This window comes from Kitasatospora azatica KCTC 9699, from assembly GCF_000744785.1.
In the GTDB taxonomy this organism is placed as follows: domain Bacteria; phylum Actinomycetota; class Actinomycetes; order Streptomycetales; family Streptomycetaceae; genus Kitasatospora; species Kitasatospora azatica.
In genome coordinates, this window is record NZ_JQMO01000003.1 from 852481 (window position 1) to 909650 (window position 57170).

A 57170-nucleotide genomic window follows, 5' to 3' on the forward strand; every position below is an offset into this window, starting at 1 on the left:
ACGTCACCATCGCCGACACCGGAACCGCCGCCATCAACGGCTGGACCCTCAGCTACGGCTACACCGGCAACCAGACCCTCCAGAACGGCTGGAACGGCAACTGGACCCAGACCGGCAAAACCGTCACCGCCACCAACCCCAACTACGCCACCACCATCAACCCCGGCGCGAGCTACACCACCAGCGCCAACTTCAGCTACTCCGGCGCGAATTCCGCCCCCACCGGGTTCACCGTCAACGGCACCGCCTGCGGTCCGCAGCCTTCCCCCACGCCCACGCCGACACCCACACCCACACCCACACCCACGCCGTCCCCCACCCCCACGCCGCCCGGCCCCGCCCCCGCGCTGCACGTCTCCGGCAACCGCCTCGTCGACTCCGCCGGACGGACCGTCACCCTGCACGGTGCCAACCGCTCCGGCGCCGAGTTCGCCTGCGTCCAGGGCAACGGGCTCTTCGACGGCCCGGTCGACCAGGCCTCGATCGACGCGATGAAGAGCTGGCACCTCGGCGCCGTCCGGATCCCGCTCAACGAGGACTGCTGGCTGGGCCTCTCCAACGTCGACCCGGCCTACTCCGGCGCCACGTACATCAACGCCGTCAAGTCCTACGTGTCCCTGTTGCACCAGAACGGCCTGAACACCATCCTCGACCTGCACTGGACCGACGGCGTCTACACCGGCAACTCCTCCGGCTGCCCGAGCGCCACCGCGACCTGCCAGAAGCCGATGCCCGACGCCGCCAACGCCATCCCGTTCTGGCGCTCGGTCGCCACCACCTTCAAGGGCGACGACGCCACCGTCCTCGACCTCTTCAACGAGCCCTACCCGTCCCGCGCCACCGGCAACGATTCCACCGGCTGGGCCTGCTGGCGCGACGGCGGCAACTGCGCCGGCATCGGCTACCAGGTGGCCGGCATGCAGTCCATGGTCGACGCGGTGCGCGGGACCGGCGCCGACAACGTGCTGATGCTCGGCGGCATCGAGTACTCCAACGACCTCAGCCAGTGGCTGACCCACCAACCCAGCGACCCACTGCACCAGTTGGCTGCCTCCTGGCACTCCTACAACTTCAACGCCTGTACCTCGTCCAGCTGCTGGGACTCCCAGCTCGCCCCGGTCGCGGCCACTGTCCCGGTGATCGCCGGCGAACTCGGCGAGAACGACTGCGCCCACGGCTACCTGGACTCCCTCCTCCCCTGGCTCGACCAACACGGCATCTCCTACCTCGCGTGGACCTGGAACACCTGGAACTGCAGCTCCGGCCCCGCCCTGATCACCGCCTACGACGGCACCCCGACAGCCTTCGGAGCGGGCTACAAGGCCCACTTGGCAGCGTTGGGCTGACAGCGCGCGGCCACGCGTCCACTGGACCTTCCAGGCGGTTCGACCCGCCAGGAAGGCCCAGCCGCGTGGGTAAAGCGGTCCATCGCCGCCGTCATCCGCGAGGCCGAACTCATCGGCTACCCGGTCGCAGCCGGACTGCAGCCTGACCACGGCGGTCCTGACAGCCAAGCGGGACGACCAAACGGCGGCGGTCGACTACGCGCTGCTGGCAAACCGGCGGCTGCGGACCGCGCTACTGCGCGGCAGGGTTGACCAGGTTGAGGGCACGGCCGACAAGCGGGAGCCCGTAGCGGCCTCAGTCGCCGCGCTCTGGGCGCTCGGGGGTGGAGCCGTGGCCGCTGTGGCCTCGCTGGCAGGTGCCCTCTCGCTGACCTTCGATCAGCACCTCACCGCCGTCCGAACCGCAGCCCCCGACGCCCTCACCACCACCGCCTGGGCCTGGCCGCCGCTGGGCGCCCTCGCGCTGCTCGCGCTCCTGGTCTCGCTGCGGCACCCGGAACTCGGGCTCTCCGTCCGCCGCCTGGCCGGGGGCGTAGCGGCTGCGGCCATCCTGCTGGCGGCCGGTGGATCGCTCACCATGGCGCTCCCCCAAGGTTGGACCGCCCTCGCGTACAGCGCACCGGCGGCGCTCCTCCTGACGCTGTCGGCGACCCGGCTCCGACGCATCCGGCCGGCAGCAACTCCGGCAGCGGGCCTGCCCGCCCTCGCCGGCGCCTTCCGCGCGGCCGGCGGCGTGCTGCTCGCCGCCTCGCTCCCGCTGCTGCCCGAACTCGTGCGCGCCCTCCTGACCCCGCTCCCCCACGCACACGCCACCTGGACCGTCGACCCCGCGCCGGGCTGGGGCTGGACCGTGGCACCGGCCGCGCTCACCGGGCTCTGGCTGTTGGTCGGCGCCCTGACCACCCTCGCCGCGCTGCGCGTCACCGCCATCGGCAGCGCCGCACTCGAGGCCGTCCTCGCGGCCCTCGCCCTTCCCGCCATCGCGCTGCTGCCGGTGGCCTTCGGGCTGCCTCACGGCGTCGCGGTGGCCGTCACCGTGCTCCTCACCCTCGCCGCCGCGCTGGCGGCCGTGCTGCGCGACGCCCGCCCCGCAGTCCTGACCGGCCTGACCGCGGCTCCCGTGTTGGCGCTGCTCTGGGCGCTCACTGATCGCACCGCGACCATCACCGTCCTCGCCGTCCTCGCCGTCCTGGCCGGTGTGCTGGCGGCGCGCGGGAGGAGCACCGTCCCGCGGGCCACCGCTGCCGGCTGCGCCGTCCTCGCCCTCGGCGCCGAGGCCCTCGCGGTCGGCGCCACCGCCGAACTCGGCCGGGCGGACCTCATGCTCGCCGTCCTCGCGGTCGCCATCGTCTCCGCCCCGGTCGCGGCCCGCACCCGGGGCAGCGTCTCGCTCGCCGTCGAGGCGACCGGTTACGGCCTGGCCGGCTTCGCCCTGGCGCTGACGACCGCTCAGCCCGGACGGCTCGCCTTCGACCTCACCCTGACCGGGGTCGCCTCCCTCGGCGTCGCACTGCGCGCCGACCGCCGACGGCCCGCCGCCCTCACCGCCACCGCCCTGCTGCTGGTGGCCTCCTGGATCCGCTTGGCGCTCTCCGACGTCCACACCCCCGAGGCGTACACCCTGCCGCCGGCCTGCCTCGCCCTCACCCTCGGTCTGCTCCAGCGCCGGCGCCACCCCGAGACCGACTCCTGGTCCGCCTACGGCGCCGGGCTCGGCCTCGGCCTGCTGCCCAGCCTGCTCGCGGCCTGGACGGACCCGCACTGGTTGCGCCCGCTGCTGCTCGGCTCGGCCGCGCTGGCCGTCACCCTCGCGGGCGTCCGACGCCGTCTCCGGAGCCCGCTCCTGCTCGGCGGCGCCACCTTGTTCCTGGTCGCCGTACACGAACTGGCCCCCACCGTCCTCCAGGTGCTCGGCCTGCTCCCCCGCTGGGTCCCGCTGGCCGCCGCCGGCCTCCTCCTGCTCGCCCTCGGCGCCACCTACGAACAACGCCTGCGCGACGCCCGCCGGATGAGGGACTCCCTCCGCCGCCTGGGCTGACGGGCCGTCGGCTTCGGACCGCCGAGTGCCTGGCACCCCGGAGGCGGCCCAAGGCCAACGCCTTTCCGCCCCAGAGCTTTTCCTGAGGTAGCGAGGGCGTCAGGAGTGCCATCCTGAAGTCCACGATCCGAACCCGGAGGCACGGCATGGACGGTCACGGCTTCAGCGGCGGCGGGCACGACGGCGGCAGCCACCACGGGCAACATCACCACGGCTCGTCCGACGACTCCTCCTGGCTCAGCCTCGGCTCCCGAGGGCATTCCGGCGGCGGAAGGGGCGGTGGGCTCGGCTCTGCGCGGGCGCTGGTCTGGGTGCTGGCGGTGGCCTTCGCCGTACTCGTGATCTTCCCCCTGTTGATCCTCTCGGCGCGCTGAGTCGGGCCGCTGAGCCGGGCCGCTGAGCCGGGCCCCTGTCCCGCCCGCGCCAGGTCACCGGCCATCCGCTAGCTTCTGCGGGTGGCTTTCCAACTCTCCCTCTACGAGCAGGCACGGGTCTTCGACGCACTCCAGGACACCCTGAGCTACGACCAGCTCAGTCCCGCGGAGCGGCACCAGTTCGTGCTGAACTTCACCTTCGGTGACGAGCAGGATCCGCTGGTCTGGACAGCCCGGCAGGCGGACACCGATGCCGGGACCGCCCTTGCCCTCTACTGGCACCTGTCCCCCGCCTACTGGTCGCAGTACGCGAGCGCGGAGGAGGCCTCGGCGGACGTCAGCTTCGCCGACTACCAGCTGCTCAAGGAGATCGAGGCCAACTACCTGGCCGGCTTCTACCTGAACCGGAACTACTCCTTCGACCCTTCGGAGTTCATCGCCGAGGGCGGCGCCGAGGAGCCCGCGGACGGCAACGAGCTGATGAGACGCGCCTCGCCGGGTGCCCGCTTCGCCCGCCAGGACCCGGAGGTCGTGCTCTTCGCGGAGTCGGGCCTCTTCGAGGGCCTGGCGTCGGGTGAACTGCCCACGGCCGGCCTGAGGTTCTCGGTCTCCGCGCTGGACGACTAGGGCCTGTCCGCTTCCGGTCAAGCCGGTCGTCAGGCCGACTCCCGCACCACCAGCTCAGTGGCCAGCACCACCTGCCGCCGGGCCCGCCCGGGTTCGGCGATCTCGTCCAAGAGCAGCCGCGCCATGGTGCGGCCCATCTCCTCGATCGGCTGGCGGACGCTGGTCATCGCGGGGTCGGTGTGGCGGGCCACGATGGAGTCGTCGAAGCCGATCAGGGCGATGTCCTGGGGCACCCGGCGGCCGGCGGCGCGCAGTTCCTGCAGGGCGCCGGCGGCCATCACGTCGGAGGCGCAGAAGACCGCGTCCAGGTCGGGGACCCGCTCCAGCAGGGCGCGCATCGCGGCACGGCCGCCCTGTTCGGTGAAGTCGGCCAGGCCCACCAGCTCCTCGCGGTACTCCCGGCCGGACTCCTCCAGGGCGTCCCGGTAGCCGCTGAGCCGGGCCTGGGCGACTTCCATGTCCAGTGGGCCGGTGATGGTGGCGATCTGTCGGCAGTCGCGCCGCAGCAGGTGCCGTACGGCCATCCGGGCACCGCCGGCGTTGTCGGCGGCCACGTAGCTGAGCGGTTCCTGGTCGCCGCGTCGGCCGGCCAGCACCGAGGGGATCCGCAGGTCCTCCAGGACGGTGGGCAGCGGGTCGTCGCGGTGTACGGCGACCAGCAGCACGCCGTCCACCCGCTGCGCCCTGAGGTAGGCCGACAGGCGTTCGCGCTCGCGCTGGTTGCGGACCAGGACCAGCAGCAACTGCATGTCGGTATCGGCGAGTTCGGCGGACACGCCGCTGATGATGTCGGAGAAGTACGGTTCCGAGAAGAGCCGGGTCTCGGCCTCCGGAACGACCAGCGCGATCGCGTCGGTGCGGGAGGTGACCAGGGTGCGGGCGGCCCGGTTGGGGACGTAGCCGAGCTCGGCGACGGCCTGTTCCACGGCGGCCTTGGCCTTCTCGCTGACCCGGGGCGAGCCGTTGATCACCCGCGAGACCGTGCCCCGGCCGACGCCGGCCAGCGCCGCCACCTCCTCCAGGGTGGGCCGTCCGGGCCCGCGCCGTTCTTCGGGACCGCCGGCGGGCCCGAGGGGGCGCTGTGCGGTGGGGCTCATCACTCACCTCGTAGGACTGTTCTGCGGGACGCGGTCGGGCGATGGTCATTCTGACAGGTGCGGCCGAGGCCCAGGACACACTGTGGTTACGCCATGGACTTCCCCCCTTGACACGGCCCCCCGAAAGGCAGGAACCTTCCGGCAGGTCGTAAGTGGGAGCGCTCCCACATCGCTCCACCCGAGAGTACACCCGGCCACCCCTTTCCAGGAGCCCACCTTGAACCTGCCCGTGACCGCCCTCCCGCGCAGATCCGCCCTGCTCACCGGCGCCGCCCTCGCCGCGACGGCCCTGCTCCTCACCGCCTGCTCCAGCTCCGGCTCCACCCCCGGCGACAACGCCGGCGGCACCGGCAGCGCCAACGGAGGCGCCAAGCTCACCCTGACCGTCGGCGACTTCGGCACGTTCGGCTACAAGGAAGCCGGCCTCTTCGACGCCTACATGGCCGCGCACCCGAACATCACCATCAAGGAGACCACCACCACCGCCGAGGGCGACTACTGGACCGCCCTGCAGACCCACCTGTCGGCCGGCGGCGGGTTGGCCGACGTGCAGGCGCTGGAGGTCGGCCGGATCGCGCTGGCCACCTCCGACGCGCTGAGCAACGACTTCGAGAACCTGGCCAAGGCGCCGGGCCTCAGCCAGGGCGACTACCTGCCGTGGAAGTGGCAGCAGGCCACCACCGCCGACGGCCGGACCATCGGTCTGGGCACCGACGTCGGCCCGATGGCGATCTGCTACCGCCAGGACCTGTTCCAGGCCGCCGGACTGCCCTCCGACCCGGCGGCGGTGAGCGCGCTGTGGGCCGGCGACTGGTCCAAGTACGTCGAGGCGGGCAAGCAGTTCCAGGCCAAGGCGCCCAAGGGCAGCTTCTTCATGGACTCCGCCACCGGCATGTTCAACGGCGTGGTCTCCAGCAGCTCCCAGCAGTACTACAAGGGCGGCAAGTTGGACTACAAGAACTCCCCCAGCGTCAAGTCCGCCTGGGACCTGGCGATGCAGGCCGACGCGGCCGGACTCTCGCAGGGCCTCAAGGAGTTCGACACCCCCTGGCAGACCGCCTTCTCGCAGTCCACCTTCGCCACCACGGTCTGCCCGTCCTGGCAGCAGGCCAACATCCAGAAGTACTCCGGCGCCGGCAACAGCGGCAAGTGGAACATCGCCCAGGCGCCGGCCGCCGGCAACTGGGGCGGTTCCTTCCTGGCCGTGCCCAGCAGCGGCAAACACAAGGCGGAGGCCGCGGCGCTGGTCGCCTGGCTCACCGCACCCGAGCAGCAGGCCAAGGTCTTCCAGGCGGTCGGCAACATCCCGTCCAACCAGAAGGCCTACGAGCTGCCCGGGCTCGCCGACTTCAAGAACCCGTTCATCGGCCCGAACGCGGCCACCGGCCAGATCTTCTCCACCGCCGCCAAGGCGATCCAGCCCGCCGAGATCGGCCCGCACTCCGGTGACGTGAAGGACGACATCAGCAACGGGATCCTGCTGGTCGAGCAGAACCACAAGAGCGCGACCGACGCGTGGAACACCACCGTTCAGCAGATCGACAGCAGCGTCCAGTAGCCGGCGTGGGGCCGGCGTCCAAGCGTCGGCCCCGGTCGCGCCCCACCAGCACCCCATCAGCACCCCATGGAAGGAAGCCCCCGTGGCCACCTCCACCGGCCCTGGACGCCGCCAGACCTGGCGGACCCGGCTGTACCGCTGGGACAGCAAGGGCTCGCCCTACGCGTTCGTCGCGCCGTTCTTCCTCGTGTTCGCCGCCTTCGGGCTCTTCCCGCTGCTCTACACGGGCTGGCTCTCGCTGCACCAGGTGAGCCTGTACAACGTCAGCCGCTCGCACTGGGTCGGACTGCGCAACTACACCGACCTGTTCAGCGGGCCGCCCAGCCGGTTCTTCTGGAACGCGCTGCGCAACACCATCACGCTGGGTGCGCTCTCCACCGTTCCGCAGCTGCTGATCGCGCTGGGCCTGGCCCATCTGCTCAACTACCGGCTGCGCGGCCGCACCTTCCTGCGCACCGCGCTGCTCGCGCCGTACGCCACCTCGGTGGCCGCGGCCACCCTGGTCTTCGCGCTGATCTTCAGTCCGGAGGGCGGGATGGCCAACTGGCTGCTCGGCCTGGTCGGAGCCGGGCCGGTGCACTGGGAGGCCGGGCACTGGACCTCGCAGTTCGCCATCGCGCTGATCGTCACCTGGCGCTGGACCGGCTACAACGCGCTGATCTACCTGGCCGCGATGCAGGCGGTGCCCGGCGACCTCTACGAGGCGGCGGCGATCGACGGGGCCAACCGGTGGCGGCAGTTCTGGCACGTGACGGTGCCCGCGCTGCGCCCGACGATCCTGTTCACGGTCGTGGTCTCCACCATCGGCGCCACCCAACTCTTCGGCGAGCCCTACCTGTTCGGCGGCCAAAGCGGCCACCAGGGCGGCGCCGCCAACCAGTACGAGACGCTCGGCGTGCTGATGTACGACCAGGGCTTCCGCAACAGCATGCTGGGCCGCGCCTCCGCCGTCGCCTGGACCATGTTCGCGCTGCTCCTGCTGCTCGGCCTGGTCAACGCCCTGATCGCCCGTCGGCTGCGGCGTGCCCACTAGCCGTGCGCACCAGTCGTGCGGACCAACGGAAGGACCCTCATGACCCGCGCCGGACGGACCCGCGCCGGACGCCAGCACCACGCCGGCCCGTGGACCTACCTGGTCCTGATCGTGGTCGCGCTGGCCTCGCTCTTCCCGCTCTACTGGACGCTGGTGGCCGCCTCCACCGACGCGCACCGGGTGGTCTCCAGCCCGCCGCCGCTGCTGCCCGGCGGCAACCTGTTCAAGAACCTCGACTACGTCTGGCACAACGCGGGCGGCCGCGGCATGGGCGTGGCCCTGCTCAACTCGACCCTGGTGGCCGGCTCGGTCACGATCGGCACGGTCGCCTTCTCGCTGCTGGCCGGGTTCGCCTTCGCCAAGCTGCGGTTCGCCGGCCGGGGCGTGCTGATGAGCCTGGTGGTCGCCACCCTGGCGGTGCCCGCGCAGCTGAGCGTGGTGCCGCTGTTCATCCTGATGAAGCGGCTGGGCCTGGGGAACCACCTGGGCGCGCTGATCCTGCCGACCCTGGTGACCGCCTTCGGGGTCTTCTTCATGCGCCAGTACCTGGTCCAGGCGCTGCCCACCGAACTGCTGGAGGCGGCCCGGACCGACGGAGCCAACTCCTTGCGGGTGGTCTGGCATGTCGTGGTGCCTATCGCCCGCCCGGCGATGGCCGTCCTTGGCATGCTGACCTTCGTGCAGTCCTGGAACGACTTCCTGTGGCCGATCATCGCGATGAACGGCGCCACCAACCCCACCGTGCAGGTGGCGCTGGCCGGCCTGGGCACCGGCTGGTCCACCGACTGGTCGGTGATCATGGCGGGTGCGCTGATCGGCACGGTGCCGCTGCTGCTGGTCTTCGTCCTGTTCGGCAAACACATCGTCGGCGGCATCACTCAGGGCGCCGTCAAGGGGTAGTCCCCGGCACAGCCCACCACCCGAACCTCTCTCTGGGAGCGCTCCATCCATGACTCTTGCACCCAACAGCCCCGACGCCACCGCTCAGCTGCGCTTCCCCACCGGATTCCACTGGGGCGCGGCCACCGCCGCCTACCAGATCGAGGGCGCGGTGCGGGAGGACGGCCGGACCCCGTCGATCTGGGACACCTTCAGCCACACGCCGGGCAAGGTGCACGCCGGCGACACCGGTGACGTGGCCACCGACCACTACCACCGGTACCCCGAGGACATCGCGCTGATGGCCGAACTCGGCCTGACCGCCTACCGGTTCTCCATCTCCTGGTCCCGGGTGCAGCCCACCGGGCGGGGCCCGGCGGTCGAACGCGGCCTGGACTTCTACCGGCGGCTCACCGACCAGCTGCTCGAAGCCGGGATCCAGCCGTTCGCCACCCTCTACCACTGGGACCTCCCCCAGGAGTTGGAGGACCGCGGCGGCTGGCCGGAGCGGGACACCGCCGAACGCTTCGGCGAGTACGCGGCCTTGGCCGCCGAGGCACTGGGAGACCGGGTGGCGGTCTGGACGACGCTGAACGAGCCCTGGTGCTCCGCCTTCCTCGGCTACGGCTCCGGTGTGCACGCGCCCGGCCGCACCAACCCGCGCGACGCGCTGCGCGCGGCCCACCACCTCAACCTCGGGCACGGCCGGGCCGTGGCCGCCCTGCGGGCCGCGCTGCCGGACAGCGCGCAGCTCGCGATCAGCCTGAACCTCCACCAGGTGCGCGCGCTCAGCGCGGAGCCCGCCGACCGGGAGGCCGCCCGGCGGGTCGACGCGGTCGGCAACCGGATCTTCACCGGCCCGCTGCTGCACGGCGGCTACCCCGACGACCTGCGCCGGGACACGGCGCACCTGGTGGACTGGGCGGAGCTGGTGCGGCCCGGCGACGAGCAGGCGATCGGCGCCCCGATCGACGTGCTGGGGATCAACTACTACACGCCCACCCTGGTCTCGGCGCCCCAGCACGAGGCCGGGCTCTCGCCCACCGAGGCGGCCCGGCACGACGCGCACGGCGCCAGCGAGCATTCGCCGTGGCCCGGTTCGGAGTCGGTGCTCTTCCACCTGCCGCCGGGCGGCACCACCGAGATGGGCTGGGCGATCGACCCCTCGGGCCTGTACGACCTGCTCACCGAGGCCGGCCGGGCCAACCCCGGGCTGGCCCTGATGGTCACCGAGAACGGCGCCGCCTTCCCGGACGTGCTGACCGCCGAAGGCGCGGTCCACGACCCCGAGCGGATCGCCTACCTGCACTCGCACCTGGCCGCCGTCCACCGGGCCGTCGCCGACGGGGCCGACGTGCGCGGCTACTTCCTCTGGTCGCTGCTGGACAACTTCGAGTGGGCCCACGGCTATGCCAAGCGGTTCGGCGCGGTCTACGTCGACTACGCCACCCAGCGGCGGATCCCCAAGTCCAGCGCGCACTGGTACGCCCGGACGGCGCGTCACAACGCCATCGACGCCGTGCACGACCAGGGCTGAGCAGGACGGCCGGAGTAGCGGCCGCTACTCCGCTGCCACGGCCGCCAGGGTCTCGGTCAGCCACTCCACCCAGAACTGTTCGAGCCCGATCCCGGCGCTGAGCACCCGGTGCTGCAGGCGGTTCTCGGTCGCCGCCTGCTCGGGCGGGAAGTCGTGCTGTTCGATCGCCAGGTAGCTGGCCAGCTGCTGCTGATGGAGCGCCAGATGCCGCTCCAACTCGGCCCGCAGCCCGTACCCGCCGACCACCGCCGCCGCGCGCAGCCGCAGCAGCAGCGGCTCCCGGAAGGACTTCGGCTCCTGGCGTTCGGCGGTCCATGCGACGAGGGCTGCCCGACCTTCGGGCAGTACCTCGTACTCCTTGCGCTGGCCGCGGCTGGGCGGCTGCGGGATGTCCCGGATCAGCCCGGCCTGTTCCAGCTTGCCCAGCTCGCGGTAGATCTGCTGGTGGGTGGCGGGCCAGAAGAACCCGATCGACTTGTCGAAACGGCGCGTCAGCTCCAGCCCGGAGGAGGGTTTCTCCAGCAGGGCGGTGAGGATGGCGTGCGGCAGCGACATTGGACCACTCTATCCAGGCCCGCCGCAGGCCCTAGATCCGCGCCGCGAGGCGGGTGCCCTGGTCGATGGCGCGCTTGGCGTCCAGCTCGGCCGCGACGTCGGCGCCGCCGATCAGGTGCGGCTCGATGCCGCGCTCGCGCAGGCCGGCCACCAGGTCGCGGCGGGGTTCCTGGCCGGCGCAGAGCACCACGGTGTCGACCGGGAGCAGCTGCGGCTCGCCGTCGATGGTGAGGTGCAGGCCGGCGTCGTCGATCCGGTCGTAGCTGACGCCCGCGACCATGGTGACACCGCGGTGCTTGAGCTCGGTGCGGTGGATCCAGCCGGTGGTCTTGCCCAGGCCCGCGCCGACCTTGCTGGTCTTGCGCTGCAGCAGGTGGACCGAGCGCGGCGAGACCGGGCGGACCGGCTTGCGCAGGCCGCCGGCGGTGGTGTGCTCGGTGTCCACGCCCCACTGCTCGAAGAAGACCGCCGGGTCCTGGCTGGCGCCCTTGCCGGGGTCGGTCAGGTACTCCGCGACGTCGAAGCCGATGCCGCCGGCGCCGACGATGGCCACCCGCTCGCCCACCGGCGCCTTCTCGCGCAGCACGTCCAGGTAGTCGAGCACGTACGGGTGGTCGCTGCCGGGGATCTGCGGGTCGCGCGGGGTGACGCCGGTGGCCAGCACCACCTCGTCGAAGCCCTCCGCCGCCAGCTGCTCGGCGGTCACCAACGCGCCGAGCCGCAACGTGACCTGGTGCTCGCTCAGCTGGTGGCGGTAGTACCGCAGGGTCTCGTTGAACTCCTCCTTGCCCGGCACCTGGCGGGCGATGTTGAGCTGGCCGCCGATCTCCTCGGCCGCGTCGAACAGGGTGACCTGGTGGCCGCGCTCGGCGGCCGCGACGGCGAAGGCGAGTCCGGCCGGGCCGGCGCCGACCACGCCGAGGCGCTTGCGCAGGCGGGTCGGCGAGAGCACCAGCTCGGTCTCGTGGCAGGCCCGCGGGTTGACCAGGCAGGAGGTGATCTTGAGGTTGAAGGTGTGGTCCAGGCAGGCCTGGTTGCAGCCGATGCAGGTGTTGACGGCCTCGGGCGTGCCGGCGGCGGCCTTGGCCACGAACTCCGGGTCGGCGAGCAGCGGGCGGGCCATCGACACCAGGTCGGCGTGGCCCTCGGCGAGCAGCCGCTCGGCCAGCTCGGGGGTGTTGATCCGGTTGCTGGTGACCAGCGGGATCGCGACCGAGCCCATCACCTTCTTGGTCACCCAGGCGAAGGCGCCGCGCGGCACCGAGGTGGCGATGGTGGGGATCCGCGCCTCGTGCCAGCCGATGCCGGTGTTGATGATGGTGGCGCCGGCCGCCTCGATCGCCTTGGCGAGCTCGACCACCTCGGCCAGCGTGGAGCCGCCGGGGATCAGGTCCAGCATGGAGAGCCGGTAGATCAGGATGAAGTCCGCGCCGACCCGCTCGCGCACCCGGCGGACGATCTCCACCGGGAAGCGCATCCGGTTCTGGTACGAGCCGCCCCACTCGTCGGTGCGCTGGTTGGTGGGCGCGGCGATGAACTCGTTGATCAGGTAGCCCTCGGAGCCCATGATCTCGACGCCGTCGTAGCCGGCGCTCTTGGCCAGCTCGGCGCAGCGGACGAAGTCCTCGATGGTCTGCTCGACCTGCTCGGCGGTGAGCTCGTTCGGCACGAAGGGGCTGATCGGCGCCTGCAGCGGGCTCGGCGCGACCAGCTCGGGGTGGTAGGCGTAGCGGCCGAAGTGCAGGATCTGCAGGGCGATCCGGCCGCCGGCCTGGTGCACGGCCTCGGTGATCACCCGGTGCTCGGCGACCTCGTGCTCGGTGGTGAGCTTGGCGCCGCCGTCCCAGGGGCGGCCGGCCTCGTTGGGGGCGATGCCGCCGGTGACGATCAGGCCGACACCGCCACGGGCGCGCTCGGCGTAGAACGCGGCCATCCGCTCGAAGCCGTTGGGCGCCTCCTCCAGTCCCACGTGCATCGAGCCCATGATGACCCGGTTGGGCAGCACGGTGAAGCCCAGGTCGAGCGGGCTCAGCAGGTGGGGGTAGGCGGACATGGCGGCTCCTCGCGACAGGTTAGTTACTGAAGAGTAGGGGCCGTGGCGCGCTCTATGCAACTAGTTTCATAACCTCGGGGACCGACGCCTCAGACCTCGCGCGCGTCGTACGCCCGCTGCGCGTCGAGCATCTGCGGCAACTGCCCCTCGACCAGCTCGATCAGCGCGCGCAGCCGCTCCGCAACCTCGCGACCGAGGTCGGTGAGCCGGTACTCCACCCGCGGCGGGTTGGTCGGCTGCGCCTCCCGGTGCACCAGTCCGTCACGCTCCAGCGCGTGCAGGGTCTGGGAGAGCATCTTCTCGCTCACCCCGTCCACCCGGCGGCGCAGCTCGTTGAATCGGAAGGTGCCTTCCTGAAGCGCGGCCAGGGTCAGGCTGCCCCAGGCGTGGGTGACGTCCTTCAGCACGTGCCGCGACGGGCAGTTGCGCGCGAAGACGTCGTAGGGCAGGTCCTCGTCCGCGATCGCCTGGATGCTCTCGGTTGCCATACCACGCAGTGTACGCCTCACCCCGCGAGTGCACAGCGCTAACGCGAGGGTTGCGCTAACCAAATGAAAGTGCTTTCCTTCTTGCAGCGCAGGCCTCCATCAGCGCAACCGCACACGAGACACCAGGAGCCACCGTGACCAGTCCCGTCATCGCCATCGCCTACCACTCCGGCTACGGCCACACCGCCGTCCTCGCCGAGGCCGTCAAGGCCGGCGCCGTCGACGCGGGCGCCACCGTCCACCTGGTCAAGGTCGACGAGATCACCGACGCGCAGTGGGAGCTGCTGGACGCCGCCGACGCCATCGTCTTCGGCTCCCCCACCTACATGGGCACCGCTTCCGGTAAGTTCCACGAGTTCGCCGAGGCCTCCTCCAAGCGCTGGTTCAGCTCGGCCTGGCAGAACAAGCTGGCGGCGGGCTTCACCAACTCGGCCAGCAAGAGCGGCGACAAGCTGCACACCCTGCAGTTCTTCAGCATCCTGGCCGCCCAGCACGGCATGACCTGGGTGAACCTGGGCCTGCACCCGGGCTGGAACAGCTCGACGGCCTCCGAGTACGACCTCAACCGCCTCGGCATCTTCATGGGCGCCGGCGCCCAGAGCAACAACGACCAGGGCCCGGAGGGCGTGCACAAGGCGGACCTCGCCACCGCCGAGCACCTGGGCCGCCGGATCACCGAGCAGGCCGCCGTCTTCCGCGCCGGCCAGGCGGCGCTGGCCGCCTGACACGCCGGATGACGGGCGGCGGGCCCGGTCGGGTCCGGTCCGGTCCGGTCCGGTCCGGTCCGGTCCGGTCCGGTCCGACAAGCGTCCGGCGCCGGGGTGCGGGACGCTTGTCGGGCTGGGCCTCCACGCCGCCCCCCGGAGTCCTGTGATGGTTGGAGTCCTGTGATGGTTACCGACCGGCCCTCATCGGCGCCCGCCCGCTGGCTGCCGCTGCTCGGCACGCCACTGGCCGCCGGGCCGGCCGCCACCTTCTCGGCCGCCTTCGCGCTCAGCCCCGGCATCCCGGCGGCGGTCGCGCTGCTCGGCGAGCGCCGACTGCTGAGGCCCCGTCAGGAGTTCCGCGCCGTCGTCTACGGCGACCCGCTGCTCGCGCTGGCCGCCGCCACCGGTGTGGCGCAGTGCCGCTCGGTGCCGCCGGCCGCGGTCCGCCGCTGGGTGCGCGGCCCGCTGGCGGTGGCGGCGGGCGCCGGCTGGCTCGGCTTCGGCCTCTGGCAGTGGCGGGCCGAGGTACGGGCCGGGCGGTTCAACCGGGCCCAGGCGCTGGCGCCCACCAAGATCTGGCACCAGCTGGCGGTCTACCCGCTGCTCGGCTACCTGGCCGGCTCGGCCGTGCTGGCCGGCCTCAGCTGCCCGGACGGGCGGTTCGGGCGCCCGGGCCAGGCGCTGATCGCGGGCTGTGTCGGAAGCTGGCTGCTCGCCAACGTGCACGACCGCCGCCACCTCAAGCTCGGCCATCCCCCGTACGACTGGCGCCATCTGCGCCCCGCCGCCCGCCCCTGGCCGACCGCCTCGGCGACGCTGCGCGCCGCACTCGGCTGACAGCGCCGCGCTCGGCTGAATGTCTGAGACCGGCTCAGAACACCACCAGCGACCGGCCGCCGTGCCCGGCTGCCATCCGCTCGAAGGCCGCCGGGATCTCGTCCAGCGTGATCCGGTCGGTGATCAGCGCCTCCAGGTCCAGCCGACCGGCCCGGACGCGCTCGGCCAGCACCGGGATGTCCTTGGCCGGGTCACTGTTGCCGTAGACGCAGGCGGAGAGCGTCCGGGCGAAGTGGAACAGCTCCAGTGCCGAGAACGAGACCAGGTCGTCCTTGCCGCCGATGCCGACCACGGTGGTCCGCCCGCCGCGCCGGGTGGTCGACCACGCGGCCCGGATGGTGCTGCCCCGCCCGACGCACTCGAAGGCCTGGTCCGCGCCGTGGCCCTCGGTCAACTTCCGTACCGTGCGGGCGGTCTGGTCGTCCGCCAGGAGGAACTCGGTGGCGCCGTGGCGGCGCGCCAGCTCCTCCTTCTCGGGGGTGACGTCCACCGCGATGATCGGCCCGGCGCCGGCCAGCCGGGCCGCCTGCAGCACCGCCAGCCCGACTCCGCCGAGCCCGAAGACCACCACCGACTCGCCGGCCCGCACCCGGGCCGCGTTGTGCACCGCGCCGTAGCCGGTGAGCACCGCGCAGCCGAGCAGTGCGGCCGAGGTCAGCGGCACCCCCTCGGGCAGCGGCAGCAGCGCCCGCTCGCTGACCACGGTCTCCTCGGCGAAGGCGGCCACGCCCAGGCCCGGGTAGACGCCGGTGCCGTCGGCCAGCGCGCCGAAGGTCTCGCCGTAGCCGTCGGCGGCCCGCTCGCAGAGCCACGGCTCGCCGATCGTGCAGAGGTGGCAGGCGCCGCAGGCGGGCGCCCAGTTGAGCACCACCGGATCGCCGATCCGGACCGTGCTGACGCCTTCGCCGACGGCGACCACGGTGCCGGCGCCCTCGTGGCCGAGCACCACGGGGGTCGGGGTGCGCAGCACTCCGTTGGAGAGCGACAGGTCGGAGTGGCAGACGCCGGCGGCGGCGAGCTTGACCCGGACCCGGCCGGGTCCGGGCTCGGGCAGCTCGATCTCGGTCAGTTCCAGCGGAGCGCCCACGGCAGTGAGCAGGGCAGCGCGAACCATGCTGATCCTTAGGGTTGAGGGTGACCGGCTCAGAACTGCAGCGACTTGGCCTGCAGGAACTCTTCCAGGCCGTGGCGGCCCAGTTCCCGCCCGACCCCGGAGGCCTTGTAGCCGCCGAACGGGGCCAGCGGGTTGAACCGGCCGCCGTTGATGTCCAGTTGGCCGGCGTCCAGGCGGCGGGCGAAGGCGACGGCGGTGGCCTCGTCGGCGGCCCAGACCCCGCCGGCCAGCCCGTACTGGGTGCCGTTGGCGAGCTCGAGGGCGTGCTCCTCGTCCCGGTAGGCGAGGATCGACAGCACCGGCCCGAAGATCTCCTCCTGGGCGACCGTCATCTCGGCGGTGACGTCGGCGAGCACGGTCGGCTGCACGTAGAAGCCGGTCGGCAGGTCGGCGGGCGCCTCCGGGCCGCCGGCGACCAGCCGGGCGCCCTGCTCGATCCCGGAGCGGATGTAGCCGCGGACGCGGTCGCGCTGTCCGGCGCTGACCAGCGGGCCGACCCGGGTCTCCGGCGAGGTCGGGTCGCCCGGACGGTACTTGGCGGCGGCCTTGGCGGCGATCGCCACGGCCTCCTCGTACTGTTCCTGGTGGACCAGCAGCCGGGTCCAGGCGGAGCAGGTCTGGCCCGAGTTGGCGAAGACGTTGGCCACGTTGACGTTGACCGCGCGGGCCAGGTCGGCGCCGGGCAGCACCACGTTGGCGGACTTGCCGCCGAGTTCGAGGGCCACCCGCTTGATGCCGCGCCCGGCCGTCTCGGCGATCGCGCGGCCGACGGCCGTGGAGCCGGTGAACGAGACCAGGTCCACCTCGGGGTGCTCGACCAGTGCCGCGCCGACCACCGTGCCCAGGCCGGTGACCAGGTTGAACACACCGGCCGGGAAGCCCGCCCGGTCCACCAGGCGGGCGAACAGCCGGGCCACCAGCGGGGTGTGCTCGGCGGGCTTGAGCACCACGGTGCAGCCTGCGGCCAGCGCCGGGACCACCTTGGCGACGATCTGGTGCAGCGGGTAGTTCCACGGCGTGATCGCCGCGACCACCCCGGCCGGTTCGGCGTAGACGGTGGAGTTGCCCACCTTCTCCTCGAACCGGTAGTCGGCCAGGATCTCCAGGTAGGCGGAGGCCACCGCGACCGGCAGTGCGGCCTGGACGCCGGTGGCGAAGCCGATTGGGCAGCCGAGCTCGGCGACCACGGTCTCGGCGATCTCCTGCTGGTGGGCCGCGAGCCCGTCGCGCAGCCGGGTGAGTGCGGCCAGCCGCTGTTCGGGGCTACTGGCGCCCCAGGCGCGGGCGGCGGCGCGGGCCGCGCGCACGGCGGCGTCGACATCGGCGGTGGTCCCGGCCGGCACGGTGGCGATCACCTGCTCGGTCGCCGGGTCCACCACCTCCAGCGCGCCGCCGCCGAGGGAGGGCTGCCAGACGCCGCCGATGTACTGGTCCGCATGCTGCTGCACAGCTGGTCCTCTCCTCGCACTGCCACCGGGGCTTTAACTATCAGCGCTGGTTAAAGCCCCGGTCCCCCGCACGCGCAAGGACCCCGTCAGACTACAGCGAGTGACCAACCGTGCAGCGGGTGACTAGCCGAACTCCGGGGTGACGTACGCCCCCGAGATGCCCCCGTCCACCAGGAAGGTGTTGGCGGTCATGAAGGAGGAGTCGTCGCTGGCCAGGAACGCCACCGCGGCCGCGATCTCCTCCGGCTCGGCGAACCGGCCCAGCGGGATGTGCACCAGGCGGCGGGCGGCCCGCTCCGGGTCCTTGGCGAACAGCTCCTGCAGCAGCGGGGTGTTCACCGGCCCCGGGCAGAGCGCGTTGACCCGGATCCCCTCGCGGGCGAACTGCACGCCCAGCTCGCGCGACATCGACAGCACCCCGCCCTTGGAGGCGCTGTAGGAGATCTGCGAGGTGGCGGCGCCCATCACGGCCACGAAGGAGGCCGTGTTGATGATCGAGCCCTTGCCCTGGCGCTGCATGTGCGGGATGGCGTACTTGCAGCAGAGGTAGACGCTGGTCAGGTTGACGTCCTGGACCCGCTTCCAGGCCTCCAGGCCGGTGGTCAGGATCGAGTCGTCGTCGGGCGGCGAGATGCCGGCGTTGTTGAAGGTGATGTCCAGGCTGCCGTAGGTGTCCACGGCCGTCTGGTACATCGCCTTCACGGCCTCCTCGTCAGTGACGTCGGCCTGGATGAACAGGCCGCCGACCTCGTCGGCAACGGCCTTGCCGGAGCGCTCGTCCAGGTCCACGCAGACGACCTTGGCGCCCTCGGCGGCGAACCGACGCGCGGTGGCCAGGCCGATTCCACTGCCGGCACCGGTGATGACGGCCACCCGGCCGTCGAGGCGGTTGGTCATTGTTCCTACTCCTCCGTGGAGATGAAGACGTTCTTGGTTTCGGTGAATGCGTTGAGGGCGTCCGGGCCGAGCTCCCGGCCCAGGCCGGACTGCTTGAACCCGCCGAACGGGGTGGTGTAGCGCACCGAGGAGTGCGAGTTGACCGAGAGATTGCCCGCCTCCACCCCGCGCGCCACCCGCAGCGCCCGGCCGAGGTCGCGGGTCCAGATCGAGCCGGACAGGCCGTACTCGGTGGTGTTGGCGATCCGCAGCGCGTCGGCCTCGTCGGTGAACGGCACCACGGTGACCACCGGGCCGAAGATCTCCTCGGTGAAGACTCGGGAGTGCTGGTCCACCGGGGCCAGCACGGTCGGCGGGAACCAGAAGCCCTTGCCGTCCGGAACGCTGCCCTGCAGGTGGACCGAGGCGCCGTCGAGGTAGCTCGACACCCGGGCGTGCTGCGCGGCGGAGATCAACGGGCCCATCTCCGTGGCCTCGTCCCGCGGGTCGCCGACCTTGACGCCCAGCACCGCAGGCTCCAGCAGCGTCAGGAACTCCTCGAAGACGCTCTGCTGCACCAGGATCCGCGAGCGCGCGCAGCAGTCCTGCCCGGCGTTGTCGAAGACCGCGTACGGCGCGGTGGCGGCCGCCTTGGCGAGGTCGGCGTCGGCGAAGACGATGTTGGCGCTCTTGCCGCCCAGTTCCAGGGTCACCGCCTTGACCTGCTCGGCGCAGCCCGCCGCGATCTCCTTGCCGACCCGGGTGGAGCCGGTGAAGACCACCTTGCGCACGTCCGGGTGGGTGACGAAGCGCCGCCCGACCACCGGGCCGTGGCCCGGCAGCACCTGCAGCACCCCTTCCGGGATGCCGGCCTGCAGGGCGAGTTCGGCCAGTCGCAGCGCGGTCAGCGGGGTCAGCTCGGCGGGCTTGAGGACCACCGTGTTGCCGGCCGCGAGCGCGGGGGCCAGGCCCCAGGCGGCGATCGGCATCGGGAAGTTCCACGGCACGATGATGCCGACCACGCCCAGCGGTTCCTGGAAGGTGAGGTCGATGCCGCCCGCCACCGGGATCTGCCGGCCGAACAGCCGCTCGGGGGCGGCCGCGTAGTACTCGATCACGTCCCGGGCGTTGCCCGCCTCCCAGCGGGCGTTGCCGATGGTGTGGCCGGCGTTGGCCACCTCCAGCTGGGCGAGCTGCTCGCGCTCGGCGTCCACGGCGGTGGCGAAGGCCCGCAGCAGCCGGGCCCGGTCGGCGGGGCTGACCCGGCGCCAGCTCTCGAAGGCGGTCTTGGCCCGGGCGATGGCGGCGTCGGTCTCGGCCAGGTCGGCCATCGCCACCTTCTCGATCACCTCCTCGGTGGCCGGGTTGACGACCTCGAACTCGGTCATGGTCACGCTGCTTTCTCCTCAAGGCAGTTGACGAAGGCTCGGAAGAGTCGCGGGTCCTCGGGGTCGGCCTCCGGATGCCACTGGACACCGAGCGCGAAGCGGGCGCCGGGCAGTTCCAGGGCCTCCACGGTGCCGTCGGCGCTCCAGGCCACCGGGCGCAGGCCGTCGCCGATCCGGTCCGCCGCCTGGTGGTGGTAGCAGAGCACCTCGGCCTGCTCGCCGAGGATCTCGGCCAGCCCGGACTGCTCCGCCACCGTCACGGTGCGGCGGTGGAAGACGGCCGGGGCCACCTGGTGGCTCTCCTCGCCGATCCGTTCCGGCAGGTGCTGGACCAGCGAGCCGCCGAGCGCCACGTTGAGCACCTGCAGGCCGCGGCAGACGCCGAGCACCGGCAGGTCGGCGGCAATGGCGGCCCGGGTCAGCTCGAACTCCCAGGCGTCGCGCAGCTCGTGCGGCGCGCCGGTGCGCGAGTGCGGCTCGGCCTGGTAGCGGGCCGGGTCCACATCGGGCCCGCCGGCCAGCACCAGCCCGTCCAGCCGGCTCAGCAGCGCCTGCGGGGAGCCGCCGGGCTGCGGCGGCAGCAGCACCGGGGTGCCACCGGCCGCCGTCACCGCGTCCACGTACAACTGCGGGATCAGCGCGGCCGGTTGCTGCCAGACGCCCCAGGACGCCTGCTCCAGGTAGCTGGTGATCCCCACCAGCGGGCGAGCCGTCACAGCCGCTCGAATCCGCGGCGCCGCTCCCAGTCGGTGACCGCCGCGTCGAAGGCGGCCAGTTCGACCCGGCCGGCGTGCGTGTAGTGCCGGACCACGTCCTTGCCGAGGGCCTGCGCGGCCACCTCGCTGGCCTCGAACAGGGTGATCGCGTCGCGCAGCGTGGCGGGCACCCGGGGCGCGTCGGAGGCGTACGCGTTGCCGGTGAACTCCGGCTCCAGCTCGAGCTGTTGCTCGATACCGTGGAGTCCGGCGGCGATCAGTGCGGCCACCGCCAGGTACGGGTTGACGTCGCCGCCGGGCACCCGGTTCTCGAACCGCAGCGACTGTCCGTGGCCGACCACCCGCAGCGCGCAGGTCCGGTTGTCCCGGCCCCAGGCGATCGCGGTCGGCGCGAAACTGCCGGGCACGTACCGCTTGTAGGAGTTGATGGTGGGCGCGAGCAGCAGCGCGAACTCCGCCTGGCAGGCCAACTGCCCGGCCAGGAAGTGCTCCATGGTCCGGGAGAAGCCGTTCGGGCCGTCTCCGGCCATCACCGGCGCGCCGGCCGCGTCGCGCAGGCTCAGGTGGATGTGGCAGGAGTTGCCCTCGCGCTCGTTGAACTTGGCCATGAAGGTCAGGCTGACCCCGTCCTGGGCGGCGATCTCCTTGGCGCCGGTCTTGTAGACCACGTGGTCGTCGCAGGAGATCAGCGCCTCGGCGTACTTGAAGGCGATCTCGTGCTGGCCGAGGTTGCACTCGCCCTTGGCCGACTCGACGGTGAGCCCGGCGCCGGCCATCTCGTTGCGGATCCGGCGCAGCAGCGGTTCGATCCGGGCGGTGCCGAGGATCGAGTAGTCCACGTTGTACTGGTTGACCGGGGTGAGCTGCCGGTAGTCCTTCTCCCAGGCCTGCTCGTAGCTGTCCTTGAAGACGATGAACTCCAACTCGGTGCCCACATAGGCCCGCCAGCCGTACTCGGCGAGCCGGTCCAGCTGCCGGCGCAGGATCTGCCGGGGCGAGACGGAGACCGGTGTGCCGTCCTGGCGGGCCAGGTCGCACTGGACCATCGCGGTGGCCGGGTGCCAGGGGACCATCCGCAGGGTGGCCAGGTCGGGCACCATCACCAGGTCGCCGTAGCCGCTCTCCCAGGAGGAGACCTCGTAGCCGTCCACGGTGTTCATCTCGACGTCCACGGCCAGCAGGTAGCCGCAGCCCTCGGCGGCGTGCTCGACCACGTCGCTGAGGAAGTAGTCGGCCGCCAGCCGCTTGCCCTGCAGGCGGCCCTGCATGTCGGTGATCGCCAGCACCACGGTGTCGATGCTGCCGTCGGCGACGCGCGCGCGGAGCTGATCAAGTGTCAGCCGGGCGCTGCTCATCAGTGGTTCTCCTCGGGGGTAGGTGCGGGCAGGTGGATCTCAGCTTCCTGGACGCGAGGCCCGGTGAACCAGTGGCGCGCTGAGGCAAGCCACCAGATCCCGGCGAAACCGATCACCACGGCGATCGCGACACAGGTGTAGTTGAAGTTGACGACCGTGATCGGGCTGACCGTGGGCAGCATGAAGAGCACCGTGATCAGTGCGGTCCAACCGACCGCGATCAGGCCGATCGGCCGGCTCCAGCGGCCCAGGTGCCAGGGGCCGCGCTCGAACTGCTCACCCTGGCGCAGCCGTAGGAAGACCGGGATGATGTAGGAGAGGTAGAGCCCGATCACCGAGACCGAGGTGACGGCGGCGAAGGCGGTGGAGTTCCACAGCGCGGGCAGGCCGAGCAGGAAGGCGCCACCGGTGCCCAGCCAGATCGCGTTGGTCGGGGTCTGGGTCCGCTTGTCGATCCGGTGCCAGAGCCTGGATCCGGGCAGCGCGCCGTCTCGCGAGAAGGCGTACACCATACGGGAGTTGGCAGTGACCGAGGCCATCCCGCAGAAGAACTGGGCGCCGATCACGATCAGCAGCAGCAGTTCCGCGCCGTTGGTGCCGATCGCGTCCAGGAAGATCTGCGCGGGCGGCACGCCGGTGGAGCTGCCCAGCTCTCCGCTGTAGTCCTGGATCGCGAAGGTCAGCCCGAACAGCAGGATCCAGCCGGCCACCAGCGAGACCACGATCGAGTTGACGATCCCGCGCGGTCCGGAGCGGGCCGCGTCCCGGGTCTCCTCGGTCATGTGCGCGGAGGCGTCGTAGCCGGTCAGCGTGTACTGGGCGAGCAGCAGACCGAGCAGCCCGACGTAGAAGGAGCTGTGGAAGCCGGTCTCGTTGACGAACTTGCCGAAGACGAAGGAGGCCGAGGCGTGGTGGTGCGGCAGCAGGACCAGCGCACCGACGATGACCAGCACGCCGACCAGGTGCCACCAGACGCTGACGGTGTTGAGGACGGCCACCAGCCGCACCCCGAAGCTGTTGAGCAGCCCGTGCAGCAGCAGGATCACCGCGAAGATCTCCACCGTGTGCGGGGCGCTGGCGGTGAAGCCGAACCTCAGGTCGAGCAGCGCGTTGGTGAAGGTGGCGGCGCCGTAGTCGACGCTCGCGGTGACCGCGACCTGGCCGAGGAAGTTGAACCAGCCGGTGAACCAGCTGTACGCGGGCGCGTTGCCGCGGGCCAGCTTGGCCGCCCAGAAGTAGAGGCCGCCGGCGGTCGGGAAGGCGGAGCAGATCTCGGCCATCGCCAGACCCACGCAGAGGGTCATCAGGCCGACCAGCGGCCAGCCCCAGGTGATCATCGCGGGGCCGCCGGTGGTCATGCCGAAGCCGTAGAGGGTCAGACAGCCGGACAGGATCGAGACGATCGAGAAGGAGACGGCGAAGTTGGAGAAGCCGGAGAGCGAGCGGGCCAGCTCCTGGGTGTAGCCCAGCTCGCGGAGCCGCTGTTCGTCGGCGGTGACAGCGGGGGTGGTCGGCGGCAACACGCTGGTGCCGGCCTGGTCGACGGGACGGTGATCGGGAGACATGCGCACCCCTGGGGGTTCGGTGGGGGATCCGAAACGTGCGCCCACGGCACTGTGGTACTTCAATGGCCCGGAACCAGACCATTGACGTACCGCGCATGTTTTCGCCTCGGGAGTCACCACGTCAAGGGGGTCGAGGCAGTGATCAGAACAGCTCGCACCTCGGTACGATTCGCCCGTGGACCCAACGGGCAGCGTGGACTGGCAGGGCGGCGCGATCTTCCGCCCCGTCCGGACCGGCAATGCCTTCGAGGAGACCGTCGAGCGGATCCTGGAGGCCGTCAAGCTCGGCGTCTTCGGCTACGGCGACCGCCTGCCGCCCGAGCGCGCGCTGGCCGCCCGGCTCGGCGTCAGCCGCGAGACGCTGCGCGAGGCACTGCAGTCGCTGCAGGTGGCCGGCTGCGTGGAGTCCCGCCGCGGTCGCTACGGCGGCACCTTCGTCACCTACCGGCTGCCCCCGCCCGACCTCGGTGAACTGCGCCGGGCCGTGCAGGACATGGGCGCCGAACTGGAGGACGCGCTGACCTACCGCCTGGTCCTGGAGACCGGCGCCGCCGAGCAGGCCGCCCGGCGCGAGCTGACCGAGGAGCAGCGGGTCCATCTGGCGCAGCGGCTCGCCGAGCTGGAGGGCGCCGCCACCGAGGAGTACCGCCAGCTGGACTCCCGCTTCCACCTCGCGATCGCCGAACTGACCGGCTCGCACTCGCTGGCCGCCGGGATCGCCGAGAGCCGGATGCGGCTGAACGACCTGCTGAACGCGATCCCGGTGCTGGAGCGCAACATCGAGCACGCCTCGCAGCAGCACCGGGCGATGGTGGAGGCGATCCTGGCCGGCGACGTGGCGGCCGCCCGCCGCGCCACCGAGGAGCACCTGGAGGGGACGGCCGCGCTGCTGCGCGGCTTCCTGGGCTGACCGACGTGCTCGGGCCTACCTGCTGCGGCCTGGCTGGGACCTGGTTGCCGGGGCCTACCTGCTGGGGATGAGCGGCGCGGTGTTGATCGTGGTGCCGTCCGTGCTGTCGCTGCTGTTGCCGCCGATCGAGCCGGCCAGGTCACTGCCGAGGCCGAGCAGCAGGAAGGCCACCACCAACCCCTTCGCCAGCCCGCCCAGCACCAGCGGCCGGGTGGCCGACTGCGGCTCCTCGGTGCCGCGCTCCTCACCGAACAGCCCCTTGGGGTAGGCGGCGGTCAGCAGCAGCGCATAGGCGGTGAACCGCATCCGGTACCGCACCACGGCGGCGGTGGCCTCGAAGATCGGGTGGGGCATCTCCCCGGCGATCAGCACCCAGAGCCAGAAGAAGAAGGCCAGCACGAACCAGCCGGCGCTGGCCAGGCTGTTGATGATCGCCGCCGGGAACATCAGGATCAGCCGGAAGAAGACCGCCGCCCGGTTGAGCCGCCCGGGCAGCACCTCGATCCGCACCGGGTAGTCGCGCGGCTGGCGCAGCGAGAACGGCGGGTAGCGGTCGATCAGCAACGTCTGACTGGCCATCAGTCTGCTGTCGTAGCCGAGGTAGTTGGTCAGGAAGCGGGCGATCGAGGCGGGCAACCGCCCGGTGAACAGGGCGGCGAACCAGCCCACGATCACCACGAAGCAGGCGGCGATCGACAGCACCCAGAGCACGATGTCGTGCGGGATCAGGATGAGCCACCGGAAGAAGACGGTCAGCCGGCGCTGGCGGCCCGGCTCGGGCACGTCCAGCACCGGCAGGAACTCCGGCTCACTCGCCGACACCGGCACCGCCCAGCCACCCGCCGTCTGCGCCATCCCGCGCTCCTCACCGCTCGTGCGTGCACTCCTCCTCGCAACGCTCGCAGTACCCGGGGCCGACTGCATCCGTACCGGCCCCGCACTGAGCCGGACGGGCGCAGACTCCTACTGGCGGACCGTCACCCCTGGTCCTGGTAGGTGATCTGGTACTTCGCCGCGATCGGGTTGATCTTCGCCGGGTCCAGCCGCCCGTCGGTGAGCACGGCGGGCCCGGCCTCGACCAGGTCCTCCAGGTAGTGCTCCCAGCCGCCCGGCGCGGAGATCTGCAGGACTCGGGGCGGCGGGTCGGATGCCGGGCGCAGCGCGTGCGGGACACCGCGCGGGAGCAGCACGAAGGAGCCCGCTGGAGCCTGGTGCAGCTGCCCCTGGTACTCGATCTCCAGGACGCCGGAGAGCACGTAGACGCTCTCGTCGGCGCGGTGGTGGACGTGCGACGGGATCTCCCGGGCGACGGTCACCTCCAGCAGCGAGAAGCCCCCTTCGGTGTCCTCGGTCATCGCCTTGACGGCGAAAGCGGGCGGCAGCGGTATCCGGCCCGGCCGGGCGGCACCCGGCTCCAGCAGGAAGAAACGGTCGACAGGCATGGGAATGGCCCTCCTTGACGCGAAGGTGGCATAATCCGGAAGCAGGATACGGAAGCGGAATCCGTTTCCGGAAAAGAGTCTAGGCAGCAGGAGTGGCGACTTGTCAACGCCTTCAACACCCCCCGGGCGCAAGCCTCGTGTCGACGCCGAGCGCAACCGCGCCCGAGTCCTGGCGGCAGCGCGCGCACTCTTCGAGGAGCGCGGCGAGGAGGTCCAGATGCCCGAGGTGGCGCGGGCCGCCGGCGTCGGCACGGGCACCGTCTACCGGCACTTCCCGAACCGGCAGGCGCTGGTGCTCGCCGCCGCCGAGCACCGCTTCGCCGAGATCCTGGCCTTCGCCCGGACCGAGGGCCCCCGTGACCCCGCCTCGGGCCAGGGGGTGTCCCGCTACCTCCAGCACGTGGGCCGGGTGCTCAGCGAGGGCCGCGGGCTCTCCGCCGCGATGGCGGCCGTGCTGGGATCCTCGGCGCCCCAGGGCGAGATGCACGACCTGCTCGCCGCGGCGGTCGGCACCCTGATCAGCCAGGACCAGGCCGCGGGCACGCTGCGGTCGGACTTCACGGTGGCCGACGTGTACCTGCTGGTCGGCGCCCTCTCGGCGGTGATCCGCACCGACGCCGGGGACTGGCAGCGCTTCCTGGCCCTCACCCTCGACGGCCTGCGCCCCCGCTAGCGCCCCCGCCGCCGGCGCCGATCCTGCCGGACGGGCCCCAGTCCGCGGTCAGCCGGCCGCGAGCTTGACCAGCGCCGCGATCGTCTGCGGCCAGTCTGCGGTGATCGCCGGGCCGATCTGCGAGCCGACCTGGTCGGCAGCCGCACCGGTGATCTCCATCCGGTAGACCACCCGGGTGCGGCCGGTCGCGAGCCGCTCGAGCCGGTGCGTGGTGCGCAGCAGCAGACCGTCGAACTCGGCCTCGTCAACGAAGAGTTCGCCCGGCACCAGGTCACCGATCCGCAGCTCCACGGGGTCCTGCCCGGCCGGCCTCATGGTGATCTCGCTCCCGGTCGCGAACGGGCCGCGCAACTCGATCTGCTCGATGTCGGCGTTCCAGCTGCCCCAGTTGGCGACATCGGCCCAGAGCTGCCAGATCGCCTCCGGCGCCGCGCCGGTCTCGATGCCGTGCTCGTACTCCCACATGGTGGACCTCCTCGACCGAAGAACCTCAATAACCTTCCCATAGATTATCTCTGCAGCGACTATCTGTCCAGAGTCGAGCTCTCGCGCCCGCCAAGGTCCGCCGGCCGGGCTCGGCCTCGCGAACGCACTGAGGGCCGGGCGGCGGCTGGTTCCGCTGCCCGGCCCTCGGTGGTGCTGGGTCAGTTGCCCTGACCCATGGCCAGGATGTCGTCGTAGCCGAAGCCGAGCTTGTTCAGCGCGGTGATCGACTCCGCGGGCCGGCCGGTCTTCGCGACCAGGTCCTTGATCTGGGCGGCGGTCAGCGGGGCGGCCGGGGTCTTCGGGAACTTGTCGAGGCCGCCGGGGGTCAGCCCGCCCGCACCGGACTGGCCGCCGAAGCCGAACAGCAGGGAGCTGAAGGCCTTCTCCAGGTCCCGGTCGGTCAGCTTGGTGGCCTTGTCGGGGGCCTGGACCGCCGGGGCGCTCTGGTCGAAGGTGAGCTTGAGCGGCAGGTGGACGTCGGCGGTGGCTTTCTTGTCCAGCTGCGCGAGGTCGATCCTGGCGGCGACGAGCGCGCCGTTCTTGATCGACAGGTCGGCGGTGACGTTCTTGTCCAGCACGTCGGCGGGCAGGCTGCTCGGGAACTTGGACCCGCTGGACATCTTCTGCGCCACCGGCTTGACCGCGTTCAGCAGATCGCCCGCGAGCTTCTTGAACGGCGCGGTGACCTGGACCTGGTCGGCGCCGTCCACCTTGCCCTTGCTCGCGAAGGTCAGGTCGGTGGAGAGGATGTTCTTCAGCGAGTTGGCCAGGTCCTCAGTGGTCTTCGGGTCCAGCGAGGGCTTCGCCGAGGGAGCGGCCGACGTGCCGGCTCCGCCGGCCTTGGTGCCGAAGTCCGTCAGGGTCTTGGCGTCCAGGCTGACCCAGCCTCCGGTCAGCGCCTCGCGCAGCGGGCCGAGCTCGGCGCCGGCCTGGTCGATCGCCTCCTTGGCCTTGGCCGGGTCCTCGCCCGCGATCCTGGCCAGCGCGGAGACGTCGCCGTGCAGGTAGGCGGTCTTGCCGACGATCCGGAACTCGATGGCCGCGGCGCCGCTGCGGTCGCTGATCAGGTAGTCCGCGTTGATCGACTCAGCGTCGGCGGCGGCCTTCGCGTCCGGCGAACCGTCCTGCTTGAAGGTCTTCAGGTCCTTCAGCGGCTTCTCGGCGTGCACCGTGACGGAGACGCTCAGGCCGGCCAGGCCGTCGGCGTTCCGCTGCTCGATCTTCTCGCCGGTGGCCTTGCCGTAGGCGACCAGCTCTCCGGAGGTGGCGTCCAGGGTGAGCTTGACGCTCAGGTCCTTGCTCTCGCCGAGCTTGTCGATCGCCGAGGAGACCTGCTGTGCGGCCGTCAGCTCCTTGACCGTCCCGCAGGCCACCAGACCGGCGGTGAGCAGGGCGGTGCCCGTGGCGGCGATGACGGTGACGCGGGCGGCGCGGGCTATGGCGGTGTTGATGGTCGTACTCCTGTGTGAGGGTTCCCCCGACTGTCCTTCGCCTTCTCTTTGCAAAGTTCGAGGACAAGCTATCCCAACACACCGACACCCCCGGCGACAGGGCGGCCCCTGACAGCCGCTCAGCCCGGATCGCCTCCCCAGGGCCCCAGTGCCGCGCGCAGTCGGCCCAGCCGCTCCCGCCAGCGCGGGCCCTCGCCGGAGTCGTCCCAGAGCTCGGCCAGTTCCGACTCGGCGCCGAGCACCCGATCCAGTGCCCGCAGCGCCGGCTCCACCAGCGCCCGACCTATGCCGGGGATCGGCTCCTTCGGGCCGTACGCCGGGTCGACCGGCTCACCGCCCGGGCACTGTGCGGCGACCAGGGCGGCGGCGGCCACGGCCGGCTCGCCGTCATCGCTCTCCAGATACCCGACGGTCGCCGCCGCGCGGTCCAACGCGGCCCGCACCAGGGCGGCCCGCTCGTCAGGGGCGGCGTCGTCCAGCTCCCCCGCGAAGTCGGCGGCGGCGTCGTTGTCGAAGGGGCCGAAGTCCCAGGTGCCCATGACTGCGCTCCTTAATCGAGTATCTGTTCGAACAGTTACTCGTCATGGTCGCACCCACCACTGACAACCGCCTCTCGGTCGCCCCCCGACCAGCCGGTCGGTCCCGACACTCAGCTCCGCGCGGCTCGGACCACCCGCTGCGGCGCCCCGCCCGGCGGCTGGTCGAGCACCGCGAACCGCAGCCCGGCCGCGCGCAGCCGGTCGATCAGCGCACCGCCCATCGCCACGGCCGGCGTCACCTGTCCCGCGGTCACCGGCAGCTCGTCGAAGGCCAGGCAGAGCGCCGCCTCGGCCAGCATCTTGGCGGTCTCGGTGTACCCGGGATCCCCACCGGAGACCTCGGTCCAGACCCGGGCCCCCGCGCTCTCGGCCGCGAACCTGACGGTGAACCAGGACTTCGCCCGCCGTTCCGCGCTCGGCCCCTCCCCCGGACCGCGCAACCGCTCCAGGGCCCGGCGCAGCGGCGGCAGCTGTGCCGCCAGCACCAGCAGCGCGATCCCGGCGGTGCCGCCGAGCGCCACCGGCAGGCGTTTGACGGCGGCGTAGTGCCCGTACTGGAACTCCCGGCCGTACTCGGCCAGCGCGGCAGCCGAGCGGCCGACCACCTGGGCGTCGATGGTGGGCAGCGGCCAGGCCCAGGCCTGCGCGTCCACCGAGCGGTGCGGACCCTTGGGGGTGGTGCGGATCCGCCGCCCGGCGGGACGCGGCTCGGCGGCCCGCCGCGCGCGGGCGGCCTGCGCGTTGGCCCGCGGACGGGCGAAGGCGGTCAGCGCCGAGGCGAAGGTGCCGCCCGAGAAGGTGCCGCCGGCCCGGACGTATCCGCGCACCGCGACTGCCGCGTCCTTGGTCCCGGTGGGCAGTTGCCCCAGGGTGAACAGGACGCCGAGGTCGTGCGGGATCGAGTCGAAGCCGCAGCTGTGCACCAGCCGGGCGCCGGTGGCCAGCGCGCGCTCGTGGTGCAGCACGTACATTCGGTCGACGAACTCGGGTTCGCCGGTGAGGTCCAGGTAGTCGGTGCCGGCGTCGGCGCAGGCCGCGACCAGCGGTTCGCCGTGGCGCTGGTAGGGGCCGACGGTGGAGACCACCACCCGGGCCGACTCGGCAACCACCCGCAGCGCGGCCCGGTCGGCGGCATCGGCGGTGAGTAGCGGCAGTTCGGCGAGGTCCGGGTGCTCGGCAGCGAGCTGTCGGCGGACTTCGGCCAGCTTCTGCGGGTTGCGTCCGGCCAGCGCCCAACGGCAACCCTCGGGCACCGTGCGGGCGAGGTACTCGGCGGTGAGCCGACCGGTGAAACCGGTGGCGCCGAAGAGGACGAGGTCGTACGAACGCTCGGCGTCCATGGGCGATTCCCTACTAGCCGGTAATGCGGGCGGCCCACGCTAGGGAGCAGGCGGCGGGGTGTCAACGCGGCGCGGCGTCCGTCCCGGGAGGAAGGGTCAACACTTCGCCAAATCTGCCAACTGACGCTTCCTGAGCACTTGCTGACAGTTTGCTGATGCTGTTTGATGAGCACCGGTCAAGCGACCCCGGAAGCAGCCTCCCGGCACCCCACAGCGCCGGCCTCGGCACACCGGGCCCCACCCTGACCCGCTCGTGCGCGACCACGTCGTCAACCCGCGGCGCCGGCCCGCACCAGTGCACGCCCAGCAGCCGCAAATCCAGACCCGCCCGGGCGAGGACCTCGACCGGCGCGCGTCCGGCTGTGCTGCCCCTTCTGGCCCCCACATGAACCCACAAGGAGCTCGGCATGCGCGAATCGCGCGAACACCGCACCCCCACCGTCCCCACCGCCCCCAGCAGCACCGACACCGCCGACACCGCCGACACCGCTTGGCCCCGCCGACTGCGCCGGACCGCCGCCGTGGCCGCCCTCGCCGTGGCCGGCCTGGTCGGCTCGGCCACCACCAGCACCGCCGCCCCGACCGTTACCGACTCCGGCACCCAACTGGTGCGCACCCACGGCCAGGTGATCCGGGTGCAGACCCACGGTCGGCACGGCGTGGTCCCGATGAAGGGCGCGAAGCAGTCCCCCCGCAGCACGGCCCGGCCCGCCGCCGCCCACCCGGCCGCCAACGGCACCCTGATCTACAACGGCGGCCCGGTCCAGCACCAGGTCACCGTCTACCTCGTCTTCTGGGGTAACCAGTGGGACAGTGACAGCAACAGCGTCCAGCAGTACGAGACCGACCTCTTCAACGGCCTCGGCACCGCCCAGGACACCTGGTCCACCGTCACCTCCCAGTACACCGACAGCAGCGGCGCCGGCCCGACCTTCAACGGCGCCGTCCTCGGCGGCACCTGGGTGGACGACTCCGGCGCTGCCCCCGGGTCGGCCGCCCAGGCCGACATCGCCGCCGAAGCCAACCTGGGCGCCCAGCACTTCGGAGTGTCCGGCAACGACGTCCAGATCGTGGTGATGAGCCCGAGCGGCACCTCGCCCGACGGCTTCCCCAACAGCGGCTTCTGCGCCTGGCACGACTACAACGGCAACGTGCCCTACACCAACATGCCGTACGTACTGGACGCCGGCTCCGGCTGCGGGGCCGGCCAAGTGGCCAGTCAGCTCGACGGGTTCAGCATCGTCGAGGGCCACGAGTACGCCGAGACGCTGACCGACCCGCAGCCCTCCAGCGGCTGGGTGGCCTCGGACGGCCAGGAGAACGGCGACCTGTGCGCCTGGCAGAACCTCGCCGCGGTCTCGCTGCCGACCGGCTCCTTCGCCATGCAGCCGACCTGGAGCAACAACGCGGGCGGCTGCGCCATCTCCGGCTGACCGCACCCCGGTTCCCGCAGGCCTGATCACCCTGCGGGAACCTGCCGCGCTACCGGTACCGTCTGCGGTGTCGTTGTGACGACTCGTCACCTCGGTAGTGTCGGTCAGGGGAACGGAAGCGGCATGGAAACTCTGGGGGCAGCGGACCCACGACAGCTCGGCGGGTACCGACTGCTCCGCAGGCTGGGGGCGGGCGGCATGGGTCAGGTGTTCCTCGGCCGCACCGCCGGCGGGCGCACGGTCGCCGTGAAGATGGTGCGCGGAGAGTACGCCGCGGACCCCGAGTTCCGGGTGCGGTTCCGCCAGGAGGTGGCAGCGGCCCGGCAGGTCGGCGGGCGCTGGACGGCACCCGTGCTCGACGCCGACACCGAAGGCGAGCACCCGTGGGTCGCCACCGGGTACGTCGCCGGGCCCGCGCTCGGCAGCGCGGTGAAGGAGTACGGGCCGCTGCCCGCCGAGGCTGTCCGGGCCCTCGGACTCGGGCTCGCCGAGGCCCTGGCCACCGTGCACGGGCTCGGCCTGGTGCACCGGGACGTCAAGCCGTCCAACGTGCTGCTGGCGCTGGACGGGCCACGACTGATCGACTTCGGCATCACCCGGGCGATGGACGCGGCCACCGCGCTCACCCAGTCCGGTTATGTGGTCGGCTCGCCCGGCTACCTCTCCCCCGAACAGGCACAGGGCGCCACCGCCGGACCGGCCAGCGACATCTTCTCGCTCGGCGCCGTACTCGCCTACGCGGCCACCGGCGCCGCACCGTTCGGCGAGGGCGTGAGCGCGCCAGTACTGCTCTACCGGGTGCTGCACGAGGAGCCGGACCTCGGTCAACTGGACGCGCTGGACCCGGAACTGCGCGCGGTGGTGACGGCCTGCCTGGCGAAGGACCCGCAACGGCGGCCGACGCCCGCCCAGTTGCACTCCTGGCTGGCCACCGGTGGGGCGGTTGCCGCGCTGGAACGCTCGGACTGGCTGCCGCCGGCGGTCTCCGGGGCGCTGGCCCGGCTGGCGGTGGAACTGCTGGACCTGGACTCGGCGGTGGAGCCGGGACCGGCCGCCGCGCCGCACACCCCCTACCCACCCACCCCTTACCCGCCCGCCCAGCCGCCGACCCCGGCCCCTGCCCCGGCCCCGGCCCCGGGGCGCGGCAACGGACGGCTGACGGTGATCCTCGCGGCCGTGGTCGCGGCGGCGGTGGCCGGCACGGTGGTCTGGCTGACCAGCGGAAACGGCGGCGGAAAGACCACGAACCAGGGGCAGCACCAGCCCGCTCCCAACCGTCCCGCCAACTCGCCCGCGCCCTCCGGTACCGTCCCGGCCGCGTACCTGGGCACCTGGCAGGGCAAGGTCGGCAGCCCCCAGTTCACCAACAAGGCCGACTTCCGGATCACCATCACCCAGGGCCAGGTCAACGAGCCGATCGCCAGCATCCGTAACAACAACGGACCCAACTCCAAGTACTGCGACGCCAGCGGCCTGCTGGTCTCGGCCAGTGCCGATCGTCTGGTAATCAAGACCGCGCCGATGACCGGCCTCAGCGGCTGCACCCCCGACCCGAACCCGCAGATCTACACCCGCAACGCCGACGGCACCCTCCACCTCGAAGTGGACGGCTTCACCGGGGACTTGGCCAAGCATTGACTTCCTCGACCGGCCTGAAGGCCGGTGATCCCTCCACGCTGCGCGGGGATGGCGCGGCGTCCGGGTGGGTTCCTGTTTCACGGCGCGGTGCCGGGAGGAGTCCCGGTCTTACCCGCGCTCCACAGGCTGAGACCGCAAGCCCTGCGGCCTTGGCGATGTTGCAGGCGGCGTTGACGTCCCGGTCGTGGACGGTCCCGCAGTCCCCGCACGTCCACTCCCGGACTCTGAGGGGCTTGGGGCCGTCCTTGACCCCGCGGTGAGAGCACACCTGAGAGGTCGGCTCGAACCGCCCGATCCGGATCAGTTCGCGTCCGTGGCGGCCGGCCTTGTACTCCAGCATGTTGAGGAACGCGGACCATCCGGCGTCATGCACCGACTTGGCCAGGCGCGTGCGGGCGAGTCCCTTGACCGACATTGTCTCGACCGCGAGCGCTTGGTTCTCGCGCACGAGGGTGGTTGAGAGCTGGTGGTGGAACTCGCGTCGGGCGTCGGTCACCCGGGCGTGCGCCCGCGCGACCTTGACCCTGGCCTTGTCGCGGCTGCTGCTGCCCCTGGCCTTGCGGGACAGCGATTGCTGCGCCTTCTTCAGTTTCTTCTCGGCGCGGCGCAGGAACTTCAGCGAGTCGATCTTCCGGCCGTCGGACAGCACCGCGAAGTGGGTCAGCCCCAGGTCGATGCCCACCGCCGAGTCCGTGGTCGGCAACAGGTCGGGGCCGGTCTCCACGACGAAGGCGTTCGCGGTGAACCGCACCGCCTGCCGGTTGTCCTTGCGCGACTTGAACCGGGGCGGCGCGATCTTCGGCCCCTTGCGAGTGCCGTTGAGGCTGGCGAAGAAGTTGCCGTACGCGGTCTCCAGATCCCGCAGGGACTGTTGCAGCACCACGGCGGACACCTCGCCCAGCCAGGCGCGCTCCGGGGTCTTCTTCGCCCGCGTCAGCCGCTTGGACAGCTCGGCTGCCTTCGGGAACGGCAGCCCGGCCGCCCGCGCGTCCTCACGCGCATGGAGGAGATCATGCGAAACGTACCAGCGGACTTCGAGTGCGAGATCGTGAAGTTCAACGGCGACAACAACCACGTCCACCTGCTGGTGAGCTTCCCCCCAAGGTCGCCCTGTCCAAGCTGGTCAACTCCCTCAAGGGCGTCAGCTCCCGAAGGATGCCTCAGGAGTTCCCCGAGCTGGTCCGCCACTACTGGCGCGCACAGAAACTCTGGTCCGGCTCATACTTCGCGGGATCAGTCGGCGGAGCACCGATCAGCGTCCTCCGCCAGTACATCGAACAACAGAACCACTCCGCCTGACCTGCGGATCAGAGCACCACCCAGAATCGCTTCACCCCCGGCCTGAAGGCCCGAGCACCGCGATTAGCTCCGGTAGCAGGCGCGGCCGACGCCCGCCGTGGCCCCGGCTACTTCCCGGTCGGTCGCTCCCCGGTCCGGGTCCACCGCAGCAGCTCGTCGACGGTCCAGCTGGTGATCACCCGCTCGGCCGGCACCCCCGCCTGCGCGGCGCGCACGCAGCCGTAGTCCTGCCAGGTGAGCTGGCCCGGCGCGTGCGCGTCGGTGTCCAGCGAGAAGAGGCAGCCCGCCTGCTCGGCCTGGCGCAGCAGACGCATCGGCGGATCGAGGCGCTCGGGGCGGGAGTTGATCTCGACGGCGGTGCGGTGCTCGACGCAGGCGGCGAAAACCTCGGCCGGGTCGAAGGCGGACTCGGGCCGGTCCTTCCCGGCGAGCAGCCGACCGGTGCAGTGGCCGAGCACGTCGACCAGCGGGTTGGCGGCGGCGGCCACCATCCGGTGGGTCATCGGTCCCGCCGCCATCCGCAGTTTGGAGTGCACCGAGGCGACCACCACGTCCAGCTCGGCGAGCAGCTCCTCGTCCTGGTCCAGCGATCCGTCGTCCAGGATGTCGCACTCGATGCCGGTGAGCAGCCGGAACGGGGCGAGCTGCCGGTTGACCTCGGCGACCACGTCCAGCTGGCGGCGCAGCCGTTCGGCGGTCAGGCCGCGAGCCACGGTCAGCCGTGGGGAGTGGTCGGTCAGCACCGCCCAGTCGTGGCCGAGGTCGCGGGCGGTGCGGGCCATCAGCTCGATCGGGCTGCCGCCGTCCGACCAGTCGGAGTGCAGGTGGCAGTCGCCGCGCAGGGCGGCCCGCAGCGCGGCCGCCGCCGGGTCGAGCGCGGGAAGTGCGGCGTCGGCCCGCTCCTCCAGCTCGACCAGGTAGCCGGGGGTCCGGCCGTCCCGGGCCTCGCTGATCACGGCAGCGGTCTTCGGCCCGATACCGGGCAGCGCGGCCAGCCCGGCGGCGGTGCGCGGCAGCTCGGCGGCGGCCTTCCCGGCGTGCTCGCGCAGTGTGTCGGCCGCGTGCCGGAAGGCCTGTACCCGGTACGTGGAGGCCTGTTCGCGCTCCAGCAGGAAGGCGATCCGCTCCAGGGCCGCGATCGGATCCATGGCTCCATCATGGGCACCGCGCTCCGTGCGTCGCGGCAGACTCGCCGGGCGGCTCGCCGGGCGGCTCGCCGGGCGACCCGCCTGCCGGACTGCCCACCTGCTGGGCTGCCACCATCGGTGGCATGCCCGATCCCACGGCGACGGTGACCGAGGTGGCAGGACGCCGGCTGCGGCTGACCCACCTGGACCGCGTCCTGTACCCGAGCACCGGCTTCACCAAGGCCGCCGTGCTGCGCTACTACACGCTGGTCGCCCCCGCGATGCTGCCGCAGCTGGCCGGGCGGGCCGCCAGCTTCCTGCGGCTGCCCGAGGGGGTGGACGGCGAGCGCTTCTGGGCCAAGCGGGTGCCGCCGGGCGCGCCGCGCTGGGTAGCGGGCCTGGATGTGACGCACCGCCAGGAGACGATGCATCAGGTGGTGGTCGAGGACCTGCCGACGCTGCTCTGGGCGGCGAACCTCGGATGCCTGGAGATCCATGTGCCGCAGTGGCGCGGGGACCCCGCCACGCATGATCGACTGATCATCGACCTGGACCCGGGCGAGGGCGCGAGCGTGCTGGAGTGCTGCGTGGTGGCCCTGGCGGCGCGCGAGCTGCTGGCGGCGGATGGGCTGGCGGCTTGGCCGAAGACCACCGGGAGCAAGGGGCTGCATCTGACGGTGCCGCTGCTGGCGACGCCGGCCCGCGAGGTCTCCGGGTACGCGAGGGAGCTGGCCCGGCGGTTGCGGCAGGCGCTGCCGGACCTGGTGGTCGACCAGATGGCCAAGCAGCTGCGACCGGGCCGGGTCTTCGTGGACTGGTCGCAGAACAACAGCGCGAAGACGACGGTGGCCGCGTACTCGCTGCGGGCCCGACCCGAGCCGACCGTGTCCACCCCGATCAGCTGGGCGGAACTCGCCGCCTGCCGCAGTGCCGACGAGCTGGTGTTCACGCCCGAGCAGGTGACCGGACGACTCGCCGAGCTGGGCGATCCGTACGCCGACCTCGCCCGGCCCTCGGCGGCCTGCGCGCTGCCCCGCGCCACCGGGGCCGGGTCCCGGTAGGGGGCGGCGGGGACTGGGACGAGGTCAGGGGTGGGGTCAGGGGCGGCGTCAGGACACCGCGCGCAGGCGCCGCTTCTTGCCCTTCGGGCTTTGCAAAGTTTGCAAAGCCTCCAGCAGCTGGTCCCTGGTCATCGAGGAGCGCCCCACGATCTCGTGTTCCGTCGCCAAGCGGTACAGCTCCGCCTTGCTCAGCTCCGCCAAGTCCGCCGACTCCGCCGACTCCTCGGCCGGGCCGGCCGCTTCGACCTGCGCTGCCTTCGCCCCCGCCTCCGCCTCCGCCTTCGTTCCCGCCCCCGCCCCCGCGCCTGCACCTGCGCCCGCCGCCTGGAGGCTTCGCTCCAGCACGCTCATCAGGTCGACCACATTGGTGGACTCCGGTGCCGGCGCCGCAGTGACCACCTCCTCCCCCGCCAGTTTCGCCTCCACCAGCCCGCGCACCTGCGCCGTATAGGTGTCGTGGTACCGCTCGGGGTCCCACTCCTCGCTCAACGCCTCGATCAGCTGCCGCGCCACCGCGAGTTCCTTGGCCGTGGGTTCGGCAACGGCCTCCGGCAGGTTGTCCAGCTCCCGGTGCGGGTCCCGGACCTCGTCCGCGTAGTGCATGGTCTGCAGCACCAGCACGTCCCCCTCGACCCGCACCGCCGCCAGGTACTGCTTGCCGCGCATCACGAAGGTGGCCAGCCCGGCCCGGTTGGTGTCGGCCAGCGCCCGGTGCAGCAGCCCGTAGACCTTCCCGTACTCCTTGCCGCGCGGCCCCAGGTAGTAGGTCTTGTCGAAGTAGATCGGGTCGACCTGCCCGAGATCGACGAAACCACTGATCTCGATCGACTTCGACCGTCCGGGTGAGATCCGCTCCAGCTCGGCCGGCTCCAGCACCACGTACTCGCCCTCGGCCAGCTCGAAGCCCTTGACGATCTCGTTGTAGCCGACCTCCTCGCCGGTGCGCTCGTTGACCCGCTGGTTGCGCACCCGGTCCGAGGTGCCGCGTTGGAGCTGGCGGAAGTGCACCGAGTGGTCCTCGGTCGCCGAGTAGAGACCCACCGGCACCGCGACCAGTCCAAAACTCAGCGTGCCCGTCCAGATCGGTCTGGCCATCGCCGCGTACCTCCTCGCCGCGCCGATCAGGCGCCGCAGCCGCCCCCCGCCGCACTCCCGGTCTCCCCCTCCCGGTCTCCCATGGTGCGCCCGTCCCCGCCCCGCCGCCCACCCGATCCCGCCCACCCGATCCCGCCCACCCGAGATCCCGCTGGCCCGATCCCATCCACCCGATCCCACCCACCCCATCGCACCCGTCCCCGCCCCGCACGGTAGACCTGTCCCCATGACCTCCGGCATGACCTCCGACCCGCTGCACGCCGTCGCCGCCCTGGGCCCGTACTTCGCGGTCGAGGTCGGCGCCGCCCGGGACGCGGCGCCACCACCCGGCTACCGCCCGCTGCGCGAGCTGTACGCCACCGGGCCCGACTCCCCGTTGGCCGCCCGCGTCCGGCAGGTCGCCGACCGCCTGCACACCCGTGAGCCGCGGGTGGCCGCCTCCGTCATGCAGCTGGGCCTGGCCGCCCGGTTCTGGTCCGTCGCGCTGGGCACCCTGGCGCTCACCGGCCGCCTCCCCGACCTGGACCAGGACCGCGCGCACTGGCGCCAGCTCCCGGAGGGCCCGCTCGACCTCTGGCTCCCGGCCCCCGGCACCACGCCGGACGAGGACCTCCACCACGCCCTGGTCCGCACCACCCTGACCCCGCTGAACGCCGCCGTCCGCTCGGCCACCCCGGTGTCCGAGCGCCTGCTCTGGGGCAACGCCGCCTCCGCCCTGGTCGGCACCCTGCGCATGATGCACCGTCAGCTGGCCGCCGCAAACCCGCCCGCGTACCGCACCGCCGAGGACGCCACCCGTAGCCTGCTCGCCCGCGCCCCGCTCCTCGGCACGCTCGCCGCGCACGGCCCGACGCTGCGCCGCACCAGCTGCTGCCTCTACTACCGCATCCCCGGCGGCGGCCTGTGCGGCGACTGCGTCTTCGACACGCCGCCTACCCTGGCTCGGTGACCCCTGTGCGCCGTGTCGTCTCCCTCGTCCCCTCGCTGACCGAGGCGGTGGCCGCCGAAGCCCCGGACCTGCTGGTCGGCGCCACCGACTGGTGCACCCACCCGGCCGACCTCGATCTCGTGCGGATCGGCGGCACCAAGAACCCCGATGTGGCCGCGATCGCGGCGCTGCGGCCGGACTTGGTGATCGCCAACGAGGAGGAGAACCGCGCCCCGGACCTGGCCGCGCTGCGCGCCGCGGGACTGCGCGTCCAGGTGACCGAGATCCGCTCGCTCGACCAGGCCTTCGGCGAGCTCGACCAGTTGCTCACCGCCGTCTGCGGCCTCCCCCGGCCGGGCTGGCTCGACGAGGCCGAGCGGGCCTGGGCCGCGCTCCCCCGGCCGACACGCCATCGCACCGCCGTGGTCCCGATCTGGCGCCGCCCGTGGATGGTGCTCGGACGCGACACCTTCGCGGGCGATCTGCTGCGCCGGCTCGGCGTGCGGCACCTGCAGGCCGAGCACCCGGACCGCTATCCGGCCATCCCGCTGCCCGAGCTGCGAGCCGCCGCGCCGGAACTGGTGGTGCTGCCGGACGAGCCGTACCGCTTCACGGCCGAGGACGGCCCCGAAGCCTTCCCCGGCATCCCGGCGGCCCTGCTGAGTGGGCGTCACCTCACCTGGTACGGCCCGTCCCTGGCCGAGGCCCCACGCGTGCTCGCCGCCCAGCTGGCCGCCGCCCGCACCTACTGAGCACCACCCCTACGAGGTCCCGCTACACCCCGGCGAGCCGCCGCGCCCGCTCCGCGTCCCCCGTGCGCGGGCAGGTCAGGCAGGCCTCGTCCGGGCGCACCGCGTAGTAGAGGCAGCACCCCACCCGGGTGCGGGTGAGCTCCCCCGCGCCGCCCAACCGCCGGAAGTCGGCCGAGCCGACCATGGGCGCAGTGCCTCCGGGCAGCACCAGCTCGGCCTGGGCCACCGCGTGCTCCTCGCAGCCGAGCATCCGGCCCAGGTACCAGATCCCGGAGACCAGATCGTCCGTCACCATCCCCCACAGCGCCCGGCTCCCGCGCTTGGCCACTGGTCGGAACGCCTCCAGCACCGGTTCCACGTGCTCGGCGACGGCCGCGCGCAGTTCCGCCGGCCCGCCGATCGGCGCGGCGCCCTCGGCCCGGACCGCCAGTTCGCCGGTCGCCGGCTCGATCCAGACCGCCGCCACGGGCAGCGCGGGCACCTGACCGGCCAGGTACCACGGTCCGCTGGCGAGCAGGCAGGTCGTCCAGAGGTAGTGGTGCAGCAGCCGCGAGGCCGCCACATGGGCGGGCACCGCACTGCCGTGCCGCGCGCGGATCCGCGCTGCCTCCCCTGCGACCAGCTCCTCGACCCGTTCCGCGAACCCGGCCGCCGACACCCACTCCGCGCCCGGCTCCGCCCGCTCCCCCGTCAGCACCCTGACCTGCCAAGCCGGACAGCAGGCGGCGAGCCGGCGGTAGACATCCAGCAGTGCGTCAGACATCGCCGGCTCCCGATCAGATCTTGCGAGTAAGGTGAGGCTCACCTTATATCGACACATTGTCACCGCTTGCACCGACTTGACGAACTTAGGCTTGCCTAACCTAATATCGATCACGTGTTGAGAATCGACCTGCCGGCCGCCACAGCCCCGGCGCAGCGATCCCCAGCGGCCAGGCAGACCTTGCTGCTCGGCCTCGGTCTCTGCGTCCTGCTGCTCTGCCTGGCCCTGAGCCTTGCCCTGGGATCGCGCTCCATCCCGCTCTCCACCGTGCTCGACGCACTGGTCGGACGGGACACCACGAGCCCGGATGCCCAGGTGGTGACGGGCCTTCGGCTGCCGCGCACGGTGCTCGGCCTGGTGGTCGGAGCCGCCCTCGGGGTGGCCGGCGCCGTGGCTCAGGGCGCCACCCGCAACCCACTGGCCGCCCCGACCACGCTCGGGGTGAACGCGGGCGCCGGCTTCGCGGTGGTCACCGCGATCTACGCGCTGCACCTCACCCGGCCTGTGGAGTACGTCTGGTTCGCCGTGGCCGGGGCCGGGCTGGCCGGCTGTGCCGCGCAGGCGATGGCGCGTCAGGCCGGCGACCTCGACCCGACCCGGCTCGCGCTCGGTGGCACGGTGCTCACCGCCGTGCTCAGCTCCTGGACCTCCGCGGTGATGCTCGCCAGCCGCCGCACGCTGGACGAGGCACGGTTCTGGCTGGCCGGCTCGCTGGACGCGCGCGGCTTCGAAGTCCTCACACCCGTCCTGCCGTTGCTCGCCGTCGGGCTGCTGCTGGCGTTCGCCGTGGCGCCCGCGCTCAACGCGCTCGCCCTCGGCGACGAGACCGCTCAGGCACTCGGCGTCCCGGTGACGCGGATCCGGGCCGCCGCCGGCCTCGCCGTGGTCCTGCTGGCCGCCGGCGCGGTGGCGGTCGCCGGACCGATCGCCTTCGTCGGACTGGCCGCGCCGCACCTGGTTCGCCTGGTGCTCGGCCGGGACCACCGGCTGCTGGTGCCCGGCTGCCTGATCGGCGGCCCGATCCTGCTGCTGGCCGCCGACGTGCTGGGCCGACTGGTGGTCCGCCCGTCCGAGCTGGAAGTCGGGATCGTCACCGCTTTCCTCGGCGCCCCGCTGCTCGCGGTGCTGGCCCGGCGGGCCGCCCGATGACCCTCACCGCTCCGCCGACGCCGCCGCTGCTCGCACACCCGGCCGGCGCCCGGGCCCGCCGACGCCGCCGCACTCTGCTGCTCTGCCTGCTGCTCTGCCTGCTGCTCGCGCTGCTGACCGCACTGATCGCGACCGCGCTGAGCACCGGCCAGGTGACCATCCCACCGCTCGACGCCCTGCGCGCGCTGATCGGCCTCGGCTCGGCCGGCGATGTGCTGGTGGTCCAGGAGTTCCGCGCCCCACGGGTGTTGGCCGCCGTCGTGGCCGGCGCCGGGCTGGCCGTCGCCGGCGGGTTGCTGCAGCGACTCTTCCGCAACCCGCTGGCCTCGCCGGACGTGGTCGGGGTGACCGGTGGCGCCTCGTTCGGCGCGGTGCTGCTGCTCGCCCTGGGCGCCTCGCAACTCCTGGTGCCGCTGGCTGCGTTGGGCGGTGGGCTGCTGGCCGCCGGACTGCTCGGCGCATTCGCCTGGCGGTCCCGGGCGGCGGTCGCCCGGCTGGTCCTGGTAGGCCTGGCCGTCCAGGCGGGCCTGGCGGCGGCGGTGAACCTGATGATCGTCCGCTTCCCGGCCGAACTCGCCTCCTCCGCCCTGCAGTGGACCACCGGTTCGCTCTACGGACGGACCTGGCTGGAACTGCGGGTCGGTGGCAGTGCGATCGTCGTGGCCCTGGCCGCCGTGCTGCTGTTGAACCGCCGGGTGGCGGTACTCGACCTGGGCGACGACTCGGCGGGCGGACTCGGTCTGCGGCCCGGCCCGGCCCGACTCCAACTCCTGCTGCTGGCCATCACCTTGGCCTCGCTCTCGGCCGCACTGACCGGGCCGGTCGGCTTCGTGGCGCTGGTCGTCCCGCACCTGGTGCGGTTCCTGGCCGGCCCACCCACCCCCGCCACCCTCCTGCTCACCGCCCTCAGCGGGGCCGCGCTGCTGCTCGCCGCGGACCTGACCGTGCTGCACCTGCTGCCCGTCCACGGCCTGCCGGTCGGCGCCGCGACCGCCACCCTCGGCGCCCCCTGGCTACTGGTCCTGATGATCCGTCAGGGCCGAACGAACCGGAGTACTCGATGAACCAACTGGCCACCCAGGGCCTCGGGCTGCGCTACGGCGACCGGACGGTAGTCCGCGACCTGGACCTGACCCTGCCCGGTGGGGCCGTCACCGCCGTGGTCGGCCCCAATGCCTGCGGCAAGTCGACCCTGCTTCGTGGTCTGGCCCGGCTGCTCGACCCGACGGCCGGCACCGTCACCCTGGACGGCGCGGACATCCACCGGATGCCGGCCCGCGCGTTGGCCAAGCGGATGGGGCTGCTTCCCCAGCAACCCGTCACACCCGAGGCGATCACCGTCGAGGCACTGGTCAGGCTCGGCCGCTACCCGCACCAGCGGATGCTCAGTCCGTGGTCGGCCGCCGACCAGGCAGCCGTGGAGGCGGCGCTGCGCCGCACCGGTACCGACGAGCTGCGCGACCACCCGGTGGACCAACTCTCCGGCGGGCAGCGGCAGCGCGCCTGGATCGCCCTGACCCTGGCCCAGGACACCGAGTTGCTGCTGCTCGACGAGCCCACCACGTTCCTGGACCTGCGCCACCAGCTCGACGTGCTGGACCTGGTCGCCGGACTGCACCGCGAACTCGGCCGCACCGTCGTCATGGTGCTCCACGACCTGGGCCAGGCCGCCCGCTACGCCGACCACTTGGTGGTGCTGCAGGACGGCCGCCCGGCCGCCGCCGGACCACCGGCCGAGGTACTGGACGCCGAGCTCGTGGAGCGCGTCTTCCAGGTGCCCTGCCGCGTGGTGCCCGACCCGGAGACCGGCACCCCGCTGGTCATCCCGCGCGCCGGCCGCCACCACCGGACCATCTGACCCACCGTCACATCCACTCAAAGGAACTCCAAGCATGTACCAGCGCCCCACCACCAGCCGGCTCCGCAGCGTCCCCGTCGCCGTGCTGGCCGTCGCGCTCAGCAGCACGCTGCTCGCCGCCTGCGGCAGCAAGGGCGCCGACCAGGCCAAGCCCGCCGCCTCCGCCGCCACGCCCGGCAACGACGCTGCCGCGAGCTTCCCGCGCACCATCCAGCACGCCATGGGCAGCACCGGGATCAAGGCCCAGCCCAAGCGCGTGGTGGTGCTGGACAGCGGCGAGTTGGACGATGTCACGCTGCTCGGGATCTCCCCGGTCGGCGCGGTCTCGCCGCACCTGAAGACCGAGGGCGGCTTCCCGACCTACCTCAAGTCCGGCCTCAAGGACACCAAGGACGTCGGCCCGATGGCCGAGCCCAACCTCGAGTTGATCGCCTCGCTCAAGCCCGACCTGATCCTCTCCTCCAAGGTCCGCCACGAGAAGGTCTACGACAAGCTCAGCGCGATCGCCCCGACCGTCCTCGCGCAGACCACCGGGTTCCCGTGGAAGGACAACCTGGCCCTTTACGCCAAGGCCCTGGGCAAGGAGGACGCCGCCAAGCAGGCGCTGGCCGACTACCAGGCGCGGGCCGCCAAGCTGGGCGCCGAGATCACGGCGAAGAGCGGCGGCAGCGCGCCCACGGCCTCGGTGGTCCGCTTCGTGGCCGGGCCGACCCGGCTCTACCAGAAGTCCTCGTTCAGCGGCACGGTGCTCAAGGACGTCGGCCTGGCCCGGCCCGCCTCCCAGGACGTGGACGCCGCGATGATGGACGTCAGCCCCGAGCAGTTGGACAAGGCCGAAGCCGACCTGGTCTTCGTGACCACCGCCGACGACCCGACCAAGACGCAGCAGAGCCAGGTGCAGTCCACGCCGGTCTGGCAGAACCTGAAGGCCGTCAAGAACAACAAGGTCTTCAACGTCCCGGACGAGACCTGGATGTCCGGCATCGGCGTGCAGGCCGCCGACCAGATGCTCAACGACATCGCCAAGGCCACCGGCGTGGAGCCGCCGAAGTAGCGGTTCCCAGGGGCCGGTTGCCGCCCGGTCGACACCCCGGCCCCTGCCCGCTCCGGCCATCCCACCACTCCCCCGAGGACACCATGCGGCTCTACCTGCTCGCGCTCAACCCCACCGACTCGGTCACCCACGGCTTCCTGCCGGCCGCCGCCGCCCTGGGGCTGACGGTCACCGTGCTGACCGACGACCCGGACGCCCACCGCCTGGCCTATGCCGAACTCGCCGACCCGGCGGCAGCGGTGGAGGTGCTGGGCTGCGAGGTCGGCGACTTCCGCGAGGTGATCGGGCTGATCTCCCGCCACCACCGGCCCGCCGCCGTCTTCAGCAACAGCGACCACCTGCAGACCCAGGCCGCTCTGGCCGCCGCCTACTTCGACCTGCCGGCCAAGGACTGGCGGGCCACCCTGCGGGCCAAGAACAAGGCCGAACTGCGGCGCCACCTGACCTCCGTCGGCCTCGACGCGGTCCACAGCGTGGAGCTGACGCCGGGCCAGGACCTGGGCTCGGTCGCCCTGCCACCGTTCCCCGCCGTGCTCAAGCCGCGCGAAGGGGTGGCCAGCGAGGATGTCGTCCTGGTCGCCGACGCCGCCGAACTCGCCGCCCGCTGCGAGGAGATCCGATACCGCAGGCCGCAGGCCACCCTGGTGCTGGAGGAGTTCCTGACCGGCGGGCTGCACACCCTGGAGACCCTCGGTGACGGTGAACGGCGCCTGGTGCTCGGCGGATTCCGCACCCGGCTGTCCCCGCCGCCGCACTTCATCGAGGAGGCCCTGGAGTTCGTCCCGGCCTACCCGAGCCAGGTACTGGACCAGGTCCTCGCCCAACTCGACGCACTCGGCGTGGGCCTGGGTGCCTGCCACACCGAGTTCGTGCTCCAACCGGACGGCCGGGCCCGGATCATCGAGGTCAACTACCGGGCGATCGGCGACCAGTGCGACCTGATGCTCGCCCAGATCCTGCAGATCCCGTACTTCGAGCACGTCCTGCGCGTCCACCTCGGACAGCCGCTGCCCGCCGACCTGGGCGCCCGCGAGGACCTGCGGGCCCGCAACGAGGCGGTCTGCGCCGACCGGGCCGGTGTCCTCACCGCCGCACCCGGCCCGTACGACAGCGAGACCGGGGGCGTGCGGCTCAGCTACCGCCCGCTGCGCCGGATCGGCGAACGCCACGAGCACTACCGCACCAACCGCGACTACCTGGGCGTGGTCTGGGCGATCGGCCCCGACCAGGCGGCGGCGGACCGCGCGGTCGCCGAGTTCATCGCCGCCAACCGCTGGGAGATCACCTCGTGAATCCCACCGAGACCCTGACACTGCGCGTCCTCAGCGCGCTGCTCCGCGAGGACGTGGTCGGCCTGCGCACCCGGTCCGTACCGCAGCAGCGATCCGACGGGCCGTGGCTGGTGCTCGGCGAGCTGGCCCTACCGGTCGCCCCGGACGGCTTCCAGTGCGAACACGCCGCCCGCCGCCCGCTCCTGGAGGTCGACGGCCTCCGAGTGACCGAGCTGGACGCCATCCTCGCCGTACTTGCCGACCGTGCCGCGCCCGAGGACCGGCCCGGGTTCGCCGCCTTCGCCGAGGAGTGCCGGCAGACCCTCGCCACCATGCGGCTGCACGCCGTCGAACAGCCGGCCGTGCACGCCCGGTTGGCCGAGGGCCACGGCGCCTCGGTGGCCGACTGGCGCGGGCCGCTGGCCACCCTGGGCTTCGACACCCTGGCCGCCTACCTGGACCACCCGGTCTACCCGACCGCCCGCGGCCGCGCCGGGCTGACCACCGAGGACCTGCACCGCTACGCGCCCGAGTGCCACCCGGCTTTCCTGCTGCGCTGGTTGGCCGTACCGGTGCAGGCGCTGACCGTGCACGGCGCGGCACCGCTGCCGGCCTGGTGGCCGACCTCTGCCGCGCTGGGTCTGCCCGATCTGACGGACAGTCACCTCACCATCCCGGTCCACCCGCTCTCCGTCGGCGCCCCCTTGACGCAGGCGCTGCGTGCGACCGGCCTGACCGACCACGCGGTGCTCGCCGAGCGGCCGTACCTGGAGGTCCTGCCCACCCTCTCGATGCGCACCGTCGCGGTGGCCGTCGACCCCGATTGCCACCTCAAGCTCCCGCTCGCCACGGCCACCCTGGGCCTGCGCAACCGCCGCACCATCAAGCCCGGCACCCTGCTGGACGGCGCGGCCGGGCAGCGGCTGCTCTCCCAGGTCGTCGCCGCCGAACCGCGGTTCGCCGAGTCCGTGCTGCTGGCAGACGAGCAGTGCTACGCGCACGCCGAGCACGAGCTGCTCGCCGTCCTGCTGCGCCGCTACCCCGCCGCGCCGCGGAGCGTGACCGTCCCGCTGGCCGCGCTGCTGGCTCCGGCACCGAGCGGACGCCTGGTCATCGAGGAACTCGCCGACCGCTTCTACGACGGGGACTTGTCGGCCTTCTACGACGCCCTGCTCGTCCTGCTGCTGGACTGGCAGACCACACTCTTCGGCTACGGGATCGCGCTGGAGTCGCACCAGCAGAACACCTCGCTGCTGCTCGACCGCACCGGCGGCCGCACCAGGCTGCGACTGCTCTTCAAGGACAACGACGGTCTGCGGATCAACCGCACCAGACTCCAGCTTCCGCTGCTGGAAGGCGAGTTCGACGACGAGCGGATCTTCGGCGGGGACGACCGGGCACTGACCGACCTGTTCACCACCATCACCGGCCACCTGTGCACCGCCTCGCTCGCGTTCGGCCTCGCCGAACACGGCTTGGCGCCGCTCGACCAGACCCTCGGCCTGCTGCGCAAGCGCCTCGGTGAGGCCGTGGACCGACTCGGGCCCGTCGGCCGGCCGCTGCGGGCCGCGCTGCTGGATGCGGCACGGCTGCCGGTGAAGGCGATGGTCAGCGCGGGCAGCCTGTACAGCAAGGAGCGTTCGGGCGCAGCCGACATCAACAAGCACTACACCACCGGACCCAACTACCTGGCGGACGCATGACCACCGAGGCACCGCCGGTGCCGACAACCGCGGGTGCCGCCGGCGGGCTCGACCGGCGCCAGGTGCACGCCGTGGCCGGCTGCTACTTCGTCGCCTCGTTCGCGGCCCTGGGCCTGCCGCCGTACCTGACCGCGATCCTGCCCGAACTCGGCGACCCGCGCGGGCGGTGGGCGGGGCTGCTGTACATCGTCCCGACCGTGTTCAGCGCCCTCGGCGCGCCGCTCTGGGGTCGGCTGGCCGACCGCTTCGGGCGCAAGCGCCTGCTGCTCCGCGCCCAACTGGGTCTCAGCGTCTCCTTCCTGCTGGCCGGACTGGCCGGCCAGCTGTGGGCCTTCGCGCTGGCGCTGGTGCTCCAGGGGTTCCTCGGCGGCACCTTCGCCGCCACCAACGGGTACCTCGCGGCGGCCCTGGAGGGCACCGGCCTGTCCCGTGCACTCACCCTGATGCAGGGCAGCGCCCGGGCAGCCCTGGTGGCCGCGCCGATCCTGGTCGGCACGCTCTCACCCTGGCTGTCGCCGCACCGGCAGTACCTGGTGATGGCGCTACTGCCGCTGGCCGCGGCCGCGTTGCTGACCCGACTGCCGGAGCCGCAGCGCACGCCGGGCCCGACGGTGACCGCGAGCGAGCCCACCGACAACCGGCCCGTAGCACCGCTGCGGGGGCTCTACCTCTACGAGTTCGCGTTCGTCTTCGCGACCATCGTCTCCTTCCCCTATCTGATCGTGCTGGTCGAGCAGCGCATCCCCGGCATCGACGCGACCGTGACCGGCCTGCTCTTCGCCCTGCCGCACCTGTGCTACCTGCTGCTCGCGGCGCCGGTGCACACCGCGGTCCTGGGCCGCCCCCGGACCGGGCTGGCGCTCGGCTTCGCCCTGGTCGCCCTCGGCTTGGCCGCCCATCAACCGGCGCACTCGGTCGCCGAGTTCGCGATCGCCCGGGTGATACTCGGGGCTGGGCTGACCTTGGGACTGGTCTGCCTGTCGGTGCTGGCCGCCGAGGCTGCGCGCGGTCGCGCGCCCGGCCGGATGTTCGGCACCCTCGAACTCGTCTCCAAGGCCGGCGCGGTGGCTGCCGGCATCGTCGCCGCGCTGGTCAACTACGCCCTCGGGGCGAGCTCGCCAGTGCTGGTCGGCACCGTCGCCGCGATCCTCGCGGCCGTTCTCTCCGTTCTCTCCCGCACGCACTGGAGCCGCTTGATGTCCCTCGCCCCGACCATCGCACCCACCACCACCGCCGCGAGCGCCGCCGCCACGCCCGCTGTCGCGCCCGCCGCGCCCGCCCTGCCCGAAGCCGACCTGGTGGTCGCCCACACCCTGCTCAACTGCCTGCTGCGCGAAGTCTCGGGACCGGAGCACCAGACCGCCGTCACGGACGGGCGCCTGCTGTTGCGGCTGCCTCGGCGTGGCGCGCTGCTGCGGGTCACGCTGCGCCGCACCTCGCTGCTCGGCGCGCACCGCTTCACCGGCCCGGTGGAGCTGGAGCGAGCCGACGGCTGGGCGGCACTGGACTGGCGCGAGCTGGCGGAGCTGGTGCAGGCCGAGCTGACACTGCGCACCGGCGTCGCCAACGAGGAGTTCACCGCGCAGCTGAGGTCGAGTCAGGAGGGCGTCCTGGCTGCGCTCTCGGACCGTCGGACACTCGCCGACCGGCCGAGCTCACCCGAGGAGCGCTACCTGGAGTCGGAGCAGGCGCTGCTCTTCGGCCACCGCTTCCACCCCGCGCCGAAGTCCCGCTCGGCCCGCGGAGCCGACCGGTCGACCTGGTCCGCCTACGCCCCCGAGGCGCGAGCCGCCTTCCCGCTGCGCTACCTTGCGGTCCGCGAGCACCTGATCGCCGAACGCAGCATCGACCCGGCGGCCACCGCGCTGCTCGACGGACTGCGCGAAGTACCCTACGGATACCGGCTGCTGCCGACCCACCCGTGGCAGTACGAGCTGCTCGGCGAGCACCCGGCGCTGCGGGCCGCACTGGACCGCGGGGACATCCTCGACCTGGGCACCGGCGGCCCGGACTTCGCCGCCACCGCCTCGGTCCGCACGCTGCACGGCGCCGGCGCCTTCCTCAAGTTCAGCCTGAACGTGCGGATCACCAACTGCCTGCGGAAGAACGCCGCGTACGAGCTGACCGGCGCGGTCGAACTGACCGAGCTGCTGGACCCGGCACTCACCGACCTCGCCGAGCGCTTCCCGTACGCTGCGATGCTGCGCGAACCGGCCTTCCGCACCCTCGCGCTGCCCGGCCCCGACGGCGCGCCGGACACCGAGCTCTTCGAAGGCTTCGGGCTGATCGTCCGGGAGGACCTCGGCGCCCGGCTGCGCCCCGGCCTGACCGCCCTGCTCGCCGCCGCGGTGGCGGACGAGTACCCGACCAGCTCGGCGCAGCTGGGCCAACTGCTCGACGGGGCAGCCGAGTCCGAGCTGCTCGACTGGTGGACCAGGTATCTGCGTCTGCTCCTTCCCCCGGTGCTGGCCGCCTACTTCGACCACGGCGTGGTGCTGGAACCGCACCTGCAGAACGTGCTGATCGGCGTGGACGCGGCGGGCCGGCCGGCCCAGGTGCTCTTCCGCGACCTGGAGGGAACCAAGCTGGTGCCGGAGCTGCTGTCCCGGCGCGACGCCGCCGTGCTGGCCGGCCTGCCCGCCCAGGTGGCCGGGCCGATGAGCTATGACGCGCAGCGCGGCTGGGACCGCGTGGTGTACTGCCTGCTGGTCAATCACGTGGCCGAGCTGCTGGCCGCGGTCGCCGACCAGAACCCGTCGCTGGAGCCGGAGTTGTGGGACCAGGTGTGGCAGGTGCTGGAGGAGTACGCCGACGGGCACGGCTGCCCGCCTCGGCTGCGGGCACTGCTCGCGGGCGTACCGCTGCCGGCCAAGGCCAACCTGCTGACCCGCTGGGAACGCAAGGCCGACCGCGCGGCCGGCTACGTCCGGCTGCCCTCGCCGCTGGCCCCCGACGTCCTCACCCAGGCCGCCCGCGCCACCGCCCGTTCCCGGAGTGCCCGTTGACCACGCCCGCCGCTCCCGTCACGCCGGCAGTCCGGGCTCGCGTCGCCGCCCTCACGCCGGAGGAACTCCCCGCCTACCTCTACGATCTCGCCGCCCTCCGCGCCCATGCCGCAACCGTCCGGGCCGCGCTCCCCGAACGCGTCGAGCTCCACTACGCGGCCAAGGCCAACCCCGAACCGGCCCTGCTGACCGCCCTGGCCGACCACGTGGACGGCTACGAGATCTCCTCCGGGGGCGAGTTGGCCCACGTCCGGGGCGTCCTGCCGGACGCTGCGCTTGCCTTCGGCGGGCCCGGCAAGACCGTCACCGAGATGGCCACCGCGCTGCGCATCGGCGTCCACCGCTGGCACGTCGAGAGCGTCAGCGAGCTCCACCAACTCGCTGCCCTCGCCACCGAGCTGCGGCCCACCACCCCCGTCGACATCCTGCTCCGGGTGAACCTCCCGGTCGCCGGCGACGCTCTCGACGGCGTCCCGCTCGCCATGGGCGGCCGGCCGACCCCGTTCGGCCTCGATCCCACCGACGTGCCGCACTGCCTGCGACTGCTCGACACCGCGCCGTTCGCCGCGCTTCGGCTGCGCGGTATCCATGCCCATCTCGCCAGCGGTCTGGACGCGCCGGCCCAACTCGCGCTTGCCGAGCAGATCGTGAGCTGGGCGGGCACGCTGGCCGAACGCTTCGGGCGCTCCTTCGAGGAGGTGAATCTCGGCGGCGGAATGGCCGTCGACTACGCCGACCCGAGCGCCCGCTTCGACTGGGCCGCCTACGGCAGCGGGCTCGCCCGGCTGCTCGCAAGCCACCCCGGCCTGCGCCTGCGGATCGAGCCCGGCCGCGCCCTGACCGCCTACTGCGGCTGGTACGCCACCGAGGTACTGGACGTGAAGCGCAGCCACGGGGAGGAGTTCGCCGTCGTCCGGGGCGGCACCCACCACCTGCGCACGCCCGCCACCCGGGGGCACTCGCAGCCGTTCAGCGTGCTGCCGGTGGCGCAGTGGGCGCATCCGTGGGACCGGCCGGGCACGGCAGGTGGCCCGGTGACGCTCTGCGGGCAGCTCTGCACGCCCAAGGACGCGCTGGCCCAGCGGGCTGCGGTCGCCGAGCTGCGCGCCGGGGACCGGGTGGCCTTCGCGCTCGCGGGCGCCTACGCCTGGAACATCTCGCACCATGAGTTCCTGATGCACCCTCGCCCGGGCTTCCACTTCCTCAGCTGAAGCGGCCTCAGCTGAGCCGGTCTCACCCGATGCGGACTCACTCGATGCGGACTCACTCGATGCGGACTCAGCCGGTTGGCCTCAACCCGCAGGTAGAGGGCGCTTCTCCACCGCCATCCCCACCCAGGGGTTGAGGCCCGGTCGGCCCCTGCTGCGGCACTCTTTGGCCATGACCAACACCATCCCCTGAACCCCAGCCGACATCCCCCAAGCCCCCTCAGCCCTCGCCCCAACCACCGCCAAGGAGTTGAAACTGCGCCAGCCTCTCCCCTCGCTCCACTAATGAGGCTAGGCTAGCCTTCCTTAGGCTGCCCTTGCCTGATGGCCTCAGGTCAGCTCTCCGTGCGCCGTCACGGCCGGTTCGGCCGAGCACCGTTCATTGGGCGCCGCCATGCCCAGACCCGAGGACCAGACCAGTGCCCGTTCCGCGTTCCAGCAGCGACGCCGCCCACCGTGCCGCGGTGTACTGCTGGCTCGAACCGCAGACCGCCACCGCCTCCCCAGCGAACGGTCACCGTGCGGAGCTGACCGCCCAGGAGCAGCTCGCGCGGCAGCGGGCCGCCGCACTGGGCCTGACCATCGCACCCCGACACGTCTTCGCCGACCGCCGCCCACCAGCCGTCCCCCCAACCACCACCAACTCAAGCTCAACCAGCTCAACCTCCACCAACTCAAGCTCGGGCAACTCGACCTCCGTCAACCCAACCCCGCACCCCACCCCCGCGCGCACCGCCACCGCACATCCCAATCCCGGCTGGACCGCACTGCTGGCCGCCCTTCGAGCCAAGGAGTTCCAACACGTCTTCCTTCACCAGGCCGAGCGACTGGAGAGCCACCCCTTCGCCCTCGCCGAGCTGCTGACCCTTGCCACCGAGCATCGGCTGCGTCTGCACGGACACCCACACGATCTCAACGACCAGGCAGTTCGTGCCGAGTTGCTCCGTACCGCAGAGCGCGCCTGCCGCACCGCCCGAGAGACCTCCGAGCGGGCGCGGCGAGCGCACCGGCAGGCCGCTGCGGACGGCCGCACCCACGGTGGTGGCCTGCGGCGGTTCGGCTACACCCCGGGGCTGACCGCCGTGGTGGAGCACGAGGCGCAGGTGGTCCGCGAGCTCTTCGCCCGCTTCCTGGCCGGCGAGTCGCTACGGTCCCTCGCCGTCGACCTCAACGACCGTCAGATCCCGACCGCCTACGGCAACAAGTGGACCGTCAGCGGGGTCGGCCGCCTCCTCGAAGCACCCCGCTACGCCGGCCTGCGGGTGCTCGACGGCACGGTGGTCCGCGCCCCGGACGGCTCCTACGTCACCGCCGACTGGCCCGCCTGCGTCAGCGTCGATGACTGGGAGGCGGCCCAGCACCTGCGCGCCGCCCGCGCCCGCGAGCAGGCCGCCACCCGTCGGCCTCGGCGCGAGTACCCACTGACCTCACTGCTGCGCTGCACCCGCTGCGAACGACACATGGTCGGCTCCATGATCGGCAGCTACCCGACCTACGCCTGCACGTCCAACAGCAGCCTCGAAGCGGTCCACTGCTCACGCCACATCGGCGCCGAGTCCCTGGAGGCCCACGTCGCCGAACACGCCATCAGTCTGCTCGAAGCCCTCCCCGTCGACGCCCTCCCGTCCGGCGCCCTGCCCTCCGTCCCACTCCCTTCCGGCGCCCTGTTCCTGGACACTCTCGACGGCGTCCGCACCGGCCCGCAGGCCCGCCACGGCTGGGCCCGCCTTAGCCCCACCCGACGGGCCGCCGTCTACCGCTACTTCTTCGCCGCCATCCGCATCTCCGCGTCCTCGACCAGCCGAAGCGTCTTCGACCCGACCCGCATCGAGATCGTCCCGCACCGCCAGGACACCGAGCACTCCACCTGACCTGTGCTCAACCTCGTCGACCTCGGCCTGTCCACGGCTACGGAGTCAGCCCGGCCCAGGTCCACCCCCCGGCTCGCGCAGCACTCTCAACCGCCGCTGGTACTCCTCATCGTCGATCTCGCCCCTCGCATACCGCTCTCCCAGGATCCGCTCCGGAAGGATCCGCTCGGGCAGACCTCCCTCCGCCTGACCGCGTTCCGGTTCGCCGACGCCCTTCGGCCCGGGCCAGTTCCGCGGCCCCGCCACCGGCGCCTGTCGCATCCCTCGCGAGCCCTGCGCCCGGAAGGCCAGCACCAGCAGCACCCCGAGCAGCACCAGCAACACCAGTGCACCGATGGCGAAGAAGCCGAACCCGAATCCCCAGCCGCCCACTCCGCCGACATGGTGATGGTGGTGGATCAACATCGCGCACCACCTCTCGTTGACCATCTTCCAGTGTGCTCCCCCAATCTGAGTCGCCTGCTCATTCGTGCTCACTTCGCCATTGAACGCGCAGAAATGGACTGCTAGCCTCCCCCCGCAGCCATCACCTCGTGCTGCTTTCCAACCAGTCCCTGTGTCATGGACACTTCCGCACACCTCTTTGGACGTGGCATGCGAACACTGCGAACCAGTCGACACTTAAGCCCACGCACCACCCGCACCACCCGCCACACCACCCGGACCACCCTCACCGGCGCCTTCGGCGGCGTGCTCGCGATCCTGCTGGCGCTGCTCGGCGGCCAACCCGCCGCGCACGCGGCCACCCCGTCGGCCGGCACCCTCTCGCTGTCCGGCACCCACACCCTCAACTGGCAAGGCCACTCCTACCCGAGCGGCTCCGTCCCGGACCCGGCCCACTGCCCCACCCAGGCCCAGGACCCGCAGGGAGCGACCTGCGACCACTTCGACCTCACCGTCGACGTCCCGGCCGGGTACTGGCAGCAGAACCCGGACGGCGGAGTCCCGCTGTCGATCAACTGGCCCGACGCCAACAACGACTTCGACCTCTACATCTACGACAGCGCCGGCCACGAGGTCGCCGAGAGCGCCGGCTCCACCGATCCCGAGGCGACCGTCATCCCCAACGCCTCCGGCACCTACCACGTCCTGGTGGTCCCGTACGCGGTGACCAACTCGGGCTACAGCGCCACCGCGAGCATCCCGACAGCCACCACCGTCGGCAACGCCACCGCCATCGCGCCGACCAACGACGGCAACGGCAGCACCACCGGCTACGAGATCCAGGCTGGCGCCGCCCGCGCCCGGATCGAGTTCACCAGCGAGGACGTGTTCCGTCTCCAGCTCGCGCCTGACGGCACGTTCACCGACCCGGCCGGCCGCGAGATGGTGACCACCGCCCCGTCACCGCTCAAGACCACCCGGGAGTTCGACGCCGGCGACTACTACGCCGTCGCCTCCAAGGACCTGGTCCTGCGTGCCTACAAGAGCCCGTTGCGGTTCGCCCTCTACCGGGCCGACAACCGCACCGTGGTCTGGCAGGAGACCCGCGGCCTGACCTGGACCGAGGACGCGATGCAGCAGACCCTCGCGCGCGGCCCCCAGGAGCAGTTCTACGGCGCCGGCGAGCAGAACGGCAGCTTCTCGCACCGCGACCAGACCGTCCACGTGGCCAACAACTTCAACTGGAACGAGGGCGGTTACAACAACTCCCAGCCCTTCTACCTCTCCAGCGCGGGCTACGGGGTCTTCCGCAACACCTTCGCCCCGGGCGTCTACGACTTCGGCGACCGGGTCCACACCTCGGCCCAGGAGCGCCGCTTCGACGGCTACTTCATGACCAGCCCGTCCGGGCCCGACCTGAAGGCCGTCATCGGCCAGTACACCGACCTGGTCGGCAAGCCCTTCATGCCCCCGGTCTACGGCCTGGAGCCGGGCGACTCCGACTGCTACCTGCACAACGCCAACCGCGGCGAGCGGCACACCCTGGACGCGCTCAAGGTGGCCGACGGCTACACCGCCAACCAGGACCCGCTCGGCTGGATGCTGGTCAACGACGGCTACGGCTGCGGTGACGAGAACCTCCAGCAGACCGGCCAGGGCCTTCGCGACCACAACATGCAGCTCGGGCTGTGGACCTCCACCGGTCTGCCCAACCAGGGCGAGGAGGTCAAGGCGGGCGTGCGGGTCCGCAAGCTGGACGTCGGCTGGGTCGGCCCCGGCTACCAGTTCGCGCTGGACGGCTGCATGCAGGCCAAGGCGGGCATCGAGCAGAACAGCGACGCCCGCGGCTTCGTCTGGCTGCCGGTCTCCTGGGCCGGCGCGCAGCGCTGCGGCGTGCTCTGGAGCGGCGACCAGACCGGCAGCTACAACTACGTGAAGTGGCAGATCCCGACCTACGCCGGCTCCACGATGTCCGGCATCGCGTACAACACCGGGGACGTCGGCGGCATCTTCGGCAGCGATCCACGGGTGGAGACCCGCGACCTGGAGTGGAAGACCTTCATCCCGACCATCATGACCATGGACGGCTGGGCGAAGAGCGACAAGCAGCCCTGGCAGTTCGGTCAGCCCTACACCTCGGTCAACACCAAGTACCTGCAGCTGAAGGAGCGGCTGCTGCCGTACCTCTACACGCTCGCCGCGCAGGCGCACCAGAGCGGTGTCGGTGCGGTCCGTCCGCTGGTTCTGGAGTATCCGAACGACCCCAACACCTGGGGCGACGCGGCAAAGTACGAGTTCCTCAGCGGCAAGGACTTCCTGGTCGCTCCGGTCTACGACGCCTCCGAGACCCGCGACGGCATCTACCTGCCGCAGGGCACCTGGGTGGACTACTGGACCGGCAAGACCTACCAGGGCCCGACCACCATCAACGGGTACCACGCTCCGCTGGATACCCTGCCGCTCTTCGTCCGTGCGGGCGCGATCGTGCCAATGTGGCCGCAGGGCACCCTCTCCTGGCAGACCCGGGACACCTCCCGGCTGGACTACGACATCTACGCCCAGGGCAACGCCGACTTCACCCTCTACGAGGACGACGGCACCACCCGGGCGTACCAGCAGGGTGCCAGCGCCACCCAGCAGGTCACCGTCCGGGCAGCGGGCGAGGGCCACGGCGCCACCCTGGTGACGGTCGGCCCGAGCACCGGTGACTACGCGGGGAAGCCGGCTGCGCGCAGTTACGAGTTCAGCGTGCACGTCGGCGCCGAGCCCGCGACCGTCCTGCTCGACCACCACCCCGTCACCGACTGGAGCTACGACTCGGCGGCCGGCGTGGTGCACATCAAGACCCCTCCGGAGTCCACCAGCAGCAGCTTCTCGCTCCTGCTGGCCGGCGCCGGCGGCATCGGGCGTTGACCCGGATCCCACGGCACCCCCGCCATGACGCACCCGCAGTAGTGCATCCGCAGTAACGCACCGAACTCGCCGGGGCGGGACCACACGCCCGCCCCGGCGACACCCCTTCGCAAATGGGATGATCAGACCAAGGTCTGTCCAGGCCTGGGACACCCATCAGCGGAGAGATCATGGCTCCGGACCAGCCAAATTCCCCGGATCCGGCCCGTTCCCCGGACCCACCTCG

Annotated in this window: 50 protein-coding genes and 2 pseudogenes (2 of these 52 only partly in view); 30 read left to right on the plus strand and 22 right to left on the minus strand. The window is 72.1% G+C overall.

Translation table 11 applies throughout. The features are described from left to right. From BR98_RS14970 to BR98_RS36360, 4 genes are all read left to right on the plus strand, one after another. On the plus strand, positions 1–1346 hold the 3' portion of the coding sequence (locus BR98_RS14970; protein WP_157537791.1) for a cellulase family glycosylhydrolase. 157 nt of this gene lie to the left of the window's left edge; 1346 of the gene's 1503 nt are visible here — the last part of the coding sequence; its start codon lies off the left edge, out of view; its stop codon occupies positions 1344–1346. Between the two features lie 331 nt (positions 1347–1677). Next, positions 1678–3384 (plus strand): SCO7613 C-terminal domain-containing membrane protein, encoded by a 1707-nt coding sequence (locus BR98_RS14975; protein ID WP_157537792.1) that lies wholly within the window; start codon positions 1678–1680, stop codon positions 3382–3384. Between the two features lie 146 nt (positions 3385–3530). Then, the gene (locus BR98_RS14980) at positions 3531–3758 is read left to right on the plus strand and encodes a hypothetical protein (RefSeq protein WP_035845079.1); all 228 of its coding nucleotides are present in this window, start codon (positions 3531–3533) and stop codon (positions 3756–3758) included. A gap of 81 nt (positions 3759–3839) precedes the next feature. Further along, positions 3840–4385: a DUF4274 domain-containing protein gene (locus BR98_RS36360; protein ID WP_051969789.1), complete on the plus strand. Its 546-nt coding sequence runs from the start codon at positions 3840–3842 to the stop codon at positions 4383–4385. 29 nt (positions 4386–4414) lie between these two features. Here the strand turns inward: BR98_RS36360 and BR98_RS14990 are convergent, their stop codons facing one another. Beyond that, positions 4415–5482: a LacI family DNA-binding transcriptional regulator gene (locus tag BR98_RS14990; protein WP_083976588.1), complete on the minus strand. Its 1068-nt coding sequence runs from the start codon at positions 5480–5482 to the stop codon at positions 4415–4417. Positions 5483–5699: 217 nt separating this feature from the next. Here BR98_RS14990 and BR98_RS14995 point away from each other — a divergent pair, with 217 nt between their 5' ends. The 4 genes from BR98_RS14995 (at position 5700) to BR98_RS15010 (ending at position 10489) form a co-directional block, all read left to right on the plus strand. Beyond that, positions 5700–7040, plus strand: coding sequence for an ABC transporter substrate-binding protein (locus BR98_RS14995; protein ID WP_035845080.1), 1341 nt, complete (start codon positions 5700–5702; stop codon positions 7038–7040). 82 nt (positions 7041–7122) lie between these two features. Beyond that, positions 7123–8073 carry a carbohydrate ABC transporter permease gene (locus tag BR98_RS15000; RefSeq protein ID WP_035845081.1) on the plus strand — a complete coding sequence of 317 codons (951 nt, stop codon included), beginning with the start codon at positions 7123–7125 and terminating at the stop codon, positions 8071–8073. A 39-nt stretch (positions 8074–8112) separates the two neighbouring features. Then, a complete protein-coding gene (locus BR98_RS15005) occupies positions 8113–8973 on the plus strand; it encodes a carbohydrate ABC transporter permease (RefSeq protein ID WP_035845082.1) in 861 nt (286 codons plus the stop codon). A 49-nt stretch (positions 8974–9022) separates the two neighbouring features. After that, positions 9023–10489 carry a GH1 family beta-glucosidase gene (locus BR98_RS15010; protein WP_035845083.1) on the plus strand — a complete coding sequence of 489 codons (1467 nt, stop codon included), beginning with the start codon at positions 9023–9025 and terminating at the stop codon, positions 10487–10489. A 24-nt stretch (positions 10490–10513) separates the two neighbouring features. Here BR98_RS15010 and BR98_RS15015 read toward each other — a convergent pair whose 3' ends face one another. From BR98_RS15015 to BR98_RS15025, 3 genes are all read right to left on the minus strand, one after another. Continuing rightward, positions 10514–11044, minus strand: coding sequence for a PadR family transcriptional regulator (locus tag BR98_RS15015; RefSeq protein WP_035845084.1), 531 nt, complete (start codon positions 11042–11044; stop codon positions 10514–10516). A 31-nt stretch (positions 11045–11075) separates the two neighbouring features. Next, a complete protein-coding gene (locus tag BR98_RS15020) occupies positions 11076–13097 on the minus strand; it encodes an NADPH-dependent 2,4-dienoyl-CoA reductase (protein WP_035845085.1) in 2022 nt (673 codons plus the stop codon). A gap of 89 nt (positions 13098–13186) precedes the next feature. After that, on the minus strand, positions 13187–13585 hold the full coding sequence (locus BR98_RS15025; RefSeq protein WP_035845087.1) for a winged helix-turn-helix transcriptional regulator: 399 nt from the start codon (positions 13583–13585) through the stop codon (positions 13187–13189). Positions 13586–13719: 134 nt separating this feature from the next. Between BR98_RS15025 and BR98_RS15030 the strand changes: the two genes are divergently transcribed. Together BR98_RS15030 and BR98_RS15035 are read left to right on the plus strand one after the other, a co-directional pair. After that, positions 13720–14310, plus strand: a complete 591-nt coding sequence (locus BR98_RS15030; RefSeq protein ID WP_035845089.1) for a flavodoxin family protein — start codon at positions 13720–13722, stop codon at positions 14308–14310. A 165-nt stretch (positions 14311–14475) separates the two neighbouring features. After that, on the plus strand, positions 14476–15129 hold the full coding sequence (locus tag BR98_RS15035; protein ID WP_035845091.1) for a hypothetical protein: 654 nt from the start codon (positions 14476–14478) through the stop codon (positions 15127–15129). Between the two features lie 34 nt (positions 15130–15163). Here the strand turns inward: BR98_RS15035 and BR98_RS15040 are convergent, their stop codons facing one another. The 7 genes from BR98_RS15040 to BR98_RS15070 form a co-directional block, all read right to left on the minus strand. Then, entirely contained in the window at positions 15164–16243 is a 1080-nt protein-coding gene (locus BR98_RS15040) for a Zn-dependent alcohol dehydrogenase (protein WP_035845093.1), read from the minus strand. 29 nt (positions 16244–16272) lie between these two features. Then, complete coding sequence (locus BR98_RS15045; protein WP_035845095.1) at positions 16273–17691, minus strand: aldehyde dehydrogenase family protein; 1419 nt, start codon at positions 17689–17691, stop codon at positions 16273–16275. A gap of 123 nt (positions 17692–17814) precedes the next feature. Continuing rightward, positions 17815–18588 (minus strand): 3-oxoacyl-ACP reductase, encoded by a 774-nt coding sequence (locus BR98_RS15050; protein ID WP_035845097.1) that lies wholly within the window; start codon positions 18586–18588, stop codon positions 17815–17817. Between the two features lie 5 nt (positions 18589–18593). After that, positions 18594–19955 carry an aldehyde dehydrogenase family protein gene (locus BR98_RS15055; RefSeq protein ID WP_035852308.1) on the minus strand — a complete coding sequence of 454 codons (1362 nt, stop codon included), beginning with the start codon at positions 19953–19955 and terminating at the stop codon, positions 18594–18596. A 2-nt stretch (positions 19956–19957) separates the two neighbouring features. Further along, complete coding sequence (locus tag BR98_RS15060) at positions 19958–20671, minus strand: gamma-glutamyl-gamma-aminobutyrate hydrolase family protein (RefSeq protein WP_198042226.1); 714 nt, start codon at positions 20669–20671, stop codon at positions 19958–19960. Then, on the minus strand, positions 20668–22026 hold the full coding sequence (locus BR98_RS15065) for a glutamine synthetase family protein (RefSeq protein ID WP_035845099.1): 1359 nt from the start codon (positions 22024–22026) through the stop codon (positions 20668–20670). The genes BR98_RS15060 and BR98_RS15065 overlap by 4 nt, the downstream gene beginning before the upstream one ends. After that, positions 22026–23591, minus strand: coding sequence for an amino acid permease (locus tag BR98_RS15070; protein ID WP_083976592.1), 1566 nt, complete (start codon positions 23589–23591; stop codon positions 22026–22028). The genes BR98_RS15065 and BR98_RS15070 overlap by 1 nt, the downstream gene beginning before the upstream one ends. Positions 23592–23766: 175 nt before the next feature. Here BR98_RS15070 and BR98_RS15075 point away from each other — a divergent pair, with 175 nt between their 5' ends. After that, positions 23767–24501: a FadR/GntR family transcriptional regulator gene (locus BR98_RS15075; protein WP_198042227.1), complete on the plus strand. Its 735-nt coding sequence runs from the start codon at positions 23767–23769 to the stop codon at positions 24499–24501. A 54-nt stretch (positions 24502–24555) separates the two neighbouring features. Here the strand turns inward: BR98_RS15075 and BR98_RS15080 are convergent, their stop codons facing one another. Continuing rightward, positions 24556–25356: a DUF4389 domain-containing protein gene (locus tag BR98_RS15080; protein WP_051969790.1), complete on the minus strand. Its 801-nt coding sequence runs from the start codon at positions 25354–25356 to the stop codon at positions 24556–24558. Positions 25357–25478: 122 nt separating this feature from the next. Continuing rightward, entirely contained in the window at positions 25479–25943 is a 465-nt protein-coding gene (locus tag BR98_RS15085; RefSeq protein ID WP_035845103.1) for a cupin domain-containing protein, read from the minus strand. A 100-nt stretch (positions 25944–26043) separates the two neighbouring features. Between BR98_RS15085 and BR98_RS15090 the strand changes: the two genes are divergently transcribed. Beyond that, positions 26044–26616 (plus strand): TetR/AcrR family transcriptional regulator, encoded by a 573-nt coding sequence (locus BR98_RS15090; RefSeq protein ID WP_035845105.1) that lies wholly within the window; start codon positions 26044–26046, stop codon positions 26614–26616. Between the two features lie 48 nt (positions 26617–26664). On the opposite strand, the gene BR98_RS15095 is transcribed toward BR98_RS15090, so the two are convergent. The 4 genes from BR98_RS15095 to BR98_RS15110 all read right to left on the minus strand — a co-directional run bounded on the left by BR98_RS15095 (position 26665) and on the right by BR98_RS15110 (position 30432). Further along, the gene (locus tag BR98_RS15095) at positions 26665–27081 is read right to left on the minus strand and encodes an SRPBCC family protein (protein ID WP_035845107.1); all 417 of its coding nucleotides are present in this window, start codon (positions 27079–27081) and stop codon (positions 26665–26667) included. A gap of 179 nt (positions 27082–27260) precedes the next feature. Beyond that, positions 27261–28607, minus strand: coding sequence for a hypothetical protein (locus BR98_RS15100; RefSeq protein ID WP_157537793.1), 1347 nt, complete (start codon positions 28605–28607; stop codon positions 27261–27263). Positions 28608–28672: 65 nt separating this feature from the next. Then, entirely contained in the window at positions 28673–29092 is a 420-nt protein-coding gene (locus BR98_RS15105; protein ID WP_035845111.1) for a DUF4259 domain-containing protein, read from the minus strand. A gap of 110 nt (positions 29093–29202) precedes the next feature. Next, positions 29203–30432, minus strand: a complete 1230-nt coding sequence (locus tag BR98_RS15110; RefSeq protein WP_035845112.1) for a saccharopine dehydrogenase family protein — start codon at positions 30430–30432, stop codon at positions 29203–29205. A gap of 407 nt (positions 30433–30839) precedes the next feature. Between BR98_RS15110 and BR98_RS36365 the strand changes: the two genes are divergently transcribed. Both BR98_RS36365 and BR98_RS15120 read left to right on the plus strand, forming a co-directional pair. Next, positions 30840–31865, plus strand: a complete 1026-nt coding sequence (locus BR98_RS36365; protein WP_051969791.1) for a hypothetical protein — start codon at positions 30840–30842, stop codon at positions 31863–31865. A 123-nt stretch (positions 31866–31988) separates the two neighbouring features. Continuing rightward, the gene (locus BR98_RS15120; protein ID WP_083976594.1) at positions 31989–33503 is read left to right on the plus strand and encodes a serine/threonine-protein kinase; all 1515 of its coding nucleotides are present in this window, start codon (positions 31989–31991) and stop codon (positions 33501–33503) included. On the opposite strand, the gene BR98_RS15125 is transcribed toward BR98_RS15120, so the two are convergent. Further along, positions 33478–34584 carry an RNA-guided endonuclease TnpB family protein gene (locus BR98_RS15125; RefSeq protein WP_063774788.1) on the minus strand — a complete coding sequence of 369 codons (1107 nt, stop codon included), beginning with the start codon at positions 34582–34584 and terminating at the stop codon, positions 33478–33480. The two genes, BR98_RS15120 and BR98_RS15125, sit on opposite strands and share 26 nt — an antisense overlap. Between BR98_RS15125 and tnpA the strand changes: the two are divergent. Beyond that, positions 34495–34802: pseudogene (gene tnpA / locus BR98_RS37970) on the plus strand (IS200/IS605 family transposase); the annotation flags it as partial. The gene BR98_RS15125 and the pseudogene tnpA sit on opposite strands and share 90 nt — an antisense overlap. Before the next feature lie 107 nt (positions 34803–34909). On the opposite strand, the gene BR98_RS15130 reads toward tnpA, so the two are convergent. Then, positions 34910–35950 (minus strand): PHP domain-containing protein, encoded by a 1041-nt coding sequence (locus BR98_RS15130; RefSeq protein WP_035845113.1) that lies wholly within the window; start codon positions 35948–35950, stop codon positions 34910–34912. A gap of 122 nt (positions 35951–36072) precedes the next feature. Here BR98_RS15130 and ligD point away from each other — a divergent pair, with 122 nt between their 5' ends. Continuing rightward, on the plus strand, positions 36073–36990 hold the full coding sequence (gene ligD / locus BR98_RS15135; protein WP_035845116.1) for a non-homologous end-joining DNA ligase: 918 nt from the start codon (positions 36073–36075) through the stop codon (positions 36988–36990). Between the two features lie 48 nt (positions 36991–37038). Here the strand turns inward: ligD and ku are convergent, their stop codons facing one another. Further along, positions 37039–38085: a non-homologous end joining protein Ku gene (ku, locus tag BR98_RS15140; protein ID WP_035845119.1), complete on the minus strand. Its 1047-nt coding sequence runs from the start codon at positions 38083–38085 to the stop codon at positions 37039–37041. Positions 38086–38311: 226 nt separating this feature from the next. Here ku and BR98_RS15145 point away from each other — a divergent pair, with 226 nt between their 5' ends. Beyond that, on the plus strand, positions 38312–39034 hold the full coding sequence (locus tag BR98_RS15145; RefSeq protein ID WP_063774789.1) for a (2Fe-2S)-binding protein: 723 nt from the start codon (positions 38312–38314) through the stop codon (positions 39032–39034). After that, positions 39031–39765: a helical backbone metal receptor gene (locus tag BR98_RS15150; protein ID WP_035845124.1), complete on the plus strand. Its 735-nt coding sequence runs from the start codon at positions 39031–39033 to the stop codon at positions 39763–39765. Before BR98_RS15145 ends, BR98_RS15150 begins: the two co-directional genes overlap by 4 nt. A gap of 22 nt (positions 39766–39787) precedes the next feature. On the opposite strand, the gene BR98_RS15155 is transcribed toward BR98_RS15150, so the two are convergent. Further along, positions 39788–40528, minus strand: coding sequence for a (2Fe-2S)-binding protein (locus BR98_RS15155; RefSeq protein WP_051969793.1), 741 nt, complete (start codon positions 40526–40528; stop codon positions 39788–39790). Positions 40529–40651: 123 nt separating this feature from the next. Between BR98_RS15155 and BR98_RS15160 the strand changes: the two genes are divergently transcribed. From BR98_RS15160 to BR98_RS15200, 10 genes and pseudogenes are all read left to right on the plus strand, one after another. Beyond that, entirely contained in the window at positions 40652–41677 is a 1026-nt protein-coding gene (locus BR98_RS15160; protein ID WP_232247874.1) for a FecCD family ABC transporter permease, read from the plus strand. Next, positions 41674–42741, plus strand: a complete 1068-nt coding sequence (locus BR98_RS15165) for an iron ABC transporter permease (RefSeq protein WP_035845131.1) — start codon at positions 41674–41676, stop codon at positions 42739–42741. Before BR98_RS15160 ends, BR98_RS15165 begins: the two co-directional genes overlap by 4 nt. Then, positions 42738–43535, plus strand: coding sequence for an ABC transporter ATP-binding protein (locus tag BR98_RS15170; RefSeq protein WP_035845132.1), 798 nt, complete (start codon positions 42738–42740; stop codon positions 43533–43535). Before BR98_RS15165 ends, BR98_RS15170 begins: the two co-directional genes overlap by 4 nt. A 34-nt stretch (positions 43536–43569) precedes the next feature. After that, entirely contained in the window at positions 43570–44589 is a 1020-nt protein-coding gene (locus tag BR98_RS15175; protein ID WP_035845134.1) for an ABC transporter substrate-binding protein, read from the plus strand. 83 nt (positions 44590–44672) lie between these two features. Next, the gene (locus BR98_RS15180; RefSeq protein ID WP_035845136.1) at positions 44673–45881 is read left to right on the plus strand and encodes an ATP-grasp domain-containing protein; all 1209 of its coding nucleotides are present in this window, start codon (positions 44673–44675) and stop codon (positions 45879–45881) included. Then, positions 45878–47563, plus strand: coding sequence for an IucA/IucC family protein (locus tag BR98_RS15185; protein WP_035845138.1), 1686 nt, complete (start codon positions 45878–45880; stop codon positions 47561–47563). The genes BR98_RS15180 and BR98_RS15185 overlap by 4 nt, the downstream gene beginning before the upstream one ends. Continuing rightward, a pseudogene (locus BR98_RS42315) lies at positions 47560–48264 on the plus strand (MFS transporter); the annotation flags it as partial. The gene BR98_RS15185 and the pseudogene BR98_RS42315, both read left to right, overlap by 4 nt. Before the next feature lie 495 nt (positions 48265–48759). Next, positions 48760–50568, plus strand: coding sequence for an IucA/IucC family protein (locus BR98_RS15190; RefSeq protein WP_083977450.1), 1809 nt, complete (start codon positions 48760–48762; stop codon positions 50566–50568). Beyond that, positions 50565–51779, plus strand: coding sequence for a type III PLP-dependent enzyme (locus BR98_RS15195; RefSeq protein ID WP_035845145.1), 1215 nt, complete (start codon positions 50565–50567; stop codon positions 51777–51779). The genes BR98_RS15190 and BR98_RS15195 overlap by 4 nt, the downstream gene beginning before the upstream one ends. Positions 51780–52195: 416 nt before the next feature. Continuing rightward, positions 52196–53647 (plus strand): recombinase family protein, encoded by a 1452-nt coding sequence (locus BR98_RS15200; RefSeq protein WP_035845147.1) that lies wholly within the window; start codon positions 52196–52198, stop codon positions 53645–53647. Between the two features lie 45 nt (positions 53648–53692). On the opposite strand, the gene BR98_RS41315 is transcribed toward BR98_RS15200, so the two are convergent. Then, positions 53693–54052, minus strand: coding sequence for an SHOCT domain-containing protein (locus tag BR98_RS41315; RefSeq protein WP_083977452.1), 360 nt, complete (start codon positions 54050–54052; stop codon positions 53693–53695). 189 nt (positions 54053–54241) lie between these two features. On the opposite strand from BR98_RS41315, the gene BR98_RS15210 reads away from it, so the two are divergent. Both BR98_RS15210 and BR98_RS15215 read left to right on the plus strand, forming a co-directional pair. After that, entirely contained in the window at positions 54242–56944 is a 2703-nt protein-coding gene (locus BR98_RS15210) for a glycoside hydrolase family 31 protein (protein WP_083976598.1), read from the plus strand. A 170-nt stretch (positions 56945–57114) separates the two neighbouring features. Continuing rightward, positions 57115–57170 carry the 5' end (the start) of a SpoIIE family protein phosphatase gene (locus BR98_RS15215; RefSeq protein WP_051969795.1) on the plus strand. 1783 nt of this gene lie beyond the right edge of the window, so the window shows 56 of its 1839 coding nt (coding positions 1–56); it begins with the start codon at positions 57115–57117; the stop codon falls past the right edge of the window.

Coding starts and splice junctions, on each gene's coding strand:
- BR98_RS14980 (WP_035845079.1), top strand. CDS start 3,531: ATGGACGGTCACGGCTTCAGCGGCGGCGGGCACGACGGCGGCAGCCAC.
- BR98_RS15070 (WP_083976592.1), bottom strand. CDS start 23,591: ATGTCTCCCGATCACCGTCCCGTCGACCAGGCCGGCACCAGCGTGTTG.
- BR98_RS15210 (WP_083976598.1), top strand. CDS start 54,242: ATGCGAACACTGCGAACCAGTCGACACTTAAGCCCACGCACCACCCGC.
- BR98_RS15120 (WP_083976594.1), top strand. CDS start 31,989: ATGGAAACTCTGGGGGCAGCGGACCCACGACAGCTCGGCGGGTACCGA.
- BR98_RS15050 (WP_035845097.1), bottom strand. CDS start 18,588: ATGACCAACCGCCTCGACGGCCGGGTGGCCGTCATCACCGGTGCCGGC.
- BR98_RS15020 (WP_035845085.1), bottom strand. CDS start 13,097: ATGTCCGCCTACCCCCACCTGCTGAGCCCGCTCGACCTGGGCTTCACC.
- BR98_RS15130 (WP_035845113.1), bottom strand. CDS start 35,950: ATGGATCCGATCGCGGCCCTGGAGCGGATCGCCTTCCTGCTGGAGCGC.
- BR98_RS15170 (WP_035845132.1), top strand. CDS start 42,738: ATGAACCAACTGGCCACCCAGGGCCTCGGGCTGCGCTACGGCGACCGG.
- BR98_RS36365 (WP_051969791.1), top strand. CDS start 30,840: ATGCGCGAATCGCGCGAACACCGCACCCCCACCGTCCCCACCGCCCCC.
- BR98_RS15065 (WP_035845099.1), bottom strand. CDS start 22,026: ATGAGCAGCGCCCGGCTGACACTTGATCAGCTCCGCGCGCGCGTCGCC.
- BR98_RS15035 (WP_035845091.1), top strand. CDS start 14,476: ATGGTTACCGACCGGCCCTCATCGGCGCCCGCCCGCTGGCTGCCGCTG.
- BR98_RS15155 (WP_051969793.1), bottom strand. CDS start 40,528: ATGTCTGACGCACTGCTGGATGTCTACCGCCGGCTCGCCGCCTGCTGT.
- BR98_RS15165 (WP_035845131.1), top strand. CDS start 41,674: ATGACCCTCACCGCTCCGCCGACGCCGCCGCTGCTCGCACACCCGGCC.
- BR98_RS15055 (WP_035852308.1), bottom strand. CDS start 19,955: ATGACCGAGTTCGAGGTCGTCAACCCGGCCACCGAGGAGGTGATCGAG.
- BR98_RS15015 (WP_035845084.1), bottom strand. CDS start 11,044: ATGTCGCTGCCGCACGCCATCCTCACCGCCCTGCTGGAGAAACCCTCC.
- BR98_RS15110 (WP_035845112.1), bottom strand. CDS start 30,432: ATGGACGCCGAGCGTTCGTACGACCTCGTCCTCTTCGGCGCCACCGGT.
- BR98_RS15025 (WP_035845087.1), bottom strand. CDS start 13,585: ATGGCAACCGAGAGCATCCAGGCGATCGCGGACGAGGACCTGCCCTAC.
- ligD (WP_035845116.1), top strand. CDS start 36,073: ATGCCCGATCCCACGGCGACGGTGACCGAGGTGGCAGGACGCCGGCTG.
- BR98_RS15005 (WP_035845082.1), top strand. CDS start 8,113: ATGACCCGCGCCGGACGGACCCGCGCCGGACGCCAGCACCACGCCGGC.
- BR98_RS15145 (WP_063774789.1), top strand. CDS start 38,312: ATGACCTCCGGCATGACCTCCGACCCGCTGCACGCCGTCGCCGCCCTG.
- BR98_RS15095 (WP_035845107.1), bottom strand. CDS start 27,081: ATGTGGGAGTACGAGCACGGCATCGAGACCGGCGCGGCGCCGGAGGCG.
- BR98_RS41315 (WP_083977452.1), bottom strand. CDS start 54,052: ATGTTGATCCACCACCATCACCATGTCGGCGGAGTGGGCGGCTGGGGA.
- BR98_RS15040 (WP_035845093.1), bottom strand. CDS start 16,243: ATGGTTCGCGCTGCCCTGCTCACTGCCGTGGGCGCTCCGCTGGAACTG.
- BR98_RS15010 (WP_035845083.1), top strand. CDS start 9,023: ATGACTCTTGCACCCAACAGCCCCGACGCCACCGCTCAGCTGCGCTTC.
- BR98_RS15175 (WP_035845134.1), top strand. CDS start 43,570: ATGTACCAGCGCCCCACCACCAGCCGGCTCCGCAGCGTCCCCGTCGCC.
- BR98_RS15180 (WP_035845136.1), top strand. CDS start 44,673: ATGCGGCTCTACCTGCTCGCGCTCAACCCCACCGACTCGGTCACCCAC.
- BR98_RS15105 (WP_035845111.1), bottom strand. CDS start 29,092: ATGGGCACCTGGGACTTCGGCCCCTTCGACAACGACGCCGCCGCCGAC.
- ku (WP_035845119.1), bottom strand. CDS start 38,085: ATGGCCAGACCGATCTGGACGGGCACGCTGAGTTTTGGACTGGTCGCG.
- BR98_RS15080 (WP_051969790.1), bottom strand. CDS start 25,356: ATGGCGCAGACGGCGGGTGGCTGGGCGGTGCCGGTGTCGGCGAGTGAG.
- BR98_RS14990 (WP_083976588.1), bottom strand. CDS start 5,482: ATGAGCCCCACCGCACAGCGCCCCCTCGGGCCCGCCGGCGGTCCCGAA.
- BR98_RS15190 (WP_083977450.1), top strand. CDS start 48,760: ATGTCCCTCGCCCCGACCATCGCACCCACCACCACCGCCGCGAGCGCC.
- BR98_RS15085 (WP_035845103.1), bottom strand. CDS start 25,943: ATGCCTGTCGACCGTTTCTTCCTGCTGGAGCCGGGTGCCGCCCGGCCG.